The 53,921-nt window shown below is 45.7% G+C and carries 53 protein-coding genes; 41 read left to right on the top strand and 12 right to left on the bottom strand.

Annotation, left to right across the window (positions count from 1 at the left end; all coding sequences use genetic code 11):
- Nucleotides 1-469 precede the first annotated feature (469 nt).
- On the top strand, nt 470-640 hold the full coding sequence (locus Q0218_RS06445) for a hypothetical protein (protein WP_297967678.1): 171 nt from the start codon (nt 470-472) through the stop codon (nt 638-640).
- Nucleotides 641-739: 99 nt separating this feature from the next.
- Here Q0218_RS06445 and Q0218_RS06440 read toward each other — a convergent pair whose 3' ends face one another.
- The gene (locus Q0218_RS06440; protein WP_297967676.1) at nt 740-1,357 is read right to left on the bottom strand and encodes an MBL fold metallo-hydrolase; all 618 of its coding nucleotides are present in this window, start codon (nt 1,355-1,357) and stop codon (nt 740-742) included.
- A gap of 116 nt (nt 1,358-1,473) precedes the next feature.
- On the opposite strand from Q0218_RS06440, the gene Q0218_RS06435 reads away from it, so the two are divergent.
- From Q0218_RS06435 to kdsB, 6 genes are all read left to right on the top strand, one after another.
- Entirely contained in the window at nt 1,474-2,229 is a 756-nt protein-coding gene (locus Q0218_RS06435) for an NAD+ synthase (protein ID WP_297967673.1), read from the top strand.
- A 309-nt stretch (nt 2,230-2,538) separates the two neighbouring features.
- The gene (locus tag Q0218_RS06430) at nt 2,539-3,675 is read left to right on the top strand and encodes a DegT/DnrJ/EryC1/StrS aminotransferase family protein (protein WP_297967670.1); all 1,137 of its coding nucleotides are present in this window, start codon (nt 2,539-2,541) and stop codon (nt 3,673-3,675) included.
- Nucleotides 3,668-4,582 carry a tetraacyldisaccharide 4'-kinase gene (locus Q0218_RS06425; RefSeq protein WP_297967667.1) on the top strand — a complete coding sequence of 305 codons (915 nt, stop codon included), beginning with the start codon at nt 3,668-3,670 and terminating at the stop codon, nt 4,580-4,582. Before Q0218_RS06430 ends, Q0218_RS06425 begins: the two co-directional genes overlap by 8 nt.
- A gap of 27 nt (nt 4,583-4,609) precedes the next feature.
- Nucleotides 4,610-4,912 (top strand): divalent cation tolerance protein CutA, encoded by a 303-nt coding sequence (gene cutA / locus Q0218_RS06420; protein ID WP_297967665.1) that lies wholly within the window; start codon nt 4,610-4,612, stop codon nt 4,910-4,912.
- Nucleotides 4,909-6,369: a threonine synthase gene (thrC, locus tag Q0218_RS06415; RefSeq protein WP_297967662.1), complete on the top strand. Its 1,461-nt coding sequence runs from the start codon at nt 4,909-4,911 to the stop codon at nt 6,367-6,369. The genes cutA and thrC overlap by 4 nt, the downstream gene beginning before the upstream one ends.
- A complete protein-coding gene (kdsB, locus tag Q0218_RS06410) occupies nt 6,366-7,085 on the top strand; it encodes a 3-deoxy-manno-octulosonate cytidylyltransferase (protein ID WP_297967659.1) in 720 nt (239 codons plus the stop codon). Before thrC ends, kdsB begins: the two co-directional genes overlap by 4 nt.
- Nucleotides 7,086-7,294: 209 nt before the next feature.
- On the opposite strand, the gene Q0218_RS06405 is transcribed toward kdsB, so the two are convergent.
- On the bottom strand, nt 7,295-8,401 hold the full coding sequence (locus tag Q0218_RS06405) for an FtsW/RodA/SpoVE family cell cycle protein (protein ID WP_122874216.1): 1,107 nt from the start codon (nt 8,399-8,401) through the stop codon (nt 7,295-7,297).
- 52 nt (nt 8,402-8,453) lie between these two features.
- On the opposite strand from Q0218_RS06405, the gene Q0218_RS06400 reads away from it, so the two are divergent.
- The 13 genes from Q0218_RS06400 to mnmC all read left to right on the top strand — a co-directional run bounded on the left by Q0218_RS06400 (nt 8,454) and on the right by mnmC (nt 23,726).
- On the top strand, nt 8,454-9,470 hold the full coding sequence (locus Q0218_RS06400; RefSeq protein WP_297967655.1) for an RluA family pseudouridine synthase: 1,017 nt from the start codon (nt 8,454-8,456) through the stop codon (nt 9,468-9,470).
- A complete protein-coding gene (locus tag Q0218_RS06395; protein WP_297967652.1) occupies nt 9,400-10,617 on the top strand; it encodes a hypothetical protein in 1,218 nt (405 codons plus the stop codon). Before Q0218_RS06400 ends, Q0218_RS06395 begins: the two co-directional genes overlap by 71 nt.
- A complete protein-coding gene (gene trmB, locus Q0218_RS06390; protein WP_297967649.1) occupies nt 10,617-11,795 on the top strand; it encodes a tRNA (guanosine(46)-N7)-methyltransferase TrmB in 1,179 nt (392 codons plus the stop codon). The genes Q0218_RS06395 and trmB overlap by 1 nt, the downstream gene beginning before the upstream one ends.
- Complete coding sequence (locus tag Q0218_RS06385; RefSeq protein WP_295142499.1) at nt 11,779-12,450, top strand: ABC transporter ATP-binding protein; 672 nt, start codon at nt 11,779-11,781, stop codon at nt 12,448-12,450. Before trmB ends, Q0218_RS06385 begins: the two co-directional genes overlap by 17 nt.
- Entirely contained in the window at nt 12,437-13,249 is an 813-nt protein-coding gene (locus Q0218_RS06380) for an FtsX-like permease family protein (protein WP_295142501.1), read from the top strand. The genes Q0218_RS06385 and Q0218_RS06380 overlap by 14 nt, the downstream gene beginning before the upstream one ends.
- Nucleotides 13,246-14,496 carry a peptidoglycan DD-metalloendopeptidase family protein gene (locus tag Q0218_RS06375; protein WP_297967645.1) on the top strand — a complete coding sequence of 417 codons (1,251 nt, stop codon included), beginning with the start codon at nt 13,246-13,248 and terminating at the stop codon, nt 14,494-14,496. Before Q0218_RS06380 ends, Q0218_RS06375 begins: the two co-directional genes overlap by 4 nt.
- A 72-nt stretch (nt 14,497-14,568) precedes the next feature.
- Complete coding sequence (pyrH, locus tag Q0218_RS06370) at nt 14,569-15,288, top strand: UMP kinase (RefSeq protein WP_297967643.1); 720 nt, start codon at nt 14,569-14,571, stop codon at nt 15,286-15,288.
- A gap of 15 nt (nt 15,289-15,303) precedes the next feature.
- Nucleotides 15,304-15,522 carry a DNA-directed RNA polymerase subunit omega gene (locus Q0218_RS06365; RefSeq protein ID WP_295142509.1) on the top strand — a complete coding sequence of 73 codons (219 nt, stop codon included), beginning with the start codon at nt 15,304-15,306 and terminating at the stop codon, nt 15,520-15,522.
- Nucleotides 15,506-17,704 (top strand): RelA/SpoT family protein, encoded by a 2,199-nt coding sequence (locus tag Q0218_RS06360; protein WP_297967640.1) that lies wholly within the window; start codon nt 15,506-15,508, stop codon nt 17,702-17,704. The genes Q0218_RS06365 and Q0218_RS06360 overlap by 17 nt, the downstream gene beginning before the upstream one ends.
- A 17-nt stretch (nt 17,705-17,721) precedes the next feature.
- Entirely contained in the window at nt 17,722-18,930 is a 1,209-nt protein-coding gene (tyrS, locus tag Q0218_RS06355; protein ID WP_297967637.1) for a tyrosine--tRNA ligase, read from the top strand.
- Entirely contained in the window at nt 18,930-20,018 is a 1,089-nt protein-coding gene (locus Q0218_RS06350) for a nitronate monooxygenase family protein (protein WP_297967634.1), read from the top strand. The genes tyrS and Q0218_RS06350 overlap by 1 nt, the downstream gene beginning before the upstream one ends.
- Nucleotides 20,002-21,678 carry an N-acetylmuramoyl-L-alanine amidase gene (locus tag Q0218_RS06345; protein ID WP_297967632.1) on the top strand — a complete coding sequence of 559 codons (1,677 nt, stop codon included), beginning with the start codon at nt 20,002-20,004 and terminating at the stop codon, nt 21,676-21,678. The genes Q0218_RS06350 and Q0218_RS06345 overlap by 17 nt, the downstream gene beginning before the upstream one ends.
- Nucleotides 21,675-23,726, top strand: coding sequence for a bifunctional tRNA (5-methylaminomethyl-2-thiouridine)(34)-methyltransferase MnmD/FAD-dependent 5-carboxymethylaminomethyl-2-thiouridine(34) oxidoreductase MnmC (gene mnmC / locus Q0218_RS06340; RefSeq protein WP_297967629.1), 2,052 nt, complete (start codon nt 21,675-21,677; stop codon nt 23,724-23,726). The genes Q0218_RS06345 and mnmC overlap by 4 nt, the downstream gene beginning before the upstream one ends.
- 700 nt (nt 23,727-24,426) lie before the next feature.
- Here mnmC and Q0218_RS06335 read toward each other — a convergent pair.
- The 6 genes from Q0218_RS06335 to aspS all read right to left on the bottom strand — a co-directional run bounded on the left by Q0218_RS06335 (nt 24,427) and on the right by aspS (nt 31,030).
- Entirely contained in the window at nt 24,427-25,596 is a 1,170-nt protein-coding gene (locus Q0218_RS06335; protein WP_297967627.1) for an alpha-hydroxy acid oxidase, read from the bottom strand.
- A 907-nt stretch (nt 25,597-26,503) separates the two neighbouring features.
- Entirely contained in the window at nt 26,504-27,037 is a 534-nt protein-coding gene (locus Q0218_RS06330; protein WP_297967625.1) for a DUF937 domain-containing protein, read from the bottom strand.
- 88 nt (nt 27,038-27,125) lie between these two features.
- On the bottom strand, nt 27,126-27,644 hold the full coding sequence (gene ppa, locus Q0218_RS06325; protein WP_297967622.1) for an inorganic diphosphatase: 519 nt from the start codon (nt 27,642-27,644) through the stop codon (nt 27,126-27,128).
- Between the two features lie 242 nt (nt 27,645-27,886).
- Entirely contained in the window at nt 27,887-28,276 is a 390-nt protein-coding gene (locus Q0218_RS06320) for a NirD/YgiW/YdeI family stress tolerance protein (RefSeq protein WP_297967620.1), read from the bottom strand.
- Nucleotides 28,277-28,410: 134 nt separating this feature from the next.
- Nucleotides 28,411-28,977 (bottom strand): adenylate kinase, encoded by a 567-nt coding sequence (locus Q0218_RS06315; protein ID WP_297967618.1) that lies wholly within the window; start codon nt 28,975-28,977, stop codon nt 28,411-28,413.
- Nucleotides 28,978-29,278: 301 nt separating this feature from the next.
- On the bottom strand, nt 29,279-31,030 hold the full coding sequence (aspS, locus tag Q0218_RS06310; RefSeq protein WP_297967615.1) for an aspartate--tRNA ligase: 1,752 nt from the start codon (nt 31,028-31,030) through the stop codon (nt 29,279-29,281).
- A gap of 93 nt (nt 31,031-31,123) precedes the next feature.
- On the opposite strand from aspS, the gene Q0218_RS06305 reads away from it, so the two are divergent.
- The 13 genes from Q0218_RS06305 to mrdA all read left to right on the top strand — a co-directional run bounded on the left by Q0218_RS06305 (nt 31,124) and on the right by mrdA (nt 42,858).
- Complete coding sequence (locus tag Q0218_RS06305; RefSeq protein ID WP_297967613.1) at nt 31,124-32,017, top strand: NAD(+) kinase; 894 nt, start codon at nt 31,124-31,126, stop codon at nt 32,015-32,017.
- Nucleotides 32,010-33,533, top strand: a complete 1,524-nt coding sequence (locus Q0218_RS06300) for an AAA family ATPase (protein WP_297967610.1) — start codon at nt 32,010-32,012, stop codon at nt 33,531-33,533. Before Q0218_RS06305 ends, Q0218_RS06300 begins: the two co-directional genes overlap by 8 nt.
- An 82-nt stretch (nt 33,534-33,615) precedes the next feature.
- Nucleotides 33,616-34,869 (top strand): diguanylate cyclase, encoded by a 1,254-nt coding sequence (locus tag Q0218_RS06295; RefSeq protein ID WP_297967609.1) that lies wholly within the window; start codon nt 33,616-33,618, stop codon nt 34,867-34,869.
- Nucleotides 34,869-35,654, top strand: a complete 786-nt coding sequence (locus Q0218_RS06290; RefSeq protein ID WP_297967608.1) for a TatD family hydrolase — start codon at nt 34,869-34,871, stop codon at nt 35,652-35,654. The genes Q0218_RS06295 and Q0218_RS06290 overlap by 1 nt, the downstream gene beginning before the upstream one ends.
- 12 nt (nt 35,655-35,666) lie before the next feature.
- Nucleotides 35,667-36,878, top strand: coding sequence for a lytic transglycosylase domain-containing protein (locus tag Q0218_RS06285; RefSeq protein ID WP_297967606.1), 1,212 nt, complete (start codon nt 35,667-35,669; stop codon nt 36,876-36,878).
- Nucleotides 36,862-37,719 carry a septal ring lytic transglycosylase RlpA family protein gene (locus Q0218_RS06280; protein ID WP_297967604.1) on the top strand — a complete coding sequence of 286 codons (858 nt, stop codon included), beginning with the start codon at nt 36,862-36,864 and terminating at the stop codon, nt 37,717-37,719. The genes Q0218_RS06285 and Q0218_RS06280 overlap by 17 nt, the downstream gene beginning before the upstream one ends.
- Before the next feature lies 1 nt (nt 37,720).
- Complete coding sequence (gene hisB, locus Q0218_RS06275) at nt 37,721-38,284, top strand: imidazoleglycerol-phosphate dehydratase HisB (protein ID WP_297967602.1); 564 nt, start codon at nt 37,721-37,723, stop codon at nt 38,282-38,284.
- A complete protein-coding gene (locus Q0218_RS06270; RefSeq protein WP_297967600.1) occupies nt 38,281-38,769 on the top strand; it encodes an HAD hydrolase family protein in 489 nt (162 codons plus the stop codon). Before hisB ends, Q0218_RS06270 begins: the two co-directional genes overlap by 4 nt.
- Nucleotides 38,760-39,299 carry an LPS export ABC transporter periplasmic protein LptC gene (lptC, locus tag Q0218_RS06265; RefSeq protein ID WP_295142557.1) on the top strand — a complete coding sequence of 180 codons (540 nt, stop codon included), beginning with the start codon at nt 38,760-38,762 and terminating at the stop codon, nt 39,297-39,299. The genes Q0218_RS06270 and lptC overlap by 10 nt, the downstream gene beginning before the upstream one ends.
- A complete protein-coding gene (gene lptA, locus Q0218_RS06260; RefSeq protein WP_297967681.1) occupies nt 39,299-39,775 on the top strand; it encodes a lipopolysaccharide transport periplasmic protein LptA in 477 nt (158 codons plus the stop codon). The genes lptC and lptA overlap by 1 nt, the downstream gene beginning before the upstream one ends.
- Nucleotides 39,772-40,395, top strand: a complete 624-nt coding sequence (gene yihA / locus Q0218_RS06255) for a ribosome biogenesis GTP-binding protein YihA/YsxC (protein WP_297967597.1) — start codon at nt 39,772-39,774, stop codon at nt 40,393-40,395. Before lptA ends, yihA begins: the two co-directional genes overlap by 4 nt.
- Before the next feature lie 136 nt (nt 40,396-40,531).
- Nucleotides 40,532-41,017, top strand: coding sequence for a hypothetical protein (locus Q0218_RS06250; RefSeq protein WP_297967594.1), 486 nt, complete (start codon nt 40,532-40,534; stop codon nt 41,015-41,017).
- Nucleotides 41,014-42,858: a penicillin-binding protein 2 gene (mrdA, locus tag Q0218_RS06245; RefSeq protein ID WP_297967591.1), complete on the top strand. Its 1,845-nt coding sequence runs from the start codon at nt 41,014-41,016 to the stop codon at nt 42,856-42,858. Before Q0218_RS06250 ends, mrdA begins: the two co-directional genes overlap by 4 nt.
- Before the next feature lie 328 nt (nt 42,859-43,186).
- Here the strand turns inward: mrdA and Q0218_RS06240 are convergent, their stop codons facing one another.
- Together Q0218_RS06240 and mscL are read right to left on the bottom strand one after the other, a co-directional pair.
- Nucleotides 43,187-43,825 carry a Crp/Fnr family transcriptional regulator gene (locus Q0218_RS06240; protein WP_297967588.1) on the bottom strand — a complete coding sequence of 213 codons (639 nt, stop codon included), beginning with the start codon at nt 43,823-43,825 and terminating at the stop codon, nt 43,187-43,189.
- 8 nt (nt 43,826-43,833) lie between these two features.
- The gene (gene mscL / locus Q0218_RS06235) at nt 43,834-44,241 is read right to left on the bottom strand and encodes a large-conductance mechanosensitive channel protein MscL (RefSeq protein ID WP_297967586.1); all 408 of its coding nucleotides are present in this window, start codon (nt 44,239-44,241) and stop codon (nt 43,834-43,836) included.
- 124 nt (nt 44,242-44,365) lie between these two features.
- Here mscL and gltX point away from each other — a divergent pair, with 124 nt between their 5' ends.
- From gltX to Q0218_RS06220, 3 genes are read left to right on the top strand one after another with little or no spacing between them, the layout of a single operon-like run.
- Nucleotides 44,366-45,667, top strand: a complete 1,302-nt coding sequence (gltX, locus tag Q0218_RS06230; RefSeq protein ID WP_297967584.1) for a glutamate--tRNA ligase — start codon at nt 44,366-44,368, stop codon at nt 45,665-45,667.
- On the top strand, nt 45,664-45,951 hold the full coding sequence (locus Q0218_RS06225; RefSeq protein WP_297967581.1) for a YggT family protein: 288 nt from the start codon (nt 45,664-45,666) through the stop codon (nt 45,949-45,951). The genes gltX and Q0218_RS06225 overlap by 4 nt, the downstream gene beginning before the upstream one ends.
- Nucleotides 45,935-47,566 (top strand): lytic transglycosylase domain-containing protein, encoded by a 1,632-nt coding sequence (locus Q0218_RS06220; RefSeq protein WP_297967578.1) that lies wholly within the window; start codon nt 45,935-45,937, stop codon nt 47,564-47,566. The genes Q0218_RS06225 and Q0218_RS06220 overlap by 17 nt, the downstream gene beginning before the upstream one ends.
- Here Q0218_RS06220 and Q0218_RS06215 read toward each other — a convergent pair.
- Complete coding sequence (locus Q0218_RS06215; RefSeq protein WP_297967575.1) at nt 47,472-47,966, bottom strand: hypothetical protein; 495 nt, start codon at nt 47,964-47,966, stop codon at nt 47,472-47,474. The two genes, Q0218_RS06220 and Q0218_RS06215, sit on opposite strands and share 95 nt — an antisense overlap.
- A gap of 100 nt (nt 47,967-48,066) precedes the next feature.
- Between Q0218_RS06215 and mobB the strand changes: the two genes are divergently transcribed.
- From mobB to Q0218_RS06190, 5 genes are read left to right on the top strand one after another with little or no spacing between them, the layout of a single operon-like run.
- Complete coding sequence (gene mobB / locus Q0218_RS06210) at nt 48,067-48,549, top strand: molybdopterin-guanine dinucleotide biosynthesis protein B (RefSeq protein WP_297967572.1); 483 nt, start codon at nt 48,067-48,069, stop codon at nt 48,547-48,549.
- Nucleotides 48,546-49,400: a class 1 fructose-bisphosphatase gene (locus Q0218_RS06205; RefSeq protein ID WP_295142586.1), complete on the top strand. Its 855-nt coding sequence runs from the start codon at nt 48,546-48,548 to the stop codon at nt 49,398-49,400. The genes mobB and Q0218_RS06205 overlap by 4 nt, the downstream gene beginning before the upstream one ends.
- Nucleotides 49,397-49,615, top strand: a complete 219-nt coding sequence (locus Q0218_RS06200) for a hypothetical protein (RefSeq protein WP_297967569.1) — start codon at nt 49,397-49,399, stop codon at nt 49,613-49,615. Before Q0218_RS06205 ends, Q0218_RS06200 begins: the two co-directional genes overlap by 4 nt.
- A gap of 17 nt (nt 49,616-49,632) precedes the next feature.
- Entirely contained in the window at nt 49,633-51,552 is a 1,920-nt protein-coding gene (metG, locus tag Q0218_RS06195) for a methionine--tRNA ligase (protein WP_297967567.1), read from the top strand.
- Nucleotides 51,553-51,558: 6 nt separating this feature from the next.
- Entirely contained in the window at nt 51,559-52,566 is a 1,008-nt protein-coding gene (locus tag Q0218_RS06190; RefSeq protein ID WP_297967564.1) for a ferrochelatase, read from the top strand.
- 432 nt (nt 52,567-52,998) lie between these two features.
- Here the strand turns inward: Q0218_RS06190 and queC are convergent, their stop codons facing one another.
- Nucleotides 52,999-53,673, bottom strand: coding sequence for a 7-cyano-7-deazaguanine synthase QueC (gene queC, locus Q0218_RS06185; RefSeq protein ID WP_297967562.1), 675 nt, complete (start codon nt 53,671-53,673; stop codon nt 52,999-53,001).
- Nucleotides 53,674-53,921: the final 248 nt, after the last annotated feature.

Raw genomic sequence — 53,921 nt, 5'->3', positions numbered from 1 at the left:
AGCGCCAGATAAACCTGCGCATAGCGCAGCAACCTCTCACGTGCAGTGGGGTTGGTGGGGGTTTGGGGGTGGAAGGGGCGACGCTTCGTAAGTAGAAACCCCTTCCGCCTCCAAAAAAAAGAATTTGAAAATCTAGTGCTTGATGATAAATTTAGCATTTTCAAGGTGCGGGTCTCGGCGGGTAAAATGCAAAATCATCAAATTTGCCCGAATCAAATTTAATCAAAAATTTAAGCCGCAATGAGCGAAAATGCTTGGCAAAACGTTAGCTTGCGGGCAGGCGGTTAGCGCTTGCGCGGGCTACGCAAACCAAAAGGCACCAAATTTAGCTATGAGCAGGTCTGCGAAGGCGATGCAAACGCCGCCTAGACCGTCTTTGAGCTTTATTTTTTGACAACGAAATTTTTATGATTTTATCGGATTTTTTTTGAGATGAGATATTAAATTTCGGTCACAAAGCAGGGTAAATTTGCCTAGAGTCTTGGATATTTTGCGCTCCGTCTGCGATAAATTTAAGTGCGCCAAATTTAAGGTGCATAAGCCGGGCGAGGGCGAAAATCTAAAGCAAAGCTTAAGCAGTGGTGCTAAGCCGTATATTAAATTTAAGCCCTTTTGCCGCGTCGCCAAAATTTACTCTTAGCGCGTTTTGGTTGATTTAACCTAGCCGTCGCGATTTTATCGGCTAAATTTGACCGAAACGCAAAAGCCGCCTTAGCGCAGTGAACATTTTGATAAAAATCTAAAAATGTCCGTCTAGCCGCTTTAACCAAAAGTCCAAATTTGCCTGCTCGGCTTTTAGCGTCGTTTTTTCGCCGTGTCCGGGATACAGCGTAAAATCCCCCTGCATTTTTTTGCATTTTAGCAAGCTTTGGCGCATATCTTCGGCGTTTGAAAACAAAAAATCATAGCGCCCGATTGAGCCATTAAACAAAAAATCTCCGCTAAAAATAACGTCGTCCACGCGCACCATACAGCATCCCGGCGTATGTCCCGGAAAGTGCATAAACTCAATCTCAAAGTCTTCTACGTTAAATTTAACGTCTTCAAATTTCGCTCCGCCTACGCAGATAGCCTCGTCGGTCGTCTCGTATCCCGCGCCCCAAACGTCGTTTTTTAGCATAAAGGCGTCGTTATTATGAATGTGCGTAGAAATATTAAAAAAATTTTTTAAGCGGGCGCAGTCAAAAATATGGTCAAAGTGTCCGTGCGTGTTTAGTATCGTGAGTGGAGCGTGTGAAATTTCGCAAACGTAATTAAATGAATTTTGTCCCGCATCAATGATGATTTCACGCCCATTTTTGGATATTACGTAGCAATTAGTTTGATAATCGCCGCATGGTTTTGATAAAATTTTCAAGCTAGTCCTTTTGTCAATTTTAATTAAAATAGATTGTATATTTTTTAAGCTTAAAAGTTAAATTTATAATTATAAATGTATAATTAAGAAAAAAGTTAAATTTGACGGCGGAGACGATGAGAGATTGGGCGAAGATTAGCGAGAAAATCGTAGAATTTTTGGCGAGCTACCTTAAAAAAAGCGGCGCAAAAGGATTTGTCCTGGGCGTTAGCGGCGGCATAGACTCTGCCGTCGTGGCCGCTCTTTGCGCGCGCACTGGCATTGAAACGCATGCGCTTTTGATGCCGACGAAGTACTCAAACGAACAAAATTTAAGCGACGCGCTAAAGCTTTGCAAAGATCTAAAAATAACGCATAAAATCATCGAAATTCAGCCGATTTTAGATAGCTTTACCGCGCAAATCGGCGAGCCGCTGTCAAATTTGCGCATGGGAAATCTAAGCGCAAGGGCGAGGATGTGCCTACTATATGATTATTCGGCAAAGGTAAATGCGCTAGTCGTGGGTACTAGCAACAAAAGCGAGCGCCTTCTTGGATACGGCACGATCTACGGCGATACGGCGTGCGCGCTAAATCCGATCGGCGAGCTCTTTAAGACTGAAATTTACGAGCTAGCGCGCGAGCTTGGCATAGATGAAAAAATCATCGCAAAAGCCCCGTCCGCCGACCTTTGGGAGGGGCAAAGCGACGAGACCGACATAGGCTATAGCTACGAGCGGCTGGATGAGGTCTTGCGTTTGGTGCAGAGTAAAAGCGAGGCCGAACTGGCGCGAGAATTTGATCCAAAGCTCGTCTCTACGGTATTTTCAAGAATGAGAGCGAATAAATTTAAACTCTCGTTGCCGCCTATAGCGAGCCTAGAGGGCGAGTGAAATTTGAGCTAAATTTACCGGTTTTGGCGCGTAAATTTAGCTGAGACTTTTTGCTATATAAACGGCAATCGCCCTAAAACGGCAAAATGCCGGCTTGCGGCTGCGAGCGCGCGCAGATTAAATTTGCTCGCGAGTTTGATTTAACCTCGCGGCGGCAAGAGCTAGTTTTGCGGTTTGGACGCATCGTTTGATGCGAGCGAAAAAACATAAGGGGCTGATTTAAACGAGCGTAAAATCATAAAAGCTCGCGCTAAAGTCGGCCGATACTAAAAACAAGAAAAGGTAAAAAATAAAAATAAGGAGGTCAAAATGGAAGAAATAGCGTTTTTTAGACCGTCTATCGACGATACGGAGATAAATCTCATCAAAGAGGCGCTAAAAGACCACGGCTCGGCGATCGTGGAAAGATTTGAGGGCGAGCTGCAGGAGTATTTTGGCGTCAAGCACGCCATAACGACGAATAATAACAGCGCAGCGCATCATCTGGCGCTTTGTTCGATGGATCTAAAACGCGGCGATAAGATCATCTGCTCGGTAAATTCTACTCCTAGCGTCGCTCAGGCGATTAGGCATTTTGACGCCGAGCCGATATTTGTCGATATAAACGAAGACGACTTTAATATGAATGCCGAGTCTCTAAGAAATACGCTAAAAATCCACAATCACAAAAAGCTAAAAGGAATCTTCGTAAATAATGTAGGCGGGCAGGCTGCCGATATGGACGAGATATACGACATCGCTAACGAATACGAAATAAAAGTGCTAATCGATGCGGGAAAATCCATAGGACTAACGTATAACGGCGTCAAAATCGGCTCTGATAAACGCTCGCTGGTCTCTTGCTTTAATATGCATTCGCAAATGACCAATCCAATCGCGACGGCGGGATTTATGCTCACTAACGACGATGCTATCGCCGAGCGCGCTAGACTGCTACGCAACTACGCCATCGTAAAAGGCGGCATAGATAAAGACGGCAACCTAGGCTATATCTACGATGTCGTGGATATCGGCGTGAAGTATGATCTAACCGGACTTTGCGCCGCATACTCGATGGCTCAGTTTGAAAAAAACGATAAATTTATCCAGCGTCGCCGCGCTATCGCCGCGCTGTACGACGAGGCGCTAGCAGACTGCCCGCACGTCTCGCTTCCGATCAAAAAACGCGATCACATATATATCCAGTACATCATCAAAATCGACAAAAATCGCGACGGGTTTGCCAAAGAGCTGCTAGAGCGCGGCATTCACACGGCGCTTCACTATAAGCCTATGCATCTTTTAAGCTACTATAAAAGTAAGTATTCGCTTAAGGTAAATTCTTTTCCTAACGCGTTAAGGACGTATCAGCAGGTGCTTTCGCTTCCGGTTTATAACGCGCTTAGCGACGAGGAGGCGCACCGCGTGTGCGAGACTATGCTAGAGATAGCTAGAACTCGTGCTTAAGCGTCAAATTTACGCCTTTGCGCAGGAGTATTTTTACGCTCCGAATTTGTGGCAAAAGTGCCTAGCTGTAGCGCTTTTGCCATTAAGCGCGCTTTACTGCGCCGGCGTGATTTTAAAGGCCAAATTTAGCAAAGCTTTAGATTTTGGCATCCCGATTATTAGCATCGGAAATTTGACTTTAGGCGGTAGCGGAAAGACGCCGCTTGGTATTGCTATCTTAAACGAATTTGAGGGCGGCTACGTTATTTTGCGAGGCTACGGCAGGGCTTCAAGCGGACTCGTCAAGGTCGCGATCTCGGGCGAAATTTTGGTAGGCGTCGCGGCTAGCGGCGATGAAGCGATGGAGTACGCAAAAAGCGTGAAAAACGCAAGCGTCATCGTGAGCGAAAACCGCGACGTAGCGATAAAAGAAGCCCTAAATTTAGGCGCGAAGTACGTGCTGCTAGACGACGGCTTCGGCAAATTTCACATCAAAAAATTTAACGTCCTAATCCGCCCCTCCGCAAAGCCGTATTTTGATTTCGTCCTACCTAGCGGCGCGTATCGCTACCCTGGCAAATTTTACGCTAAAGCCGACTACGTCGTAAAAGAGGGCGAGGATTTTACTCGCGAGAGCGAAATTTTAAACCCGACGCCAAAGATGGTTTTAGTGACTGCTATCGCAAATCCACAGCGCCTGGAGCCTTATTTTAGCCTTTGTATCGGGCGCGAAATTTACCCCGATCACTACGCGTTTTCGCGGGACGAGCTAGCGGAGATACTAGAGCGCTACGGCGCGACCTCGCTTTTGGTCACGCGAAAAGACGCCGTAAAGATGGAGGAGTTTGGCCTGCCGCTCTCCGTCATCGCGCTAAAAACGACGCTGGCGGATAAATTTAAACGAATTATCAAAGAGAAAATTCTATAATCTCCTAAAAATTTTAGGACGCTTTAAATGAAATTCGTACTAACTTCTTGCGCCGATAAGGCCGCGGCTAAAACTCTAGCCAAAAAGCTCGTTAAAGCTAAATTTGCCGCTTGCGTGAGCGTTTTTAAGGCAAATAGCGTTTATTTTTGGGATGGCGAGATAAAGGACGAAAAAGAGCGGGTTTTGCTCATAAAAACCGCGGTTAAATTTAAAAAAATCGCTAAATTTATCGCGCGGCACCACGACTACGATCTACCCGAGATTGTGGCTTTTAAGGCGGATAAAGCTAGTAAAAAATACAAAAAATGGATAAAAAAGGAAAGTAAATGAAGCTATTTCAAACTAGAGCAAATGCGGGCGAGAGCCTAAAAAGCGTAGAATTTAGCGAGGCGCTACTGAGCCCCAGCTCCGCTCACGGCGGGCTTTACGCGCCGACGGAGCTACCGCGGCTGGATGATAAATTTTTTGCTGATGCGGTAAATTTAACCTACGCGCAAATCGCGCTAAAAATCATAGAGAAATTTGGATTTGACGCGGATGCGGCGATGTTTGAGAGAGCGGTGAAGCGGTACGAGAGATTTGACGATCCGCAAAATCCCGTGCAAGTGCGAAAAATCGGCGAAAATCTTTACATAAACGAGCTTTATCACGGGCCTACGCGCGCGTTTAAAGATATGGCGCTGCAGCCGTTTGGCGCACTGCTTAGCGAGCTAGCCGCAAAAAGAGGCGAAAAATACCTCATAATGTGCGCGACTAGCGGCGACACGGGGCCCGCGACGCTAGAGACGTTCGCGGACGCGCCCGGCGTCAAAGTCGTCTGCCTCTACCCAAAAGACGGCACAAGCGAGGTGCAGCGCCTGCAAATGATAAACGCAGATGCTGCAAACCTCAAAGTAATCGGTATCGAGGGCAACTTCGACGATGCGCAGCGCGCGCTAAAAAGCCTGCTTGCTAGCGATAAATTTAAAGAGCGCCTAAGCGCTGCCGGACTCTCGCTCTCGGCGGCGAATTCGGTAAATTTCGGCCGAATTTTATTTCAGATCATCTATCACGTCTACGCCTACGTTTATCTACTCAAAACGGGCGAGCTAAAAGGCGAGTTTGACATCGTCGTGCCTAGCGGTAACTTCGGCAACGCTCTGGGCGCATACTACGCCAAAAAGATGGGCGCAAAAATCGGTAAAATCAAAATCGTCTCAAACGCAAACAACATCCTGACCGAGTTTTTTACGCAGGGGCGATACGATCTGCGCGGCAAAAGCCTAGTTAAAACGATTAGCCCCGCAATGGATATTCTCGTTTCTTCAAACGTAGAGAGACTGCTTTTTGATAAATTTGGCGCCGTTCGAACCAAAGAGCTGATGGATAGTCTCGCGAGCGATGGCTTTTATGAGCTTTCAAACAGCGAGCTTTGCGCGCTAAAAGAGGACTTTGACGCTGATTTTTGCAGCGATGAGGAGTGCGAGAAATTTATAAAAGAGTGGGCGGCAAAAGGTGTCGCCATCGATCCGCATACGGCCACTTGCTTTAAAGTAGCGGCAAATTTAACGCGCCCGGCCGTGATAACGTCGACGGCACACTGGGTCAAATTTGCTCCGAGTATGTTTAAGGCGCTAAAAAACGAAATGCTAAAAGACGAAAAAAGCGGGCTTGAGGCCTTGGCGGCGGAGTTTAACGACGAAGTGCCCGGCGCGATAAGATCGCTATTTGCAAAAGCCGCCACGCATAACGAAATCGCCGCAAAAAGCGAGATAGAAGCTAAAATTTTAGCTTGGATCGAGCAATGATTATCATCCCCGCAAGGCTCGCTTCGACGCGAATGCCTAATAAAATTTTACGCGAAATAAACGGCGTGCCGATGTTCGTCGCTACGGCTCACAGAGTGAGTGCGGCCGACGAGGTCGTCATCGCCGCAGACGACGAGGGCGTGGCTGATATCGCGCAAAAATTCGGCTTTAAAGCCGTGATGACGAGCCAGGCGCATCAAAGCGGAACCGACCGCATCAACGAAGCGGCGGGAATACTCGGCGTCAAAGATAGCGAAATCATCATAAACGTGCAGGCCGACGAGCCCTTTATCGAGCCTGAAAATATCGTAAAATTTAGAGAATTTTGCGAGAAAAACGCGGAGAGAGCATTTATGTTTTCGTGCTTTAAATTCGTCGGTAGCGAACTAGCGGACGATAAAAACCTAGTCAAGGTCGTGACCGACGACGCGGGTTACGCGCTTTATTTTTCGCGCTCGCGTATCCCGTTTGACCGCGCCGCATTTGATGCGTACAAGGCGCATCTGGGCATCTACGGCTATAGCGCGGTAAATTTAAAAAGATTTTGCTCATTTGCGCCCTCAAGCCTAGAAAATACCGAAAAACTCGAGCAACTGCGCGCTCTATCAAACGGCGAGAAAATCCTCATGCTCGAAGTGCAAAGCGACAGCATCGGTATCGACTGCGAGGAGGATCTGCAAAGAGCGCGAGCGAAATTTGGCGTTATCGTCAGCTAAGACCGCAAGCGATAAAAATGCTAAATTTGACTAAAACCGAGGCTAGCAAAATTTACTATGGAGTCAAGGCTGCGGCTATGCTTTCGTAAGCCGCCTCGTAGGCAAGCCCGCGGAAAATATAAAGCAACCGTTTACGCCGATAAAAAGGACACCCTAAAGCGTTTGCACGACGCTTAAGGCCGTAGCGCCGCAAAGGTAAATTACGTCGGTTAAATTTTAAATTTAACCAGCCTATAGGTCGGATCGAAGCGAAACGCGAGCAAATTTTGCAAAATCCCAAAAAGGCACATAAAAGTAACGAAGCTACTACCGCCGTAGCTATAAAACGGCAGCGGGATACCCACCACCGGCGCAAATCCTATAGTCATCATGATATTTACGCTAACGTAGATAAACAAGAGTATCCCGATCCCCGATGTCATCGTCTGGGTAAAATAATCATCCTTTAGCCCGTAGTTTAGGCTGAGTAGATGAGCTATCAGCGCGCCGTAAAAGCTAAGTAGCGCAAGCCCGCCGTAAAATCCGTATCGCTCGATCGTATACGCGAAAATAAAATCGCTAGTGGAAATGGGCAAAAATTTAAAATGCGTCTGCGTCGCTTCGTCTTTTGGTTTGCCCTTTAGGCCGCCGCTTCCGATAGCGATGATGCTTTGGCGTACGTGGTAGTTAGATTCTTCGCTTAAAAAATCCGTAATACGTTTTTTTTGATAATCGTGCAAATTTTCGTAAATCAAAGGGGCGGCGAGCAAAACTCCCGCAAATATCGCAAACCAGATTTTTTTATTTACACCGATGATAAAAAGCACGGCGTAGCCCACGATGAGCAGTATCAAAGCGGTGCCTAAATCAGGCTCTTTTAAAATCAGTACGAAAGGCAAAAGGATATAAAGGCTAAGTCGTCCAAAGTCTTTAAGCCCGTACCCCTCTTCGCCTGGCGGGTGCTGTTTTATGAGGTAGCCTAGCATCAAAAGAAGCGCCGGTTTCATGATCTCTGAGGGCTGAAGCGTAAAGTGGATAAAAGGAAACTCAAGCCATCTTTTTGCGCCCAGTTTACTTGCGCCAAAAAGATCGACGCAAATAAGCAGCACGACGCAAATCCAGTAAAATAGCGGTATGAGCCAGGCGATCTTGCGAATGGGGAGCAAAAAGAAAAATAAAAACGCCGCTAGACCGACGCCAAAATATACAAGCTGCTTGCCGGCTAGGATAGAATTTGCCTCAGAAACCAAAATGTATGATAAAATAATAATAGGAAGTATCAAAAACGGCTGAACGAAGTCAAAATGGGTTAAAATTCGCCTATCGAGTCTTATCAAAAATTTGCCTTTTTTGAGCGATTATAGCATTTTAAAGGAAACAAATCTAAAAATGACGGAAAAAGAGATCAAAATTTTAGAGGATGTTCAGGCTAGGGCGGATGCGTTTTTGGCGGGCGAGCTAAACGTCGCTAGAAATCAAGCGCTAAATTTGATAAAAAGCGGGCTGGTTAGCCTGAACGGCAAGCCGCTAACTAAGCCATCGGTTAAGCTAAATTTAGGCGACGTTTTGAGGATAAAATTTGAGCAAAGCGAGCCTGATAAGGCTAAATTTGAAGCGGAATTTGAAGTACCGATCATTTACGAGGACGAGGATTTGCTCGTGCTAAATAAACCGGCAAATTTAGTCGTCCATCCAGCTCCCAGCGTCAAGGAACCCACGCTTGTGGATTGGCTCGGCGCAAAGGGATTTTTGCTATCAAATTTAAGCGGACAAAGCAGGGCTGGTATCGTGCACAGGCTAGATAAAGGCACTAGCGGAGCTATCGTCGTAGCTAAAAATAACGCCGCTCACGCCGCGCTTTCAAGCCAGCTAAGCGACAAAAGCATGGGGCGCATCTATCTAGCTCTAACAGATCTGCCGCTCAAGCAAAACTGCATCGTCGAGCGAGCTATCGGACGAAATCCCGCTAACCGCCTAAAAAAGGCGATAGTTTCAAGCGGCCGCGCGGCAAAGAGCGCCTTTGCTAATTTGCTTTTTAGCGAATTTGACGGCTCCGCGCAGAGCAAAAACGCGGGCGTAAATTTGATCGCGGCAAAGCTTTTTACAGGCAGAACTCATCAGATAAGAGTGCATCTAGCTAGCCTAAACCGCCATATTTTGGGCGATGCTTTATACGGTTTTAAGAGCGAAAAGGATAAAATCGGCCGAGTAATGCTTCACGCCTACGGGCTATATTTCACGCATCCGCGCACGGGTGGGCAAATGAGCTTTGTCGCGCCTATTTGGGATGATTTTAGTGAAATTTTACTTAGCAAATTTAGCAAGGAGAATATAGATGAAAAGATTGATTTTATGGGGCTTAGCGAGCTCTTTAGCCGTTGTGATGAGTGGATGCGTATCATCTAGCGGTCCCGCGCAAGTAAATGCGAATTTACCGACCGTCCAGAGCCTAAAAACCATAAGCGATATGACTGAAGTTGGCTTTGAGTGGACGCCGACTCCGACTTCAAACGTCGCGGGCTACTATCTATACCGCTCAAATCCAAACGAAAATAACGGCAAAATGAAGGTTGTAGCCGACATAAAAGACCGCTTTGCCAGCCACTATGTGGACGCAAATTTAGCCCCAGAGACGACATACTCGTACGAGATGAGGACGTATAACGAGAGCAAGCAAGTCTCAAATCAAGGCATCGTCGTTAGCGCGACGACCAAGCCTCTTATGGACTCGGTACCTTTCGTTAGAGCGCTTACGAATTTACCTGAGCGCGTAAAGCTCATCTGGAGACCGCATCCTGATCTTCGCACGGCATCTTACGTCATCGAAAAAGCAGATATAAATAAAGAAAACTGGAGGCAAATCGCCGAGGTAAAAGGCAGACTAAACGCCGAGTATATCGATGACGACGTAAAGTCTGGCAAAAGCTACAAATATAGAGTTTTCGTAAAAACCACTAGCGGCACGATCTCAAAACCGAGCGAGATCGTAGACTCTACAACAAAGCAGCTACCAAACGAGGTCGTAAACGCCCAAGCTACCCAAAACGCGCCTAAAAAGATTATTTTGACGTGGGATAGCGTGGCTAGCGACGACTTTGCCTACTATAAAATTTACAGCGCTTCAAGCAAATTTATGCCCTATACCTACCTCGTTAAAACCACGTCAAATAGCTACGAGGATCTCATAAACGAAAATGGGGCGACTAGATACTATAAAATCACCATCGTCGATAAAGACGGCCTAGAGTCTAAAAAGCCTAGCGAGCCTATCATCGGCATGACGCTAGGAGCTATCGACGCTCCGGTCGTGTCATCTATTGTAGCCGACAGCACGGCGGTTAAGCTCACGTGGAACGCCTCTGATAAGGCCAGAAGCTTTACCGTTATAAGAGACGGCGGCGGAAGCGAGCAGAAATTTACAAATATAACTAGCAATGAATTTGTCGATAACGGCGTTGCTTACGGGCAAAAATACAGCTATAAAGTGATCGCCGTAGATGAATACGGCATAAGCTCCGACGCTTCTGCAAAAGCCGAGATAACCGTCGAATAATGCCCAATTTTATAGCTAAAAACGTAAAATTTACGCCAAAGGATTGCGGCGAGATAAGCTTTTTGTGGGAGGCTCGCGGCAGGCAGGGCGTTAGCCTTATTTATACCAAAAGCTCTAGCGAGGAGTTTTTTATCACGCTAAAAAAGCGCGAAAATGACTGGGTGGTAAAGGGCGAAAAGCTAACAAAGCCTGCTAAAATAGGGCTTTTGCAAAATGCTTTGGTGAAATTTAAAGAGCTTTACTGCGATCAAATTTTAAGCGAAGCCATCGCTGTAAAAAACACGCGCCTCACGCAAAAAGACTCGGCGATCTTTAGCGTGGGCGAATTGCTTGAAAATTTAAATCAGAGCGAATTTGAGAGCAAATTTATCGAGATCGGATTTGGTTCGGGCAGGCACTTGCTATTTCAGGCGGAAAATAATCCAAACACGTTAGTAGTGGGTATCGAGGTCTATAAACCCTCGCTCGAGCAGGTCGCAAAGCTAGCTAAAGCTAAAAATCTAAACAACGTCATGCTCGTAAACTGCGACGCGAGACTGCTTTTGTCGCTTGTAGAGTCAAATTTTATAGATAAGATTTTCTTGCATTTTCCCGTACCTTGGGATGACGCTCCTCATAGGCGCGTGGCCTCGGCGAAATTTACCCTAGAGTGCGAACGAACGCTAAAAGCGGGCGGTAAATTTGAGCTAAGAACCGATAGCCGCGAGTATGCGGACTTTACTTTGGCGCAAATTTTAGATCTAAGCGATGCCGACGTGCAAATTTACAAAAACCGCGATCTAAAAGTAAGCAGCAAATACGAAGACCGCTGGAAAAGGCATCAAAAAGATATTTACGACGTTATCTTTACCTGCGAAAAACAAAGCGAGCCAAGAGCAGATCAGGGCGAGCTAAAATTTGAAAACGGCTACGATACGGGCAAGATCTCGGCTAAATTTAGCAACCAAACGATAAAAGAGGATGATTTTTTCTTGCATTTAGAGGAAAAATACGAAAAAGAGGGCGGCGAAATTTTAATTCGCGCGGCGTTTGGCGCATTTAACGCGCCCGAGCATTGCTATGTTTTGCTCGGTGAAAAAGGCGCGGAATATTTTATAAAAAAGCCGCTAGTTACGGCTGAAAATTTAAAGGCGCATCTTGCGTTTAAGGAGTATTTAGCGGATGCAAAAAATAATTAGCGCAAGCGGACTGTGCCTAGGATACGAGAACGAGCAAAATCTAATAACGGACGCTAAATTCGACATTTATTCCGATGATTTCGTTTTTATCACGGGGCAAAGCGGTAGCGGTAAATCCACGCTTTTAAAGTCTTTTTACGGCCAGATGAAGCCAAGCGCGGGTTCTTTGAGCGTTTGTTTGACGGATATGACGGATATAACGCAGCAAAATTTAGACAAACTAAGGCAACGAATCGGCGTGGTTTTTCAAAATTATCGCTTGATAAGCGAGTGGAATATCGAAAAAAACGTGATGTTGCCGCTGATGATAAAAGGTCTAAGCGCAAGCGTCTGTAAAAATCAAGCAACCAAGCTTTTAAAGCATGTAAATTTGCTCCACAGAGCCGATAAATTTCCAAACGAGCTAAGCGGCGGAGAACAGCAGCGAGCAGCGATGGCTAGGGCTTTGGCGCATAATCCCAATTTACTGCTTTGCGACGAGCCGACGGGCAGCTTAGATGAATACTCAAGCGACGTTATTTGGGGACTTTTGCGCTCGGCAAAAGAGTACCTTGGCACTTGTATCGTCGTCGTTACGCACCATATACCGGTCTCGCTAAGAGTGCCTTATAGACATCTGGTTATAGAAAACGGACGCATATATGAAATCCTTTAAAAATCACCTTAGCGTTATCATCCCGCTCGTAGCCTTGCTTGCGGGTATAGAGTTTATCTTGTCGGCAAATCGCGCCCTTAGCGAATACGAAAATATGATGAACAAAGACTATACCATCATCATCGTGAGTCAAAACGAACTAAACGCTACCGACGTAAAGCCGCTGGTTTATACGTTTGAGTCGCTCGAGCCTCTTAGCTCAAAATCAGTATTAGAAAAACTATCAAAGGATATTTCGGCTAAAAATATTGCCGTTTTGCAAGAGGCTTTGCCTAAATTTTACTCGCTTAGGCTAAATGCCTTTCCAAGTACGCAATACATGAGCGAAATCAAAGATAAAATAGCAAAAATCGCGGGCGTTAGCAGGGTAGAGACCTTTTCTAAAACGCACGATAAGGTCTATAAAATTTTACAGCTCGTTAAAAATATTTCGGCGATATTTTCCTGCCTCATCGGCCTTATCGGACTTATGCTTATCTTAAAGCAGATGCGAATTTGGCTTTACGAGCATAAGGAGCGTATAGAGATCATGACGCTACTTGGCGCTCCATCGTGGCTAAAATCGGGCGCGCTATATAAAACCGCGCTGTTTGATTCGTTTATCGCAACCGTTTTTACGGTTGTTTTTTACGCGTTTTTACCTGATTTTCAGCCCGTAAAAGACGCTGCGAGCGGGTTAAATATAAATTTTCCCGCAATCGATGCGTTTTATGACGGAGCGATGCTGCTTTTAGTCTCTTTGACGCTTAGTTTTCTAGCCGTTTATACCGTTATGCGAAAGAGTAGAACGGGTATATGAGAGTCGCCTTGCTTTTGCTAGCGGCTTTTTGCGCGCTTTTGGCTAATACTAACGAAAAAATCAGAAACCAAACGACGTATCTTGAGTCCTCAAAAGACCTTGAAAAACAGCTGAATAAAAAATTAGACGACCTAGCCGGCGATATCATAGGCGGCGAAAAAAGCGTTAAACAAACCGATGATAAGATGAAAGAGCTCATCATGCAAATAGCGCAGCTGGAAAATAGCGCTAAAAGCGCGGGCAACGAGCTTGACGAGCTGGTAAATCAAAATAAAAATTTAACCCAAAGTCAAAAAGATATCCAAAAAAGTATCGTGCGTATCATATCAGACGAGTTTTCATTTGATCTTATAATGCCTAAAGAATACGCCGAGGGCGAAGATAGCATCATCGCCACGGAGATACTAAGTAAGTTAAATTCGGTGCTAAAAGACGATTTTAACGCGCTTGCAAAGCAGTATGAAAGTACGCAAAATTTGATAAAAACGCAAAACGATAAGATAGAAGGCATAAAATCTAATTTAAAAAATTTTAAATTCAAGCAAGCCGAACTCGTTTCCCTGCAAGATAAGCAGATGAAAACGCTGGCAAATTTAAAGCGAGATAAAGAAATTTATCAAAAGCAACTCTCGCGTTTGCAAGCCCAACAAGATGAGATCAGAAAGACGCTAGAAGAGCTAAAAATCGTCGCAAAAAGAGAAAGCGAGGAGGCTAAAAAAGCTCTAGCCGCGCAAAAAGCGGCCGAAGCCAAAGCTCAAAAAAATAAGAACAATAAAAAAGGCGAGACCGGCGTGAGCGCGTCTGAGGGCGACGTGAAACAGTTTGGCTCGAGCTATCAAACTAGCCTTGTAAAAAAATATAGTGGCGAAAAAACGATCGCGCCGCTTGAGAGCTTTACCGTTAAGCAAAAATTCGGCAACTACGTAGACCCCATCTATAACATCAAAATTTTTAACGAATCGGTCGTGCTAAGCGCAAATTCGCCGGACGCGAAGGTAAAAAGCGTATTTAACGGTAAAGTGGTCTTTGCTAAAGAAACCGCGATGCTAGATAAAGTCGTAATTATCGAAAATCCAAACGGCATCCACACGATCTACGCGCACCTTAGCCAGATCGCCCCTACCGTAAAAGTGGGCGCTAAAGTGCAAAAAGGCTACATTATCGGCCGCGTTCAGCGAGATCTCACCTTTGAAGTTACGCAAAAAAACTATCATATAGATCCGCTTGAGATAATCGGCTTAAAATAGCCGTTTTTCGGGCGGATTAGCAAAATTTAAAGCAAATTTAGTTAAAATCGCAAAATTTTAAGGAGATGAAAAATGGAGAAAAAGAAGCGAATTTTAGTTAAATTTTCGGGCGAGGCGTTAGCCGGAGATAGCGGTTTTGGCATAGATAACGCGGTGCTTAAATTTATCGCAAAACAGATAAAAGAGCTAGTAGAAAACGGCATCCAAGTGGGTATCGTTATCGGCGGAGGCAACATCATACGCGGAGTTAGCGCGGCTAGAGACGGTATCATAAAGCGCACTAGCGGCGATCACATGGGTATGCTAGCTACCGTGATAAACTCTATCGCGATGAGAGAGGCGCTAGAAAGCGTAGGCCTAGACGTACGCGTACAAAGCGCGATAAAGATGGAGGCTATCTGCGAGACTTTTATCGTCGGACGCGCAAACAGGCACCTTGAAAAAGGCCGCGTGGTGATATTTGCCGCAGGCACGGGAAATCCGTTTTTCACTACCGATACGGCTGCGACTTTGCGCGCTATCGAGATTGATTCTAATATGATAATCAAAGCTACGAAAGTAGACGGCGTTTATGATAAAGACCCGAATAAATTCGACGACGCGACGCTGCTAAAAGAGCTAAACTACGAGCTTGCCATGAGTGACGATATCAAAGTGATGGACGATACTGCTATCGCGCTAGCTAAAGACAACTCGCTACCGATCTTAGTCTGTAATATGTTTAAAGACGGGAATTTGCTTAAAATCATACAAGGCGACGAGAGTGCGTTTTGCTCCGTCGTGAGAAACTAAATTTAAGGAGAATAAATGAGATCTGAAGAAGTAGCGGCAAGAGCTTTAAAACTCGTCGGAGACGATAGATATAAGCTCGCTCTAGTCGTAGCCAAAAGAGCCGAGGCGCTAGCTGGCGGAGCAAAAAGCCTGCTTGATATCGACGTTAGCAAGATGAAATTTGCCGATATCGCATTGCGCGAGATAGCCGAGGGCAAAATAGCTTTAGAGGGTATAGTTGAAGCAGCCAAATAGCGGATTTTTACTAGAGCAGCTAATAGACGACGTACTTGCATGCAAAGACGTATCGCAGGCGCGTGCGCTACTTAGCTCACTAGTGTGCTTTACTCCGAATTTAGAGCGCGCCGTCGAGTGCTGCGTCATCTCTCATGCCGGACAGTTTAGAAAAAGCGGCGAACCATACGCGATACACCCTATCCTAGTAGCCTGCATCGTAGCGCATATGGGCGCTGATGAGGCTATGGTTATAGCCGCCTTGCTGCACGACGTGGTCGAGGATACGGATAGATCGATAGAAAGCGTGCGTGAGGACTTTGGCGAAGAGGTAGCAAAGCTAGTCGAAGGACTAACTAAAATCGTAGCTATCAGAGAGGATAAGCTAGCTAGCTCGGAGTCAAACGAACGCCTGGCGGCGTCAGCTATGACATTTCGTAAGATGCTGCTTATATCGATCGAGGACGTGAGGGTGCTCGTGGTGAAGCTTTGCGATAGACTGCATAATATGCTAACGCTACAAGCTTTGCGCCCCGAAAAGCAAAAACGAATCGCCGAAGAGACGCTGATGGTTTATGCCCCTATCGCGCATAGATTAGGTATCTCGTCCATAAAAAACGTACTTGACGATCTTAGTTTTAAATACGCTTTACCGGAAGAATACAAAAAAATAGACGACTATCTAAACGAGCATAAGCAACAGCTCGTACTAAAGCTAAACGCGTTTACCGATAAAATTTTTCAAATTTTGCTTGAAAATGGTTTTAGCGAAACAGACTTTGAGATACAAAAGCGCGTCAAGCACCACTACTCTATCTATCTAAAAATGCAGCGAAAAGGTATCTCTATAGAGGAGGTACTGGATCTGCTAGCCGCTCGCGTGCTGGTTAAGGAGCCGCAGGATTGTTATTTGGTGCTTGGAAATTTACATATAAATTTTAATCCTCTCATTTCGCGTTTTAAAGACTATATCGCGCTTCCTAAGCAAAACGGCTACCAAACCATACACACGACGATATTTGATAACAAAAGCATCTTTGAGGTGCAAATTCGTACCTTTGATATGCATAAAACCGCAGAGTACGGCGTCGCGGCGCACTGGAAATATAAAAGCGGGGGCTTTTTAAACCCAAAACTAGACTGGCTAAGCGACATCAGCGGTATAGAAAACGGCATAGAAGAGGCAAACGAAAATCCGGAGGAGCTCTACGAATACGCAAAAGATAGCCTCTACGTAGAAGACGTCGCGGTTTATTCGCCAAAGGGAGATATATTTACGCTTCCTCGCGGCGCAACCGCGCTTGATTATGCTTACGAGATACATACGCAAGTAGGACTATATGCAAAAGAGGCCTATGTAAACCGTATGCGAGTGCCGCTACTAACCGAGCTAAGAAACGGCGACATAGTAAGCATCGTAACGGGCGATGAGCCAAAATACCGTTGTTCGTGGCTAAGCAGCGTAAAAACGGGCAAGGCTAGAGCTACGATACGATCATACTGCAAGCAAAAGATAAGAGATATAAATAACATGGTTGCGCTTGAGATTTTAAGCGGGATTTTCGGCGTTCCTTCCGAAACTATATCGCAGTGGGTGGATAGCGAAAATTTAACCAAGAAAATTTTTAAGGCTGCATTTGACTCGGTTTACTTACAAGACATCGTAAACGCGCTAAAAAAATACGTAAAAAAAGACCGTCCGTTTGCCATCGCGCTAACGGATAAATATAACGTAAAAAAACAAAAATTTGAAAATATCGTGATCTACTCGAACCACAAAATAAATAGCGTAGAGTTTGATTATTGTTGCAATCCAAAGCGCGGCGACGATATCGTGGGCTTTAGAAACTACCATCACGTTACCGTTCATCACAAGCTTTGCGAACGGTTTATGAAGCTGGCGGAGGAGAAAAACGAGATGATTTTCGTCAAATGGACGAAGATAGCTCCGCATAGATTTAAGATTATTTTGAGCCTTGAAAACAGACGCGGGTCGCTAGCCGAGTTTTTAACTTTTATGGCAAAAATGCAAATCGACCTCGTAACGATCAGCCTCACCGAAACCAGAGAGGCTACGGCCGATCTTTTCGAGCTAACGATCGAGCTTGGCGAAAATTTAAACGTGAACGAAATAAAAGAGCGGCTAAAAGATCGCTACAAGATCATTGACTTCGTGTCGCTTGACGACGCATACGGACATTAATAAATTTAGGAGAGAAAATGGGCGAAAATTTGAGCAAAATAATGAGCGAGATAAAAAAAGGCGTCGCCGAGATGATAGACGAGGAGCGCATAGAAAATTTAGTAAAAAACTACTACGAAAAAGGCGAAAATTTCTACGTTAAAGCAGGCTTTGACCCGACGGCTCCGGATTTGCACCTAGGACACTCCGTGGTGCTTCAAAAGATGGCCTTTTTACAAAAGCACGGCGCGATAGTGCAGTTTTTGATAGGCGACTTTACCGGGCAAATCGGCGATCCTAGCGGCAAATCGGCGACTAGAAAAAAGCTTGATGCGGATACCGTTAAGAAAAACGCCAAAACCTACGAGGAGCAGGTGTTTAAAATTTTAGATCCGAGTAAAACGCGCATAATGTTTAACTCAAAATGGTGTAACGAGCTGGGGGCTACGGGTATCGTGGAGCTAACCAGCACCTTTCCCGTGGCTAGGATGCTTGAGCGCGACGACTTTGAAAAGCGTCTAAACGCGGGCAGTCCGATATCTATCAGCGAGTTTTTGTATCCGCTTTTGCAGGGTTACGATAGCGTCGCGATGAAATGCGATATCGAAATGGGCGGCACGGATCAGAAATTTAACCTTCTGATGGGACGAACCTTGCAGCGGGTTTATAACGTCGGCAAAGAACAAGCCGTCATCATGATGCCGCTTTTAGAGGGGCTTGACGGTGTAAATAAAATGAGCAAGAGCCTAGGAAACTATATCGGCGTAACCGACTCGCCAAACGATATGTTCGCTAAGACGCTAAGTATCAGCGATGAGCTGATGTGGCGTTGGTACGAGCTTTTAAGCGAAAAAAGTACCGAGGAAATCGCAAATTTAAAATCAGACGTAGCTAGCGGCAAAGCTCACCCAAAAGCCGTAAAAGAAGCCCTCGCGCTAGAAATCACGGCCAGATATAACGGCGAAGCTGCGGCAAAAGAGGCAAAGGCCGAATTTGACCGCGTACACTCGCAAAATCAAATTCCTACCGAAATAGCCGAATTTGAGCTAAAAGCGGGCGTTTGGGTGGTAGAAGCTCTAACCGCGTGCGGGCTAGCTAGCTCAAACTCGCAGGCTCGCCGCGATATCGCCGCAAACGCCGTCAGTATAAACCAAAAAAAGCTAAGCGACGAGCAGTTAAAGCTAGAAGCGGGCGAATATATCTTGCAGGTAGGCAAGCGAAAATTTGCGAAATTAAAGGTAACGTGATGTCGGTAAAAATCGGAAAATACGAGATAGTTCACTCCATAATCCAAGGCGGGATGGGGCTTGGCATCAGCTGGGATAGGCTCGCCGGAAACGTCAGCCTAGAAGGCGGCCTAGGCGTCATAAGCTCTGTGGGAACGGGCTACTACGAAGGGCGAAAATACATCACCAAAGAGCTAAACGCCAAGCCTTACGGTAGCGGAAATTTTTACTCGCGCGCGGGGCTAAAAGCCGTTATCGATAATGCGCGTAAAATCTGCGGCGACAGGCCTCTTGGGGTAAATATCCTATACGCCAGCAACGACTACGATCGCATCGTAAAAGACGCCTGCGACCACGGCATAAACGTGATCATCACGGGTGCTGGCTTGCCTACGAATTTGCCCGAATTTACGGTCGGCTTCCCCGATGTCGCTTTGGTGCCTATCGTATCGTCGGCAAAGGCGCTAAAAATCATCTGCAAACGCTGGCAGGGGCGCTACGGTAGGCTTCCTGACGCGGTGGTGCTTGAAGGGCCTCTTAGTGGCGGCCATCAGGGCTTTACCTACGAGCAGTGCCTAGATCCCGCGTATAGCCTAGAAAATTTAATCCCGCAAGTAGCGGCCGAGATCAAAGAGTGGGGGGATATCCCGCTATTTGCCGCAGGCGGTATCTGGGATAAAAGCGACATCGATAGGGCGATTAGCCTAGGCGCAAACGGCGTACAGATGGGCACTCGCTTTATCGGCACTCACGAGTGCGACGCCTCGGAGGAATTTAAGCAAGTACTTTTAAACTGTAAAAAAGAGGACATCGAGCTAATCAAAAGCCCCGTAGGCTACCCGGCTCGCGGCGTCAGGACGAATTTGCTAAATTTAGTGGATAAACGCCAGGGGCCCAAAATCAGCTGCGTAAGCAACTGCGTAAGCCCGTGCCAGCGCGGCAAGGAAGCTAAAGAAGTCGGCTACTGTATCGCAGACCGTCTTTACGACGCATTTGCTGGACGAAAGGATACGGGACTGTTTTTCACCGGCGCTAACGGATACAGGCTAAACGAGATAATAAGCGTAAAAGAGCTATTTGAAAAACTAATAAATGGCGAAGACAGTTAAAGTATTTTTAATATTTTTATTCTTTCTTACCGGCGCGGTTTACGCTAGCGCTTTATTGAGCCTAGATAAATTCGATAAAAATTTCGCTAGCGCAAGCAATAAAGATAAAATCGCCATGCATCAAGAACTAAGGACGCTTTACGTAAAATCCATAATGGAAAATAACGTAAATTTAAGAGCCGAGAGCCTAAAAAGGCTGATAAAAAGCTCCAAAACGTTAGGGCTTGATAGCAAGTCGTACGAAAAAGAGCTAGCCGGCATACCGCAGCCAAAGAGCGCTAGCCCTAAACAAGAGTCCAAACCCGCTAAAGAAACCAAAGCAAAAGAGCCGGAGCAAAAAGAACCGGTTAAGTTAAAACAGCTTTCATCCGCTCCGCTATCTAGCAAAAACGCGCAAAACGTAAAGACACAGACTCTATATCTGCTAGAAGCGGCAGATACGGGCGGTAAGCTGGAGCTAAAATTTAGCCGTCCTTTAGACGGCGGCGATGTAAAAAAGACCGATCTAAATCAAAAAGGTTCATATAAAAGCATATATGAATTTAAGGGCATTTGGAGCGGGGGTAAGCCGCAGAGGATCAAAAATTATCTAGTCGACGAGATTCGCATTAGCCAGTTTGACGCAAATACCGTCAGAGTAGTATTCGTCGATAAATTTAAGCATAATTTAAAGCTGCGCGTCCAAAATCAATCCGTGATATTTTCAAAAGCAACCGTTCAAAATTCGGACTCTTTAAGCGCTAAAACGCCGGAAAGCAAAAGCAAGGAAAATTTCAAAGAGCCTCAAAAAGCAGCTCAAAAAGCTCAAATAGAACCAAAACAAAACGAAAAAATTCAGCCTAAAAATCAGCAAAGCAAAGCCGAGCAAGCCGCTAAATCCGCCCAAAACGATCAAGAAATCGCTCCAAAACCTAAGCCCGAGGAGGAGATGCTCGTTCCTTTGGCAAAAACCCCAAGTACTAAAAAAATCACAAGCGCTAAAGGCAAAGTTATCGTCCTTGACGCAGGGCACGGCGGCGACGATCCCGGCGCCGTAAACGGCCAGCTCAAAGAAAAAAATATCGTGCTAAGTATCGCGCAAAAGGCGGGCAAAGAGCTGCAAGGACGCGGCTACAAGGTTTATTACACGCGCAGCAAGGATAAATTTATCAACCTTCGCGACCGCACGAAATACGCCAACGACAAGGCTGCGGATCTTTTTATATCTATCCACGCAAATGCCGCGCCAACCAAGGCAAAGACCGCATCTATGCGAGGTGTCGAGACCTTTTTCCTCTCGCCGGCTCGCTCCGAGCGTAGCAAAAACGCCGCCGCGCTCGAAAATAAATCGGACGTCGATGAAATGAACTATTTTTCTAAGCAGACATTTTTAAATTTCCTTAATCGCGAAAAAATCATCGCCTCAAACAAGCTAGCTATCGACGTTCAGCGCGAAGTTTTGGCGCAGGCTAAAACCGTGATACCAAAGACCGCTGACGGCGGCGTGCGCGAGGCTCCGTTTTGGGTGCTAGTAGGCGCTTTGATGCCAGCGGTTCTGGTCGAGGTCGGCTATATCACGCATCCTAGCGAGGGCGAGCTAATAAACAACTCAAAATACCAAGATGCTCTAGCCAAGGGGCTTGCAGACGGCGTAGACGTCTATTTTTCAAACCAACGATGAAAAGCGCGCGTGTCGTTTTTAAAGGCACCGTCCCGTTTAGTCCCGATTTTGACGACATTTACTTTAACGCAGATGATCCCATAGGCCAGAGCGAGTACGTTTTTAACTCCGTTTTTGATGAAATTTGGGAGAAAAAGAGCGAATTTAACGTGCTTGAGACGGGATTTGGCGCGGGGCTAAATTTCCTCTGCGCTTTTAAACGATTTAAAAACTCGGATAAATTTTTAAATTTCGTAAGTATCGAAAAAACGCCTATCGCTAGAGACGATCTAGCTAAAATTTACGCTAATTTTAGCGAGCTTGAGGACGTTTCAGGCGAGCTTTTGGATGCCTACCCGCCGCTTGTTCGCGGATTTCATAGATTAAATTTAGCTCCAAACGTCACGCTTACGCTGTGTTTTGGCGACGTGGACGAAGTTTTGGACGAGCTTAGCTTTATCTCGGACGCCGTTTTTATGGACGGTTTTGCTCCCGCTAAAAACGAAGCGATGTGGAGCGAGCAAGTTTGCGCTAAAATCGCAAATTTATGCGCTCTGGGCGCTAGCGTTTGCACGTATTCGGCCTCGGGCGCGCTAAAAAGAGCCCTGCAAAATAGCGGCTTTGAGGTAAAAATGCTAAAAGGCTACGGCAAAAAGCGCGAAATGCTACGGGCTAAATTTGCGGGCGAGCGGCAAGCTGAAAGCGAGATTTGGTTTAGTAGATTTGACCCCGCTGCCACGATCACTCCAAGGACGGCGCTAGTGATCGGCGGCGGAGTGGCGGGCTGCGTTTGCCGCAGCGACATCGCACTAAACGGCTCCGGAAATCACTGCGGGATTTTGATGCCGCTTATCACGAAGCCGACTGTAAAATTAGGACGCATGCATATGAACGCGTTTTTGCAGGCGGCGCGCTTTTACGGCCAAAACCTCGGCGCTGATGAGATAGAGTTTTGCGGCGCGACGGACTACGCGTACGAGCAAAAGACGCTGGAGCGCTTTTACGAGTGGCGCGAATTTGACGCGGATAACGGCGTTTTTGAGCTAAAATTTGATAGCGAGCCATACGCTAGCGCGTTTATTTTTAAAGGCGCAAAAGCTCGCCCCAGAAAGATGTGCAAGGCTGCAAGCGCGGGCATAAAAACGCTTTTAAACTGCGAGTTTACGGCCTTTGAGACGCTTGAGGGCGGCGCGGTTAGGGCGCGCTTTAAGGATGGACGAAGCATCGACGTCGACGTACTCGTGCTGGCTATCGGTAGCGAGAGTATGGAACTCTTTGCGGACTATGATATCAGGCTTAGCTCCGTGCGCGGCCAGGTCACGCATATTAAGCCCGCCGTCTGGACGTCCGCGCCTTTTAGCGCCAAAGGCTACGTTTGCCCGCCTGCTGATGGCGTGCAGGTGATCGGCGCTACTTATGATAGAAATCTTTTTTTAGACGAGCCGCGCTCTAGCGACGACGAGAAAAATTTAGCCGACGTCGCCGAGTTTTTGGACGGTAAATTTGCTAAAAGCGAGCGGTTAAATTTAAGCGGCGAGCAGGATTTAAATTTGACTATTGGCCGAGACGGTGCCGCTGAAAATTTAAATCGTTTAGAAGCGAGTAGTAACGATATAAATTTGAGTAAAAATACGGATTTGCGCGCCAAAACCGCTGGCGACTCCACACAGGCGCGAGATGCGTCAAATTTGACCGTGCCTGAAAACAGCTCAAACATCGCAGCTAAAATACCGCAAAACATACGAATAATCGGCTCAAAAGTCGGCTACCGTAGCTATAGCGGCGACCGATTTGCGCTCATCGGGCGACTTTATGATGAGGATTTTTACAAAGACAGTTACAAATCGCTGCTTTGGACGAAAGGCAAGTCCAATCCGTATCCAAAATACGTGCCAAACGTATACGCAAGCACCGCTCACGGCTCGCGCGGGCTTTGTACGGCCGTGCTTGGCGCCGAACTCATCTGCGATCTTATTTTTGACCGTCCGCTTTGCATCGAAAAATCGCTTTTTGACGAGCTGCATTTGGCGAGATTTCTCGTTAGGAAGCTTAAAAAAGGGCTAAAATAAACCGTTTTGACGCGTCAAGATTTTATTATTACTTCGATATCTTATAAATTTGATGTTGCGGCAACTTGAATTTAGCAAACAGCCTTGCTTTGTAAAACGGCGCGTCAAATTAGGCGCAATCAAAACGGCCTTTTTGTGGGCTGCGCCAAATTTAGCGGCTAAAGATATATCTGCAAAACGGCAAAATACGCCCGTAAACTCGGCTTTAGCCCTACGCCTTGCTTAATGTAAATCAAAAACCGACAAAGCCTGACTGCGTGATTTAACGAGAGAATTTTTAAGTAGCGGCAACTGCGCTAGCTTTTGTCAAGACCTGGCGGATTAAATTTAAGGCAAAAACTAGAGAAGCGGGTAAAATCATCTTTTGAGTCGGCAAATTTTGCTTTATTTCGTAAATTTTATAGAGGTAAAATCCAAAAATGCCGTTGTTTGGGATTTTAAAACAAGATGGGTCAGGCTAGTCGCTACGATATTTTAAGAGATTTTACGTTAAGCAAAAAGGCGACATAGCTTGCGGGCGGCAGGATAAATTTAAGATTTTGCGCTGCCTTTGGTTTATGCGGCGAGCCTGCGTTAAATTTGCTCTAGGCCGGGCGCTCGGTAAATCAGGTATAAATTTAACCAAGTGCCTAAATTTAAGTTTAAAATAAGATAAAGGCGGATTAGCGCAGCCGCATACCGACTAATCCGTCTAACTCGTCTAAACGCTTGGCGTAGGATAGGTGCCGGGGATTAAAATATCGCTTGTTACGTCCTTGATATCCCTATGTCCGGCAAAAGCCATCGTCGTATCCATCTCGTCGTATAAAATTTGCAGCGCTCGCGTAACGCCTTCCTCACCGTATGCGCCAAGTCCATAAACAGGCGCGCGTCCGAGCATCACGCCTTTTGCGCCCATAGCCCACGCTTTTAGCATATCTTGACCGGTGTAAAATCCGCTATCTATCCACACCTCGGTTTTATCGCCGACGGCTGCGACGATATCAGGTAGCGCCTTGATCGAGGAGAGAGTGCCGTCCATCTGACGTCCGCCGTGGTTTGATACTATGATGGCGTCTGCACCGTGCTTGACGGCTAACTGCGCGTCTTCGGGCAACATAATGCCTTTTAAGATTATCTTACCGCCCCAGAGATTTTTGATCTCCTCGATGTCGCTCCACTGTAAGCTCGGATCAAACTGCTCCTTAGTCCATGAGCTTAGTGAGCTTAGATCGCTTACGTTTTTTGCGTGGCCGGCGATATTTCTAAACGTCCAGCGTCTGTTTTTTAGATACCTTAGTCCCCACGGGATTTTAGTGCTTAGATTTATGAGATTTGGTATCGTAAATTTAGGCGGCGTAGATAGGCCGTTTTTGATATCGCGGTGGCGATTTCCCAGCACTTGCAGATCGACCGTGACGACTAGAGCGGAGCAGTTTGCGGCTTTTGCCCTGCGGATTAGATCTTTCATAAACTCCCTATCGCGCATAACGTAAAGCTGAAACCAAAACGGTTCGATTCCGGCCTCGACTAGGTCTTCGATCGAGCAGATCGACATAGTAGAGAGCGTAAAAGGTATGCCGAATTTTTGAGCGGCGCGCGCCATATGTATCTCGCCGTCCGCCCACATCATCCCCATAAATCCCACCGGCGCGGTCATAGCCGGAAATTTTACCTTTTTGCCTAGTAGCTCGGTCTCTAGGCTGCGATTTGCCATATCTACTAGGATTTTTTGTTTAAATTTTATCGGCTCAAAATCCGTGCGGTTTTCGCGGTACGTCGTCTGCGTCCAAGATCCCGTATCTACGTACTCATAAAACATTTTAGGCACGTTGCGGTAGCATACTTGCCTTAGGTCTTCGATGTTGGTCATCAAAGTTAAGTCTTTCATCTTTTATCCTTTGTAAAAAATTCAAATCGGAGTAATTATCTCTCATCGCCTCTTTTTAAGCGATAAAAGTTATCGTCTAATGTTTTAAATAAAGAAAATTTGAGCTTTAAACAGTGCTTTTCGGTTAAAAATTTATCGTTGTTTCGCTTGGTTACTCTTTTTGGCATCATGGATACGCCGCGGAGCGTAGGCATTTTTTGCTTTTATAATGTGTAAAATAGAAACAAATTTCAGGTTTAAATTTGACTTTAATGGAATAATGCTTAAATAATCAAACTAGATTTACATTATAATAAAGCAAATCAAATTTAAGATTTTAGAACTAAATTTAAGCCCGCTAAGACGCATTTTAAAGATAAATCAGCAAAAAAGAGAAATTTTTCTCATAAAAATCGTAAAAACAAATTTTGCGGGGTTTAAAGCGTAGTGACGAGTATTGGTTTCGTATTCCGGGTTGCTAACTCGCGCAGGCCGTAGGCTGTTACGGTTTTTGAGGCTTATCTTTCAAAATAAATCATCGGCATAAATAAGGCGAATAATCGGCGGTAGCAAATGGGTTTTGCTTGCTCTTGCGAAATTTAAGCCTTGGCGGCTACTATCTTAAGATACTTAAAGCAAGACGCATAAAAATATATAAATCATCCAAAACGTAGCGCCGCGGGCGGGCTTATTTTTTGGGCTTTGCAGATCTTTATTGAGACTAGGTTGTGATGTTTTTAATTTTAACGCATTTTTCTAATACCGCCCTGATATTCGCTCAAAATTATACGGCGTCCTCTCGGACTTATCTGGGTTTTGTACGGATGGGGATTAAATTTACGCAAGAAAAATTTAGATTTGCGAATAAGATTTAATTCAAGACCTTTGCCGCTTTATTATTTTAGCAAAGGCCTTAAGGAGTTAAAGTCTATTTTTTACCTAAAAAGTTGCCTGCGATCCTAAAAATATCGTCCACGATCGAGCCGTCTTTGTTCTGATCCAAAAACTGCGTAAGCATCGACATCATGGAGCCGCTATCCGCCGAGCCTTGCAAATTTGAGGCTTTTAGCTGATTGTTTAGCATGCCTGCGATCATCGGTGCGATCATAGGTAGCAAGGTTTTGATAGAGTCCGCGCTGATGCCTAACTGCGAACCTATGTCGCTAGCTAGGGCGCTACTGTTTTCTTTTGAACCCGTTAGCACGCCAAGTAGTTCGTTGCCCTCGGCGACGCTGATATTTTGCGGGGCGTCAGTCATCTCGTCAAGGTTTGAGCGGCGTATCATCTCTAGGAAATTTGACGAATCCGCATCTGATTTAAAATTTTCGTTTGCTCTTTGCATGAAAATCGGCGCGATCTTAGAAACTACGGCCTCTACGTCGTTTGCCGCCAGTCCGCTTTTTTGCGACATCGCGTCTATCATGCCGCTGGAGTTGCCCAAAAGTAACTTTAATATATCCATTTTTATCCTTTTGATTTTTTCGCGAGTTTAAACTCGGCCGCCGTCTGTTTGGGTTTAACGAAACGGCGGCCAAGCAAGCCTAAGTGGTTTATTTGTAGTTTTTGATTGCCGCGTCTAGGATCTCTTTTGCGGCCTGGGCGTCTTTAAATTCTTTAACCTTAACCCATTTGTTAGGCTCTAAAATTTTATAAGTTTCAAAGAAGTTTTTGATCTTATTTAAAGTGGCCTCAGGTAGGTCTTTATAGCCCTTGATCCCGTCAAATCTCGGATCGATCTTGGTGACCGGTACGGCTAGTAGCTTCTCGTCCATACCAGCTTCGTCCTCCATCACGAGTACGCCGATTAGGCGGCACGGGATCACGCTACCTGCTTGCAGCGGATATTCGTTTAGCACCAAGATATCGGCAGGATCGCCGTCTGCTGCGAGCGTGTTTGGTACGAAGCCGTAGTTTGCCGGGTAGAACATCGCCGAGTAGAGCACGCGATCTACTACGACCGCGCCGCTATCTTTGTCGATTTCGTATTTTATGTTCGAGCCGTACGGGATCTCGATCACGGCGTTGATTTTGTCCGGGTTTGAGCCTGCTTTGATTTTTGAAACGTCCATTTTAATCCTTTGTAAAGCTCCTATCTCGCCAAAATATTTTGAGATAATCGCCTTGAAATTTAAGTAAGCGATTATATAAAATCTCGGCTAAATTTGGAGTAAAACGAGAACTTCTGCTAGCTAAATTTTGACGGGTTATAGCGTGGTAAATTTGAAACTAGGGCGCAAAATCCGCTTATCGGCAAGGTAGGGTTGGAAAACTTAAAATTAGAGGAAATTTAAGGCGGCAAACCGACCTAAAATTATTTGATTATTTCGATATTTTTTACGTCGATAGAGGTTTTAGTAAAGTCCTTATCGACCTCGCCGTAGATGCGCACGGGCGTGTTTTCATCGACGGTTACGCCTCTCCAGTCCTCGTGGTCGATCTCGACTTCGATCGCGTCGCCGTTTTTATCTATGAACTGATAATGCTCGGGGCGAAACTCGGAGACGATCTTGCCCTCAAGCACGACGCGAGTATCATCGGGTAGCGCTAGGGCTTGTTTTACGGTGCTTGCGCCTAGGGCGCCTTTGCCGACGAAGCCGCCTTGATTTGTCGCGCCTTGCGCATTTGAGCTAGCGCCCGTAAATCCGCCCGCCGCAAACATAGCGCTTACAAGAGCTACTGATAAAACTATCTTTTTAAACATTACGTATCCTTTAAATTTGATGTGATTTTCGTGAAATCATAGAGCGGATTTTAATGATATTTCGTGAATTTTTTGTTAATTTGGATTTATGGAAAGCTTAAATTTAGAGCCTAGCTTGAGGCTCTAAAAAATGTTTATAGGCTATTTACGAGAGCCTTGACGTCGGCTACGATAGGCTCGATAGCGCGCTCGCCGTTTACGACGTGGAGCAGGCCTTTTTCTTTGTAAAATTTACGTATCGCCTCGATCGGCTCTAGATAAACCTTCATGCGGTTGTTGAAAACCTCGTTGTTGTCGTCGGCTCCGCGCGCTCGTCCGAGCACTCTCTCGCGTGCGACGGCTTCGCTAACGTCCACTTCGATCACGCCTTTTAATGCGATATCGTTTTGCGCGGCTAGCACTTTGTCTAGCTCGGTCATCTGCTCGACGCTGCGCGGGTAACCGTCGATGATGACGTTTGATTTGTCCGAGCTTTTGATTGCCGAGACGATCGCGTTTACGACCACATCAAGGGGGACTAGGTTTCCCTTTGAGATAAAGCCGTCGATTAGTTTGCCAAGCTCTGAGCCGCTAGCAACCTCTGCACGAAGCAGGTCGCCTGTGGAGAAGTGCGCAAATTTAGCATCTTCTTGAGCAATTAGCGATGCGTCGGTGGTTTTGCCCGAACCCGGAGCGCCGATGATTAAAAACAAATTTTTCATTTTTCCCTTTCTTTGCGGCTTGTCTCTTGAGCGTTTTTAAATGAGCTAGAAATTTCCTCCCTCGATGAACTATATGTTCTATCTTCGGTCGAAAATTTCTTCGCAACATTTAAATTCATCGCAAGATACTTCGCTTTTTCTTTAAAATAAAAAATAAAATTAAATAAATTTGTAGCGGAAGTATCGTGAGATGATTTTTGGAGTTGCGACGTAAAATTTTGGCGTAGATAGAACGTATAGTTCATCGAGCCGAAATTTTACTAGCTCTACAAAAAGCGCTCACGAGACGACGCTTTATAGTTTATTTTTCTTTTTCTCGCAGCCTTAGCCCCAACTCCCTCAGCTGCTCGCCGCTAGCTTCGCTAGGCGCCTTAGTTAGCGGGCACTGAGCGCGCTGGGTTTTAGGGAAGGCGATGACGTCGCGGATCGAGCTAGTTTTATTTACTAGCATATTTAGCCTGTCAAAGCCGATCGCGATACCGCCGTGAGGAGGCGCGCCGAAACTTAACGCGTCGAGCAAAAAGCCGAATTTCTCGCGTTGCTCGGCCTCGTCGATACCAAGTAGCTTAAATACCTTTTGCTGAACGTCGTTTTTGTGTATCCTCACGCTGCCGCCGCCAAGCTCATAGCCGTTAAGCACGACGTCGTGAGCGACCGATAGGATATCCTCGAGATCCGGCTCGTCGATGTTTTTAGGCATGGTAAACGGATGATGCATGGCTGAGTAGCTGCCGTCGTCGTTTTGCTCAAACATCGGGAAGTCGAGCACCCACAAAAACTCCATTTTGTTTTGGTCGATGATGCCCATTTGCTCGGCGAGGAAAATCCTAAATCGACCCATGTAGTCAAGCACGACTTTTTTCTTGCCAGCACCGAAAAATACGACGTCGCCGACTTTTAGTTCGCAGCGCTCTATAATCTCGTCAAGGTCGCTTTGCTCGAAAAATTTGCAAAGCGGCCCTTTTAGTCCGTCCTCTTTCATCTGGAAGTAGCCAAGGCCTTGAGCGCCGAATTTGCGGACGAATTCCTCAAAGCGGTTCATCTCGCGCTTACTAAAGATATTATCGCCGTTTGGTACTTTTAGCGCTTTGACGCGGTTTTTCTTAGGCTCGCTCGCGATTTTGCTAAATATTTCATTGCTAGAGCGCGCGAAAATGTCGATAACGTCGATCATCTTTAGATCGTAGCGCAGATCGGGCTTATCACTGCCGTAGCTCTCGGTAGCCTCTTTGTAGCTCATTCGGCGGAAAGGGATTTGGATATCGTATCCGCAGGCGGCAAAGACGTCTTTTAGCATATTTTCAGCCATATTTAGGATGTCTTCTTGCTCGATGAAGCTCATCTCGATATCTATCTGCGTAAATTCAGGCTGTCTATCCGCTCGCAAGTCCTCGTCGCGGAAGCATTTTGCGATCTGGAAATATTTATCAAAGCCAGAGCACATTAAAAGCTGTTTAAAAAGCTGCGGACTTTGCGGCAGGGCGTAAAACTGGCCCGGATATACGCGGCTAGGCACTAGATAGTCTCTGGCACCCTCCGGCGTTGCGCGCGTTAAAATCGGCGTTTCAAACTCGATAAAGCCCATTTTATCTAAGCTGTTTCTAGCTGCGATCGCCGCTTTTGAGCGCATTTTAAAGATATTTTGAAGTTTCTCGTTTCTAAGGTCCAAAAATCTGTATTTTAGTCTGATGTCCTCGTTTACGCTCTCATCGCCGATGACGAAAGGCAGCGGCTCGCTGGGGTTTTCTACTATCACTTCGCTGGCGACTACTTCGATCTCGCCCGTTTTTAGGCGCGGATTTACCAGGCCTTCGCCGCGAGCGCGGACCTTGCCTTTTATCCTTAGGACGTACTCGTCGCGAACGTGCGACGCGGCCTCGTGAGAGCTCTTGCTATCTGCCGGATCGCAGACGATCTGGATCAGTCCCGTGCGATCGCGCAGGTCCAAAAATATAACGCCGCCGTGGTCGCGGTAGGTATTTACCCAGCCGCAAAGCGTAACTTCTTTGCCTATGTCGGCACTGCTTAAATCAGTGCAGTAATGGCTACGCATTTTCACTCCTTTTGCTGTTTTTAACGCACCGATTATACTAGAAATTTGCTTGCTCCCAGCTTTTTTAAAACAAAATGTGATAAAATCCGCCCTATGAAAAAAGAGAATTTATTACTTCCTTCCGAGATAAAAACGGTCGGATTAGTCGCGAAAATCAACGGCGACGCGGTCAAAAACGCGCGAATTTTGCGCGAGATTTTGGCTGGGTACGGCGTTCAAATTTTGTTTGAAAACGCGGCGGCTAAACATCTAAATTTAAAAGAGGGCTCAAATTTGCAAGGATTTGAGGTGTGCGAGCTGGCTACGGAGTGCGATTTTTTGATCTCGCTCGGAGGCGACGGCACGATCATCTCGCTTTGTAGAAGTGCAGCCGAGATTTCCCCCTTCGTGCTAGGCATCCACGCGGGCAGACTGGGGTTTTTGACCGATATCACGATGAATGAATGCGAGAAATTTTTCGCCGAGTTTTTTGCGGGTAAATTTGAGGTCGAGACCCCTTTTATGCTTGACGTTTTTTTGCACAAAAAAAGCGGGGAAATTTTGCATAAAATCGCCTTTAACGACGCGGTAATCGTGGGCGAAAAGGTTGGCTCCATGACGCACATAGAGGCTTTTTGGAACGAAAAATACTTTAACGCGTATTTTGGCGACGGCGTCATCGTCTCTACGCCCGTGGGCTCTACCGGATACAACATGAGCGCGGGCGGGGCGATAGCCTATCCTTTGAGCGAGGTGTTTTTGGTTACGCCCGTTTGCTCGCACTCGCTCACGCAGCGCCCAGTCGTACTTCCGCGCGGATTTGAGATCAAATTTAAAACCGCAAGCGCGGCAGTGCTGGTTATAGACGGGCAGGATAGGTATAAGATGAGCGAGTTTGAGAGCGTGAGCATGGCGCTAAGCTCGAGTACGGCGCGGCTAATCCGCCACGTCGGGAGAGATTATTTTCAAATTTTAAAAGAAAAGCTGCATTGGGGTTATAATGATTGAGCGGATTTTGATAAAGCAAAATTTGAGTTTTGAAAACGTCGAGTTAAATTTCGGGCGCGGACTTAGCGTATTTACGGGCGTTAGCGGCGCGGGCAAGTCGGTCTTGATGGGCTCGATAATGGCTGTTTTTGGCCTAAAAGACAGCGAAGCTAAGCTAATAGAGGCCGACGTCTCGCATAAATTTAACCTTGAGGAATTTGGCCTTGAGAGCGAGGAGATAAATACCTTTAAGCTTTTTCGCGACAAAACGACGCGCTACTTTATAAACTCGCAAGCCGTTTCTAAAAAAAATCTCGCCAGTATCGCCAAAGAGCACGTAAAATACCTATCCGCAAAGGAAATAAACGAATTTGAAAACGAGAGATTTTTAAATTTGCTTGATAGCTTGCAGGCGAAAAAAGACGCTAAATTTAACGAAATTTTGAGCGAATTTAGGCTCAAATTTGAAGAATTTAGCCGGATCTCGCGCGAGCTGAGAAAAATAATTGACGAAGAAAAAAGAGTGGAGGAGCTAAAGGAATTTGCTTCTTTTGAAATCAATAAAATAGAAAGCGTGAGCCCGAAAATCGGCGAATTTGACGAGCTAATGGAACTAAAAAAGCGCCTGAGTAAAAAGGATAAAATTTTAGAAGCGTGGAATAGGGCGGAGCAAATTTTTAATTTCGAGCAGGCCGTGACCGACGCGCTAAACATCAGCGATATCGATAGCAGCTTCTTTGAAGAGGCGATGAACGAGCTGCGAGTAGCGCGCGAAAATCTAAACATGGACGAGCTAGAAGACGTGGATATCGAGGGCGTGCTAGACCGCATCGAGGCGATAAACTCGCTCGTGCGTCGCTACGGCGGCGAGGAGGAGGCTTTGCAGACGCTAAAAACGCGCAAAGCAGAGCTTGCAAGGTACGAAAATATAAGCTTTGAAAAGAGCAAGCTGGAGCGTAAATTTAAGCAAAATGAAGCCGCGGTAAATGCGCTGGCGGATAAAATCAGCCAGGCTCGCGCGGAAAATTTAAAGGAGCTTGAAGCGCTCATAAATTCGTTTCTAAAAGAGCTTTATATGAGCGAGATTTCATTAAAGATAAATAGTAAAACCCTGGACGCCGCCGGCAGGGACGAGGTAAATTTGAGCCTAAACGAGACGGCGCTAAAAAATCTAAGCTCGGGCGAGCTAAACCGCTTAAGGTTAGCTTTTATCGCGAGCGAAAGCAAGATCACCGGAGGCGGCGAGGGCGTCATAATCCTAGATGAAATAGATGCGAATTTAAGCGGAAAAGAGGCGATGAGTATCGCAAACGTGCTGCTAAATTTGGCCAAATTTTATCAAATTTTTGCCATCTCGCATCAGCCGCAGCTAAGCTCTAAGGCCGATTCGCATTTTCTAGTAGAAAAGCACGGCGAAACCTCGATCGTAAGAGAGCTAAAGGGCGAAGAGTGCGTGAGCGAACTAGCCAGAATGATAAGCGGCGAACGTATAACTGAGGAAGCGATAAATTTCGCCCGTCAGCTTTTGCTAAACTGAAAAATTTATTAATTTTATCTTTTGAAAAGAAAAAAGATGATAGAATTAATTGTTTAATAAAATATTAAGGTAATAATTTAAGATGGAAAATAATAAAATTTTAATCGTCGAAGACAACAAAGCCTTGGCAAAACTAATCGCTAAAAAGATGGAAGATAATACCGAAATGCAAGTGGACGTCGCTCACAGCTTAGCGGAAGCTCAGGCGTTTCTTACGAAGGCTAAGGATTATTTTATAACTTTGCTCGATTTAAATTTGCCCGATGCTCCAAACGGCGAAGTGGTCGATTTCGTAGCGTCTAAGGGATTGCCGATTATAGTTTTAACAGGCAGTATGGACGATAAGACTAGAGAGACTTTTATGGATAAGGACATCGTGGACTACGTCTATAAGGGAAATATGAGCGACGTAAATTATATATTCCATATGATAGATAGGCTAAAAAATAACAAGCAGTATAAGGTCATGGTGGTAGAAGACGTAATGCAGACTAGAAATGACGTAAAAAAAATACTACAAAATTTACAGTTTCAAGTATTTACGGCGGCTCACGGCGAAGAGGCGATGAATTATTTTGCCGATAATCCCGATATAAAACTCGTGGTTTCTGATTACGGCATGCCGGTAAAAGACGGTTTGGAGGTTTTAAAAGAGCTAAGAGAACAAAAAGATAAAAACGAGCTAGGCGTTATAATGATGACTAGCGCGAACGAAAACGTTAGCGGCGCGGTATTTTTGAAAAACGGAGCTAATGATTTTATCGCTAAGCCGTTTTTAAAAGAAGAGCTTATTTGCCGCGTAAATAATACTATAGAAAATATGGAAAATATCAATAAAATCGCAAATTTCGCCAATAAAGATTTTCTAACCGGATTATTTAATAGAAGGTATTTTTACGACGATATGCAAGGATACTTGGCAAGTTTGGAAGAAAATCCTATGCCTTACGCCGTAGCCGTGATCGATGTAGACGGGCTTAAAAATATCAACGATAAATACGGACAAGATAGCGGCGATAAAATTTTAAAACTACTGGCTAAAAAATTAATCGACGACACCAAAAGCAGCGATATAGCGGCTAGATTCGGCGGCGGAGAATTTTGCGTTTTATTAAAAAACGTATCGCAAGAAGACGCGGTTAAATTTTTCGTCGGATTAAGAGCCGCAATAGCTGCCAATCCGATAAATATTAAAAACGAATCGGTTAAAATTTCGGTTTCTATAGGCGTTACTTTCGGTAAAAGCGATTATAACGTCGACGAGATTTTGGAGCTTGCCGACGAGGCTCTTTATAGAGCTAAGCAAAACGGTCGAAATAGGGTAGAAATAGCCTGATGATAATAGACACGCATTGTCATCTGGATGATAAAAGCTTTGAAGGCGACCTTGCGCAAGTTATTGAAAATGCCCGTAAGAACGGTATCGGCGGAGTACTGATACCGGGGGCTGATATTAATGATTTACCAAAAGCGGCTAAAATAACCCGCGAATTTGAAAACGTATTTTTTGCCGTCGGAGTTCATCCGTATGAGAAAGCGGGATTTGACGAAGAGACGATGCGTAAATTTGCGCGAGACAAAAAGTGTATAGCCGTGGGCGAGTGCGGGCTTGATTATTTCCGCTTGCCTAAGGATGAGAACGAAAAAGAAGCGGAAAAAGCCGAACAAAAGCGCGTATTTAGAGCGCAACTTGATATGGCCGTAGAGTTAAATTTGCCTGTTATCTTGCACATAAGAGACGCAAACGAAGATAGTTTTAATATCTTAAAAGAGTATGCAAGCAGGCTAGTAGCTGCGGTTTTGCACTGTTATAACGCTTCGCCGTTGCTTTTGGAGCTTGCTAAAATTGGCGAATTTTATTTTGGTATCGGCGGAGTTTTGACGTTTAAAAACGCAAAGAATTTGGTTCAAATTTTGCCCCAAATTCCGCGAGATAGGCTGCTACTTGAAACAGATGCGCCGTATCTGACGCCGGAGCCCTTTAGAGGCAAAAGAAACGAGCCTGCTTTTACGCGGTTGGTTGCGGCAAAGATGGCTGAGATTTTAAATTTAAAAGAAGAAGAGGTAATGCAAATAACTACGAAAAACGCGAAGAAAATTTTTATGAAATTTAACACGTAATCAAGGATAAAAATGAAAATCTTTAGAGTAATAATGCTGTGTCTAGCCTGTGCGGGATGGCTTTTTGCGTCCGCAACCGGTAGCGACGCAGAGCAAACCCAAAAGATGATCTTAAAAGAATTCGACATAGACGCTAAATTTATGAAGAGTTCTCATTATAACGATATAAAAAAATCTATCAAAGATAGCAAAAGAAAAGAGTTTGCCGATACCATAAGAAACGGTCATAAGCATATCCCGATGCTTCAAAAGATCATAGAAGATTCAGGTATTCCGGAGTCGTTTTTATATCTTGCTATGACGGAGTCCGGTTTTTCAAACCATATAGTATCTAGCAAGAAAGCCATCGGAATTTGGCAATTTATGGAGTCTACGGCTAGGCTTTACGGCCTTAGAGTCGATAAATATGCCGACGAGCGAAAAGACCCTATGGCGGCTACTGCTGCGGCCACTAAATACTTACAAAGCTTAAAAAACGACTTTGGAAAGTGGTATCTTGCGATGATGGCCTATAACTGCGGCGACGCAAGGCTAAGAGAGGGAATAAAAAAGGCCGGTACCGACGATCTAGCCGTTTTACTCGACGATAAAAAAAGCTATATTCCCAAAGAGACGAAAAGATTCGTAAAGAAAATTTTAACCATCGCGCATATAGCCAAAGAACAAGAAAGCCTGGTGGCTAAAACCAAGACCCAAGATGCCGTAAAAAATGCCGAACTATCTAAGGTAAGCGTCCCGGGCGGTACTACGCTGATGGAGGTTGGCGATAGCATAGGACTTAGTCTAAAAAAGATGAAAGAAAACAATATGCATTTAAAATTCGTCTACACTCCTCCGACGCAAAAGCCGTACTATCTATATATACCGTCTAATAAAAAGAAAATGTTTAACGATAATTTCGAGGCTGCAAAAAATAGAAAATTTGAAATTTATACCGTCAAAGAAAACGATACGTTGCTAACCATAGCCGAAAAAACGGGTGTAAATCATAAAATTATAAAAGAGTACAACGGCCTTGCTTCAAATGAAATTAAGCCTGATCAAAAACTAGTCATACCTAGCGAACAAAATGTAAATTATTTGGCGGAATATATGGTAAAAAGCGGAGAGACGCTGGGCGAAGTGTCGCAAAAATTCGATGTCGCGCTTGAAGATCTAAAAGAGGCTAATACGTTAATGAGCTCAAACGGTTCTATAGGAGCTAAACTTGCCGCAACCGAGTAGAGTTAAATTTATATTTTTTAGCCTATTTTTGGTTTTTTTTATGAGCGGCTGTTCATTTTTGACCTCGCCTATGGGCGGCATAACGGGCGGCGGTTCTAAAAAAGGCGGAAGCGGTAAAATAAACTCATCTAAAGGCATGCACGAAGCCACGATGCGTCCCTATACCATAAACGGTAAAACGTACTATCCTACGGTCGTTAAAGTCGGCGATAGAGCTAGCGGAGTAGCTAGCTGGTACGGGCCTGATTTTCACGGTAAAAGGACGTCAAACGGGGAAGTATACGACATGCACGCTATGACGGCGGCGCATAAGACGCTACCGATGAATACGATGGTGCGCGTGACGAATATAAAAAACGGCAAAAGCATCGTCGTGCGTATCAACGACAGAGGTCCTTTCGTGGCCGGGCGCGTAATCGACCTTTCAAAAACCGGCGCGGTAAAGCTCGACGTATTTAACGCCGGCACGGCTCCGGTTTTGCTCGAAGTCGTGGGCTTTAACGGTAACGTTAGCGACAAAACTACCGTTCAGGCGCCTCAGGCCAAAAATAAACCTGGCGCGCAAAGTTCGGGTATAGCTAAAACCCAGCAGCAAAGTTTTGTCGGCGGAGTCTTTATGGTGCAAATCGGCGCGTTTAAAAATTTAAGCGGCGCAAATGCGCAAAGACAACAATACGCCGGTAAATACGGTAATGGAGCGTACGATACTGTTATAAAGTCTTACGAGCTTGACGGAGGTAAGGTATATAGAGTGTTTATAGCCGGCTTTAGAAGCGAGGACGAGGCTAAAGACTTTATAAATGCCGGCCATATCGCGGGCGCGTTTTTCGTGAGAGAATAAAATGCAAAGAAAGACAAAAGAGACGGATATTATCCTAGAGCTTGAAATTTACGGTAGCGGTAAAGCCCAGATATGTACCGGTATAGGATTTTTCGATCACATGCTTGAAGCTTTTTGCAAGCATGCGCTTTTTGATATAAAGCTTGCTTGCAAGGGCGATTTGCACGTAGATTTTCATCACAGCGTAGAGGACGTAGGTATCGTCATCGGACAGGCTTTGCGCGAGAAAATTTATCCGCTTAGCGGAGTCGAGAGATTTGGCGAGGCGACGGTTGTTATGGACGAGGCTGCGGTAAACTGCGCGCTTGATCTTTCAAATCGCCCGTTTTTAGTCTATGAGAGTATAAACGAAGGCAAAGTTGGCGAATTTGACGTAGAGCTAGCGAATGAATTTTTCCAGGCTCTAGCTTTTAATGCCGCAATTACGTTACATATCGCTAAAATCCGCGGACGAAACTCTCATCATATTTTGGAGGCTAGCTTTAAGGCCTGCGCCGTCGCGCTAAGAAGGGCTTTAGCCAAAAACTCCAGAGTCGGCGTACCTAGCACAAAGGGCGTGTTATGATAGATATTATATTTTTAGACGTAGACGGCTGTCTAACCGACGGCAAGATCGTTTATAGCCCTAACGGCGACGAGCTTAAATTTTTTGACGTCAAGGACGGATACGCCATCGAGAGTTGGCTAAAGCTTGACAAAAAAGCCGCGATTATCACAGGTAGAAGCTCTCCAATCGTCGAAAAAAGGGCGCAGGATCTAAAAATAACGCACGTCTATCAAGGCGTTAACGATAAATTTGAAACCGCAAAACAGATACTTAAATTTGAGGGATTAGAGTTTGAAAACGCTGCGGCTATAGGAGATGATTATAACGACTACAAGCTGCTAAAAAGCGTCGGATGGAGCTTTAAGCCTAAAAACGCGATCAAAGAGCTTGAAGTAAAAACGAAGCTTAATTACAAAGGCGGCAATGGTGCGGTACGCGAGATGATAGAGATGCTTATAGACAGCGAAGGCTTAAGGCAAGAGTGGGCTAAACGTTGGTTATAAGGATATTTTATATCGTCGTTAGCGTTTTTAGCGTGGCGATGGTTTATTTGGCGATTGAGGAGCCTTATTACAGCGAGCTCTTAAAGGGCGGCGAAGTTAGCGCGGATATGCAGATGAACGCGGTTACGGACTATGAGATAAACGCCACGACAGTAAATGCTAGATACGAAGCCGATACATGGAATAGATACGCCGAGTTTGACGAGTTTATAAAATTTAGGGCAGAAATCTTTAAGGACAACAAGGAACATAACGTTAGCGCAGATAAGGCATTTTATAACGGAGGTCGCATTAAATTTAAAGGTAACGCTAAATATGCTAATAGCGAAAAATTGACGTTTTTTTCGGACGAGGTCGTTTATAGTACGGCGACGAAAGTAGCCGCGACCGAGACACCTTTTACGATGACGCGCGACGAGGATAAGGTAGTCGGCAAGGCTTTGGTTTACGATTTTGAGCTAAAAAAGGCTTATATCAAAAAAGCGTTTGCCCTGATAGAACAAGATAGAAAGAAACGGGATGAAAAATGATGAAAATAGATTTGATTAAAAAGACGGCTTTGGTTTTGGCGCTTGGCGCTTTACCGCTTTTAGCGGAGCAAGTAGAGATCACGGCAGACGAGTTTTATGCCGATGAAGGCAAGCAAATAAGCGAATTTAAAGGCAACGTAAATATTAAAAAGGGCAAAGATACGCTAACTGCTAATCTCGTCGTTATACATTTTGATAAAAATCGCAATCCGCTAAAATACGTAGCCTCTGGCAACGCCAAATTTAGAGTATTTATCAAGAATAAAACATACGACGGCAGCGGCAGCGAGCTTATTTATGAGCCAACGCCAAATTTATATACGATAAACGGCAACGGCTTTTTGCACGAGATAGAAAGCGATAAAAAAGTCTACGGCGAAAAGATCACGGTCAATCAAAATAGTGGTATGTATAACGTAAACAGCGGCAAAAAAGAGCCGGTCAAATTTATATTCCAGGTCGAGGATAAAAAGTGATCCGCGTTTTAAACGCAAAATTTCTCATTTCAGCGCCCGACATATCGCTAGCTCCGCCTGCAAATTCTAGCGAAGTGGCGTTTTTGGGGCGCTCAAACGTCGGTAAAAGCAGCCTCATAAACGCCCTGGTTAATCAAAAAGGCCTAGCCAAAAGCAGCTCGACGCCGGGCAAAACGCGCCTCATAAATTTTTTCGAGGTCGAGTATGCGCGCGGTATCAAAAACGAGCAAGGCGAACCAAGCGAGGAGAGGGCAAATTTGACCTTCGTCGATCTGCCGGGCTTTGGATATGCCAAAGTGGCTAAAAGCATGCACGCGCAGTGGAGAAAAAACCTCGACGAATATCTAAAATTTAGAGCCAATATCAAGCTCTTCGTACATCTCATTGACTCGCGCCAGTTTGATATGCAAATCGATAGGGGCGTGAATGATTATCTGCAAAGCTTCCTGCGCCCCGATCAAAAAATTTTAAATTTCCTCACAAAATCAGACAAGCTAAATCAAAGCCAAAAAAGCGCGGTTTTAAAGGTTTATCCGAGCGCGCATTTTGTCTCAGCGCTTAAAAAAACGGGCGTAGAAAAGGCAAACGAGCTTATATATCTAAACGCGCTGGGGCTGTAATGAAATCAAAAAGCCGCAGGCAAATTTTGACATTTTTACCATCAAATTTTCTAGCTAAATTTACAAATTTAAACGGCGCTAAGGCTAAATTTGCAAATTTAGCTAAAAACTTCTAACTATGCGAACGAGTGCGGCGATGCGAAGACTTGGCGCGGAGAAGCGATTTTTAAAGCAGCTTGCTTGGGTTGTTTTTTTGGTATTTTATCAGAGCATAACGACGGTATTTACGCACCTGCCGCCTCTTATCGGGATATTTTTTACTTACATGATCATGCTAACCTTACAAAAGCAAAAGACGCTCAAGGAGTTTGGCAAGGAGTGGTATTTTTGTCTATTTTACCTCACTTTTGCCGAGCAGGCGCACGGGTTTGCGCTGTTTTCGACGGTGATCGCGTTTATGCTTTTTTATTATTTGATGTCTGATTGGCTCATCGTTACGCTAAAATCAAGAGAGCTTTTGGCGGTCGGATTCGTCGCTAGCGGTTATGTTTGGACTTGCGCTACTAGCTCTTTTATCTCTTATGCGGCAAATTTGCCGATGCTAAAATTTGACTACGAGTACCTGATTTACGTGGGCGTAGAGTCCGTTTTGGCGGTAGTTTTGTTTAGGGGGCGCTTATGAGGATGCGCATAGTTTTTGGCATCATATTTAGCGTCTGGGTACTTTTGCTGGTTCGCGTTTATTATCTTAGCGTCAAATCAAACGATTTTTACGAGGAGATTGCCGAGCAAAATGCGGTGAAAACGCAGTATTTAGCTCCCGTTAGGGGGCTGATTTTAGACGCCAAAGGCCGACCGATGGCGGTAAATCGCCTCGGCTTTTCCGTCGCGCTAAAGCCGCACCTAAGCGGCAAAAAGGCTGAAATTTTAGATACCGAGCTTGCAAATTTGCAAAATTTATTCGAGGACTTAAACGTCACCAAGCTAAAGCGAGAATACGTCAAGGCCGACTCGCCTTATAACCAAGATTTCATTCAGATTATCGATTTTATGGATTATGACAAGATGATACCGCGTATAGCCGAGCTCTCGCTGCGAGAAAATTTGGAGGTCAAGCCGGCATCCAAGCGCCACTATCCCTATAATAACCTAGCTTCGCACATCATCGGCTACGTCGGCCGCGCAAACCAGCAAGACGTAGAGTCCGATCCCGTCGCAAAGCTAACCAATCACACGGGCAGAAGCGGCACGGAGCGCTTTTATAACTCCGTCTTGCAGGGGCAAGAGGGCGTACGAAAGGTAAAAGTAAATGCGCTAAATCAGGAGGTCGAGGAGATATCCGTGAGTTACCCGCAAAGCTCGGATATATCGCTCACGATCGATCTTGAGATGCAAAAATACATTGAAGAAATTTTCGGCGATAACGCGGGCGTCATCATCGTTATGGACGTGAGAGACGGCTCGATACTGGCTGCGGGCAGCTTCCCCGAGTATGATCTAAACCCGTTTGTTACTGGTCTTTCGCAAGCTAAGTGGGACGAGCTTGTTAAAAGCATCGATCATCCTTTTACAAATAAACTCGTAAACGGCCTTTATCCGCCGGGCTCTGTTATAAAAGTGGGCGTGGCGATGGCGTTTTTAGACACCGGTAAGATGAGCCGCTCCGATGGGTATTTTTGCTCTGGCTCATTTGAGCTTGGAGGGCGAAATTTCCGCTGCTGGAACGTCTACGGACACGGTTTTATGGATATGAACTCAGCCATCCGCGAGAGCTGCGACGATTATTTTTATAAAGGCAGCCTAAAGGTCGGCATCGACGCTATAACCCCGGTTTTAGAGCGGTTGGGTTTTGGGCAAAAAAGCGGAGTGGATCTGCCTAACGAATTTGTCGGTATCGTGCCCGGACGCGAGTGGAAGATGCAAAAATATGCTCAGCCGTGGTATCAGGGCGAGACGCTGATCACCTCGATCGGGCAGGGTAACTTCCTCGTGACGCCGATGCAGGTGGTGCGCTATACGGGCATCCTAGCGACGGGGAAAAATATCGTCCCGCATTTTTTACGCAGCGTAAACGGCGAGGAAGTTAAATTTGAGCCGGAGGACGATATCCTTACGCCGTTTGAGAAAAAGCAACTCCCGTACATCCAAAAGGCGATGTATGAGGTCGTAAATCATAAAAAAGGCACCGCGCATAAATATTTTAAAGAGGCAAAGATAACGCTAGCGGCAAAAACGGGTACCGCGCAGGTCGTGGGCATCTCGCAGGCCGAAAAAAAGCGTATGAAAGAAGAGGACATGGAGTATCTGCGCCGCTCGCACGCGTGGGTCACGACCTACGGACCGTACGAGGAGCCTAGATATGCCGTTACCGTTATCATCGAGCACGGCGGACACGGCGGTCTGGCTGCCGGACCTCTAACGGCTAAAATCTTTAATAAGCTACTAGAAATGGGCTACATCGATCAAAAATACGAAATCACTTCGCTAGCAGATACTGAGGCTGCACAAAAGAAGAAAAATTAAAATTCGGTATTCAAATTTAAAGGAAAAATACCGCTTTGTCGCGGCGTTTTCGCGTATTGCGTTATTGAAACTTTTTGCAGATATGGTGACTTAAATTTTAAATTTATAGATTTTATGCATCCTTGCTTTTGTAATCAGTTAAATTTGAATCTGGCTTGCGACGAATAAATTTATAAATTTGACGCGGTATTACGATTGCGTGGATAAAATTGCAATATGCGAAAGACTCGGAAATTTGACGAGTTTATTTTTATAACCGAATTTTAGGTTTAAAAACGGACAAAAATCGGTTTGCGCTAAAAAAGCATTAAATTCGCAAATACCGACTCTAGCCTTCAAACATCTCCGAAAGTTCACTTGTGGCGATATTTACGATTTTATTGTTTGCGTCTAGTTCGATCAAATTTTGAGTTTTAAATTTCGCCAAAATCCTTGAAAACGTCTCTGGAGTGATGTTTAGGATGGAGGCGATTTTGATGTGTTTTAGTTCGTTAAAAAGGTCTGAGTGATTAACGAGAAAGCTCGCAACCTTGGCCTCGGAGTTTAGCACGAGTTCTTGGTGTATCAGCTCGCTTGCGATTTTTAGCTTTTGCGAGAGCGATTTGATGATTTGTAGCGATACGCGCGGATTTGATAAAAACTCGGCGTAAAATTTATCGTAGTCGATTTTTAGCACCTCGCCGCCTGTTAAAAATATCGCCGTCGCCGGAAATTTGATATTTTCAAAGTTAGCAAGCTCGGCTACGAAGCTAATCCCGTTAAACTGATGCATAAAAATCTCTTTGCCTTTAGGGCCGATTTTATAGAGTTTGAGAGAGCCTTTTATAAGGAGATGGAGCCACTTTGACTCCTCGCCCTCCATAAATAAAAACTCGCCCTTTTTATACCTTTTTAGGATGCTGATATTTTCCAGCCTTTTTAGCTCGGCCTCGTTTAGCTCCTGAAAAAACGGGATTTGCTCTAGCATTTGCGCTCTTATTTATTTTTTAAAAGATCTCTGATTTCGGTTAGAAGCGCTATATCCTCAGGCACCGGCGCAGGTTCTTCGGCTTTCGGCTCCTCCGCTTTTGGTTTTTTGAGCGAATTTATAGCCTTAACTACGCAGAAGATACAAAACGCGATAATCGTAAAATCGACCATCGTTTGTATAAACGAGCCGTAGTTTACGGTTACGGCAGCCGTATCACCGACCGCGTCTTTTAGCGTAAATTTTAAATCCGTAAAATTTACGCCGCCAGTTAGTACGCCCACGATAGGCATGATTACGTCGCCTACTAGCGAGCTAACGATCTTACCGAAAGCCCCTCCGATCACGACACCCACGGCCATGTCGATGACGTTGCCGCGCATCGCGAATTCTTTAAATTCCTTGATGAAACTCATCTTTTTCCTTTAAATTTTAAAATTAGATATCAATTATATTTATTTTAGCTTCACAAAAGATAAAAAAGCGAGGTTAAATGCCAAAAATGCTATAATCGCCCCAAAAATCAATAAGGAAATAAAAATGTATCGTTTTGCGCCGTCGCCTACAGGCGATATGCATCTGGGAAATTTAAGGGTTGCGATCCTAAACTACGTCTGTTCGCTCCAGGATAAAAGCGGCTTTATCATCCGTATCGAGGATACCGACAAGGAGCGCAATATCCCCGGAAAAGACAAGGAAATTTTAGAAATTTTGGAGCTTTTCGGGATCAAATGGGACACGCTTTATTATCAAAGTAAAAATTTGAAATTTCACCGCGAATTTGCGGCAAAGCTTTTGATAGATAAAAAGGCGTTTTCGTGCTTTTGCACCGAAAGCGAGCTAGAAGCTAAAAAAGAAGCCGCCAAGGCTAGAGGCGAAGCCTACCGCTACGACGGGACGTGCGAGTATCTAAGCGACAATGAAGTGCTAAATAACCAAAAACCTTTCGTCGTGCGCATGAAAAAGCCGCTAGGCACGATGAAATTTAAAGACGCGATAAAGGGCGAAATCAGCTTTGAGCCTGAAAACGTCGATAGCTTTGTGATTATGCGGGCTGATTTTACGCCGACGTATAACTTCGCCTGCGCGGTCGATGATATGCTAGAGGGCGTTACCTTTGTCATCCGCGGCGAGGATCACGTCAGCAACACGCCAAAACAAGACCTGATCCGCGAAGGACTAGGCTATACGCAAAAGATAAACTACGCCCACCTGCCAATCATCCTAAACGTCGAGGGCAAAAAAATGAGCAAACGCGAGAACGAAAGTAGCGTAAAATGGCTGCTCTCGCAAGGCTTTATGCCAGAAGCCATCGCAAACTACATCGTTTCGCTAGGCTACAAGGCGCCGGTTGAAATCTTTACGATAGAAGAAGCCGCGCAGTGGTTTGATATCTCGAAAGTCTCGGCCTCTCCGGCTAAATTTGACGTCAAGCAGCTAGAATACATCAACCGTGAGCACATAAAAAGAGCAAGCGATGCAAGACTAGCCGCGCTAATGGGCATAAAGCCTGAATTTGCCGCCATAGCTAGATTTTACACGCAAGAAAGTAGCCTTTTAACCGAGATCAAAGCCAAGGTCGATGCGATTTTTGCGACCAAATTTATTCCGGATGAGTTTAAGGCGGGCTGCGAGGCTATAAAAGCCGCCGCAACTTCATTAAATTTGAGCGAATTTGGCGAATTTAACGAGCTAAAAAAAGCTCTCATGGACGCCACGGGGTTAAAAGGCAAAGGCTTTTTTATGCCGCTTAGGATTTTGCTCACGGGAGCAGAACACGGCCCCGAGCTTAGCGAGCTATATCCGCTCATCAAACCGTATCTAAAGGAAATTTTACGATGATATTTTCGGTATTTTTAGAAGCAGTCGGCAGTATCCTGCATATCGTTATCAGCGCCTACACGTGGATCATCATAGGCGCAGCGATCGTAAGCTGGGTGCGCCCCGATCCTTATAATCCTATCGTGCAACTGCTCTACCGCCTCACCGAGCCCGTTTACGGCGCTATCCGCCGCGTGATACCGACGGTTTTTGGCGGTATAGATATAGCGCCTATTATCGTGCTTTTGTCGCTTCAGTTTATAGATATATTTTTCGTAAGGCTCATGTTTGCGTACGCTGCTTAAATTTATCCTGCCTGCGATTTTTGCGGCGGCGGCGTTTGGCGGAGTTAAGAGCTTTGAGGAGATAAAAGACGAGCCTAAGGGGCTTGCTAAGGATTACTACTTTTACCGTCTTTTAACCGAAGGCGATTACACCAAGGAGCAGGCGCAAATTTTAAATAAAGACGTCTTTCGCCGAGCGGGCGTACTAGCAAAGAAACTGGCTGAAATTTTGCCGCCCAAAAAAGTAAAAAGCGAGTGCGACGGCGTAAGCACGAAAAATATCCTAGACGCAAACGCAGCCTGCCAAAAACAGCGCCTGCGAGTGCCTTTTATGATGAAGCTAAAAAAGGAAACGAGGCAAAAGCTGGCGGATAAATTTAAAGACTCCGATCCGCTTCTTTATCGTCGCCTTAGCGCCTTAAACGAGAAGCACCCCGAGGATGAGTTTGCCAAATTTAACGATACGGACGCGTTTTTGGTTTATTTTAACCAGTCCTCGCACAAGGATAAATTCGACAAGATATTTGACGCAAATTTTATAAATTTGCTCGCGGCTAAAAAAGAGTTTCACGCTCTAGCAAACGATTTGATAATCGATAAGAAATCGGCCAAATTTAGGCAAAATTTTCTCGCGATAAAAGAAACTGAGCTTGCCGGCAAGGATGCCTTTATGCTCGGCGTTAATGCGGTTTTGTTAAATTCTCCAAAAGACGCGACGAGGTTTTTTACTAGAGCGCAGGCCGCCTTTGAGAGGCAAGACCGCAAGGATAACGCAGTGTTTTGGCTGTATCTGCTAAGCAATGACAGAAGCTATCTCGAGAAGCTAAATCAAAGCCGCGACGTAAATATCTATACGCTTTACGCAAACGAGCTAACGGGAGCAAGTCCCGCCGTAAATATCGTCACGCCGACGCCTACGAAAGAAAAGGTGGCAGACTACGACATAAAAGATCCGTTTTTGTGGCAAAAGACCTTTAAAATGATAAAAGAGATGAGTGCGCAGGACGCCGCAAGGCACTCCGAGACTTTTAATACCAAAGAGACGCTTGGGCACTATGCTTACTTGATGGAAAAAGCAAGCGGCTACAAGGATAGCTATTTCGTCATGCCGTTTGTGGACGAGCTAGAGGACGTAAATGCGACTAGAAAAGCGCTACTTTACGCGATCGGCAGACAAGAGAGCCGCTTTATCCCGGCCGTCATCTCGACCTCTTATGCGCTCGGTATGATGCAGTTTATGCCGTTTTTGGCTAACCATATCGGCAAAAAAGAGCTGCAAATCCCAAATTTCGATCAAGACGATATGTTTGATCCGCGCCTTGCGTTAAAATTTGCGGATCATCATTTAAATTATTTGGAGAAATATCTCTACCATCCGCTTTTTGTCGCTTACGCGTATAACGGCGGTATAGGCTTTACTAAGAAGATGCTTCAGCGAGGCGACCTTTTTAACGAGGGCGAGTATGAGCCGTTTTTATCCATGGAGCTCGTGCCCTTTGCCGAGAGTCGCGACTACGGCAAAAAGGTACTCGCAAACTACGTTATTTACCTAAGGCTTCTCCGTTCCAGTACATCGATTTCGACACTTTTTGAAAGCTTAAAGACGCCTTCTTTGACGGATAAATTTCGAAAGTAAGGTTGATTTTATCGCTTTTGATCTCTGGGGTGCTGACTTCGAAATACTGCGCCCACGGAACCTCAAAGCTGACTTTTTGCAAAAGCGGATCGTTTGCGGCTAGGCGTCTAACCATGATGCCTTGTTGCAAGTCGTTTGCGGCAAAGCTCTCCTCTAAAATTTTAACCTCTTTAGGATGCACGGCCACGACGAATTTCTCTCTTCTTTGTTTGCCCGCAAGCTCGCTATAGATCGGATTTAGATAGGTCGCGACGATTAGGATGTTAGTCTTTTCATCTATGATCTCAGACTTGCTCGTGTAAGCTAAAAGCTCGTTTTTTAGCGGTTCGTGGATATATTTTTTGTCCGCGCAACCGACTAACGCCAAAATAAAACTTAAGAAAAATACGCTCTTTTTCATTTTAAAACCTCTTTAAATTTGGCGCTATTTTAGATAAATTTTGCTTTTAAAAAGCCTAAATTTGCTATAATCGGCGTAAATTTTGAAAATTCGGAGAAAAATGAAGAAAGCGGCAATGGCTTTTTCGGGACCTTCAAACAGCGGTAAAACTACGCTTATTTTAAAGGTCGCCAAAAAATTTATAGATGACGGGCTAAAAGTCGTGATCATCAAGCACGACCCAGGCGATAAAGCTAGATTTGACGTCGAGGGTAAGGATAGCTATAAATTTGCTCAAATAGGCGCCGAGGTTGCGGTTATGAGTCCGACGCGCACGACCTTTTTCTCGCAGGAGAGCAAGAGCGTAGAGGACGTCGTAGCGATGGCAGGCGAATTTGATTTGCTGTTAGTAGAGGGGCTAAAGACCCTGCCGCTACCGCGCATTAGCGTGTTTAAGGACGAGATAAACGAGGATTATCTTAGCTTTTCAAACGCGATCGCAAGCTATAAAAAAGACTACGAGATCGATAAGCCAAACTTCGATCTAGACGACACGCAGGCTATCTGCGAGTGGATACTAAAAAACGCAAAGGTTTTAAAATGAACGAAATTTTTGAAACGATTAAAAAGATCGCCGTAAAAATCGGCGAAGAGATAAAATACGCCGATCTAGGATACACCGATCATGCTAACGCCACGGGCGACACGCAGCTAAAGCTAGACGTGAGAAGCGACGAAATCATTACGGCTGAGTTTGCAAATTTAGCCTGCGTAAAAGCGCTCGTTAGCGAAGAAAAAGAGGATATGCTGGCGCTAAACGAGAACGCGAAATTTATCGTCGCCTACGATCCGCTAGACGGTTCTAGCCTAGTGGACGTAAATTTTTCTATAGGCTCGATTTTTGGCATTTACGAAAACGAGCTAACTCCGCAAAATCTAAAAGCCGCAGCCTACGTCGTGTATGGCCCGCGCCTAGAGCTCGTGCTTTGTACGGATAGAACCGCGCCGGCGTTTTTTCGCTTGGATAAAGACGGCGAGTTTAGGTTTATCAGATACCTCGCTCTAGCTCAAAAAGGCAAGCTAAACGCCACCGGCGCTACGCAAAAAGGTTGGAGCGAGACTCACGCTAAATTTATCCGTGAGCTGTTTTTGCAGGGGTATCGCCTTAGATATTCAGGCGCCATGGTGAGCGACCTACATCAAATTTTGCTAAAAGGCGGCGGGCTTTTTAGCTATCCGGCTACGACCGACGCGCCAAAGGGCAAGCTAAGAGCGCTATTTGAGGTGCTGCCGTTTGCCTTCATCTACGAGCGCGCGGGCGGTGCGACTAGCGACGGATACTCGGCAACGCTTTTTGATATGAAAGTGGAAAAAATCCATCAAACCACGCCTTGCTTTTTCGGCTCTAAAGACGAGATAAATTTGCTGCATAAATTTTACGGAAGCGCGAAATGAGCGAGCATGTCGTGGAGCATGACGTAGCTCAGAAGGACGAATTTGAGCTGGAGCTTGATCGCCAAAGAGAAATTTTACAAGCCTGTCAGCGCGAAAAGGGGCTAAACTCGTGCTTTGCCTGCGAGGCGATGTTTGAGTGCAAAACCCGCAAAAACTATGTAGATGCCGTATATAGCTCGATGTCTAAAGGCGACGGCGGCGGATTTGATTTTTAAATTTAAAAAGGAAAGATATGAACACGACTTATATTACGACTCCGATTTATTACGTAAACGACGTGCCGCACATCGGACACGCATACACGACCGTGATAGCAGATACCATAGCGAGATTTGCGAGGCTAAAGGGCGATGATACGTACTTTATGACCGGCACCGACGAGCATGGGCAAAAGATCGAGCAAGCCGCCGCAAAAAAGGGCTACACGCCGCAAGCCTATGCTGACGAGATAAGCGCTAAATTTAGGGAGCTGTGGGATAAATTTGAGATCAGCTACGATCATTTTATCCGCACGACCGACGACTATCATAAGCTTACGGCGCAAAACGCATTTCTTAAAATGTATCAAAAAGGCGACATTTACAAGGGCGAGTACGAGGGGTACTACTGCGTTAGCTGTGAGAGCTTTTTTACGCAGACGCAGCTTTTAGAGGACGAGAGGTGTCCTGACTGCGGTAGGCCGACAAATTTGGTAAAAGAGGAGAGCTATTTTTTCAAACTATCAAAATACCAAGACGCGCTGCTAAAATGGTACGAGGAGAACGAGGACTGTATCGTGCCGCGCGGCAAGAAAAACGAGGTCGTGAGCTTTGTAAAAGGCGGCCTGCGCGATCTCTCAATCACTCGCACGAGCTTTGAGTGGGGCATCAAGCTGCCTGCGAGCCTAAACGAACCAAGACACGTGATGTACGTCTGGCTAGACGCGCTCATAAACTACCTTAGCACGCTTGGCTACACGCGCGGCGATGACAAGATGAACTACTGGAAAGGCGCGACGCATATAGTCGGCAAGGATATTTTGCGCTTTCACGCGGTGTATTGGCCGGCGTTTTTGATGAGCCTTGATCTGCCGCTGCCTCGCTGCATCGCAGCTCACGGCTGGTGGACGAGAGACGGCGAAAAGATGAGTAAAAGCAAGGGCAACGTCATCAATCCAAGCGAGGTCGCAGACGCGTACGGACTGGAAAATTTCCGCTACTTTATGCTGCGCGAAGTGCCGTTTGGACAGGACGGAGACTTCTCGCAAAAAGCTATGATCGAGCGCATAAACTCCGAGCTTAGCAACGATCTGGGCAATCTTTTAAGCCGTATAGTCGGCATGAGCGAAAAGTACTCGGACTTTGAGATAAAGGGCGAAAATTTACGCAAATTTTACGGCGAGGTTTTAGATAGCGGCAACGAATACCTGCAAAACGCTATCAAAAATTTAGAGAGTTTCGCCACGAACCGCTACCTCGAGGAGCTCTTTAAGGCGCTAACGCTTGCAAACGCGAGCATAGCTAAATTTGAGCCGTGGAATCTAATGAAAAACGGCAAAAAAGACGAAGCAAACGCACTCGTATCGCTATGCGCTAACCTGCTGGCTCGCGTGGCCGTCTTGTTAAGCCCAGCGATGCCAAGAACCTGCGAAAAGATCGCGCAGACGCTAGGCTTTGAGATCTCGACGGCGACTTACGAAAAAATCATCCTAAACAATGAAATTTTGGACTTTAAAGCGCAAAAAACGCAGCCGCTTTTCCCAAAAATAGAAAAAGAGCTGATGGCGACTGCGGTGCCAAGCGTAAGCGAACCGGCCAAAACCACCGCCGCGCCGCAAGAAAAATCGGACGCGAAAATAAAAATCGACGACTTTAAAAAATGCGTCATAAAAGTAGGCACGGTGCTTGAGTGCTCAAATATCGAAGGCAGCGAGAAGTTGCTTAAATTTAAGATCGATCTTGGCGAAGAGCAGCCGCGTCAAATTTTATCGGGCATAGCCAAATTTTACGCTCCGGCGGATCTCGTCGGCAAGCAGGTCTGCGTGCTGGCAAACCTAAAGCCGGCTAAAATTTTCGGCCATATATCCGAGGGTATGATCCTTAGCGCCGAGGACGGATTGCTGTGTCTCATCGCGCCGATGGCCGCGGTAAAAAACGGCTCAGAAATAGGCTAAAACGGCGTGAATATCGAAAACCTAAGGCGCCTCATCAACGGCGAAGCGCTAAACAAGCCAAGCGTCAGCGCCGTGGAGGGCTTTGCGTTTGAGAGCAAGAATGTGCGTCAGGGTTACGCCTACATCGGGCTTGGAGCAGGCGCAGACGAGATAGCTGCGGCCGTCGCAAACGGCGCCTATGCCGTGCTCGTCGAGCAAAGATGCGAAGTCATCGATCCCGAGGTCGCCTTTATCAAGGTCGATAGCCTCAGCGCCGCGCTGATGCGACTGATGCGTTTTGAGGCTAGTTATAAAAATCTCAAATTTTGCTCCGTTAATCCCGTGCAAAAGACCTTGCTCGCACGTATTAGCCTAGGCAAAAATGTCGCAGGCAACGCAGCTGGCTTGCTGCCCGAGGATGCGACGCGACTTTTTATAAAGATAATGAAAGCGGGCGCCGGCGATCTATTTTTCACGGACGATCTTAAAATTTTATCCAAGATCGCGCCGCTATATGACACCGTTTTTAGCGACGTAGACGCGGTTTGCGCGCAGGGTGGCTCGCTGTTTGCCTCTAGCGTCGTTTGCGAGGGCGTTTATTATCCAAACTTAAATTTCCCTAAAGTTTTCACGCACTATCTTTGCGGACTTTTGAAGTATCTGATCTGCGCGGGCTTTTCTTTTAAGCTCGGCGACACGCGAAATTTGGGGCATTTCGAGCCTATTTTTATAAATAAAAATTTTCGCGTCGTGCCTTTTGGCGCAAGCTCTCAGGCCTTTATCACAGAGAGCGACGACGAGCTTTTTGATATGGAGGCGGCATTTCTCGCGCGAAATTTTAGCGGCGGTATCGAGATCTGCGTGCCGGAGGATTTTGTAGGAAGCGCGGCGGCTACGATAAGATTTAAGGAGCTTGCCGAGCTGAAAAATCTTTCAAATTTTCACTACGCTCTCGTTAAATGCCAAAAAGAGGAGCTTGAAGCGATGCTAAATTTGGCCGCGCCCGAGCCTGATTTGTTTGGCGAAATTTTATAATAATCTCAAATTTAGCGCGTATTTTCGCCTTTATCTGCTACAAATTTGATCTAATCTTTAAAAACCATTTGCTTACTAGCCGCAAATTTACCGATAAATTTGACGGGAAAATGCGTAAATCGGCAGAGCTTGCCCTGCGAGTTTTTAAGTAAAGCGTCCAAATAGTGCTTGCCCTGTGAGGCATGCCGCGGTCGCTTTTGCATGATCGGTTAGTGCAGTAGCGTAGATGCTAGCAAAATTTAAAGTAGGCGTTTTGTTTTCCGTCCTTAAAGCGGATATTGCCAAAAATACCTACCGCCCAAAATCCTTAAAACCGCCACAGCGATTAAATTTGCCGAACAAAAACGGCGGTAGAGCGTTCGCCGCGTTTTGGCGGATAAATTTTATTTCGTACTAAATTTACAGACGGGCCCATGCCGATTTTTAGAAATTTTATTTTAAATTTACGTATTTTATCCTATCTTTTTCGCCCGCTAGCTCAAATCCTCGCAGTCTTAGGCGGCAGCTGTCGCATTCGCCGCAGGCTTCGTCCTCGCGCTCGTAGCAGCTCCAGGTTAGCTCCAGCGGCGAGCCCGCCTCCAGCGACTTTCGCACGATGCCGGCCTTGCTTAAATTTACTAGCGGAGTGACGATTCGCAGGCTAAAGTCCTTTGAAGTGCCGGCATTTACGGCGCTTTCTATCTTGCCGATAAAATCCGCCGTGCAGTCGGGGTAGCCCGAGCCGTCCTCCTCGACGATGCCGATATATAGCGCCTGCGCGCCTTCTTTTTCGGCTAGCGCGGCGGCGATAGAGATAAAGATACCGTTGCGAAACGGCACGTAGGTGCTAGGGGCGTCGGGCTTGGCGCCGTCCTTGCGGATGGCTAGGCTCTCGTCCGTTAGCGCGTTGCCGCCGATGCTTGCTATGAAACTAGCGTCTAAATTTACCTTTTTTAGCGCGCCGATACGCTCGCAGATCTGCTCAAACGCCAGCTTTTCGCGCTTCATCGTGCGCTGTCCGTAGTCAAAATGCAGCGCGATAATCTCGTAGCCTGCGCGTTTGGCGAGGACGGCGCACAGCGTGCTGTCCATGCCGCCGCTCATTATGCAAACCGCTTTCTTTACCATTTTTATCCTTTTCTTGCTTGCTCGTCTTTTTGGTTTATACTTCGTTGGATTTAAATTTTACTCGGTCACTACCGACGAGGTAGCTCCCGTAGTAAAATTTAAATCCGCCTCGTCTAGAACAAAAATACTTCGCCATTAAAATTTAACGGCGGCTCCTCTTTTGAGCGTCTTTATAGAAATCCCGCCTGCGGCGTCGCTACGTTGTTTTTGAATTAGTTTTTGCTTTGCTTTGCTCACAACTGCAAGCA

The organism is uncultured Campylobacter sp. (assembly GCF_938039245.1).
Lineage (GTDB): Bacteria > Campylobacterota > Campylobacteria > Campylobacterales > Campylobacteraceae > Campylobacter_A.
Note: the sequence above shows the minus strand (reverse complement) of the source record. Positions and strands in the feature narration are given on the sequence as shown.

Coding starts and splice junctions, on each gene's coding strand:
- Q0218_RS06365 (WP_295142509.1), top strand. CDS start 15,304: ATGAGATCTGAAGAAGTAGCGGCAAGAGCTTTAAAACTCGTCGGAGAC.
- gltX (WP_297967584.1), top strand. CDS start 44,366: ATGTATCGTTTTGCGCCGTCGCCTACAGGCGATATGCATCTGGGAAAT.
- Q0218_RS06395 (WP_297967652.1), top strand. CDS start 9,400: ATGAAAAGATTGATTTTATGGGGCTTAGCGAGCTCTTTAGCCGTTGTG.
- Q0218_RS06205 (WP_295142586.1), top strand. CDS start 48,546: ATGAACGAAATTTTTGAAACGATTAAAAAGATCGCCGTAAAAATCGGC.
- Q0218_RS06285 (WP_297967606.1), top strand. CDS start 35,667: ATGAAAATCTTTAGAGTAATAATGCTGTGTCTAGCCTGTGCGGGATGG.
- mnmC (WP_297967629.1), top strand. CDS start 21,675: ATGAAAAGCGCGCGTGTCGTTTTTAAAGGCACCGTCCCGTTTAGTCCC.
- Q0218_RS06380 (WP_295142501.1), top strand. CDS start 12,437: ATGAAATCCTTTAAAAATCACCTTAGCGTTATCATCCCGCTCGTAGCC.
- trmB (WP_297967649.1), top strand. CDS start 10,617: ATGCCCAATTTTATAGCTAAAAACGTAAAATTTACGCCAAAGGATTGC.
- Q0218_RS06385 (WP_295142499.1), top strand. CDS start 11,779: ATGCAAAAAATAATTAGCGCAAGCGGACTGTGCCTAGGATACGAGAAC.
- hisB (WP_297967602.1), top strand. CDS start 37,721: ATGCAAAGAAAGACAAAAGAGACGGATATTATCCTAGAGCTTGAAATT.
- Q0218_RS06250 (WP_297967594.1), top strand. CDS start 40,532: ATGCGAAGACTTGGCGCGGAGAAGCGATTTTTAAAGCAGCTTGCTTGG.
- Q0218_RS06295 (WP_297967609.1), top strand. CDS start 33,616: ATGGAAAATAATAAAATTTTAATCGTCGAAGACAACAAAGCCTTGGCA.
- kdsB (WP_297967659.1), top strand. CDS start 6,366: ATGATTATCATCCCCGCAAGGCTCGCTTCGACGCGAATGCCTAATAAA.
- Q0218_RS06350 (WP_297967634.1), top strand. CDS start 18,930: ATGTCGGTAAAAATCGGAAAATACGAGATAGTTCACTCCATAATCCAA.
- aspS (WP_297967615.1), bottom strand. CDS start 31,030: ATGCGTAGCCATTACTGCACTGATTTAAGCAGTGCCGACATAGGCAAA.
- Q0218_RS06330 (WP_297967625.1), bottom strand. CDS start 27,037: ATGGATATATTAAAGTTACTTTTGGGCAACTCCAGCGGCATGATAGAC.
- Q0218_RS06305 (WP_297967613.1), top strand. CDS start 31,124: ATGAAAAAAGAGAATTTATTACTTCCTTCCGAGATAAAAACGGTCGGA.
- ppa (WP_297967622.1), bottom strand. CDS start 27,644: ATGGACGTTTCAAAAATCAAAGCAGGCTCAAACCCGGACAAAATCAAC.
- Q0218_RS06430 (WP_297967670.1), top strand. CDS start 2,539: ATGGAAGAAATAGCGTTTTTTAGACCGTCTATCGACGATACGGAGATA.
- Q0218_RS06400 (WP_297967655.1), top strand. CDS start 8,454: ATGACGGAAAAAGAGATCAAAATTTTAGAGGATGTTCAGGCTAGGGCG.
- Q0218_RS06315 (WP_297967618.1), bottom strand. CDS start 28,977: ATGAAAAATTTGTTTTTAATCATCGGCGCTCCGGGTTCGGGCAAAACC.
- Q0218_RS06270 (WP_297967600.1), top strand. CDS start 38,281: ATGATAGATATTATATTTTTAGACGTAGACGGCTGTCTAACCGACGGC.
- mscL (WP_297967586.1), bottom strand. CDS start 44,241: ATGAGTTTCATCAAGGAATTTAAAGAATTCGCGATGCGCGGCAACGTC.
- lptA (WP_297967681.1), top strand. CDS start 39,299: ATGAAAATAGATTTGATTAAAAAGACGGCTTTGGTTTTGGCGCTTGGC.
- Q0218_RS06290 (WP_297967608.1), top strand. CDS start 34,869: ATGATAATAGACACGCATTGTCATCTGGATGATAAAAGCTTTGAAGGC.
- Q0218_RS06215 (WP_297967575.1), bottom strand. CDS start 47,966: ATGAAAAAGAGCGTATTTTTCTTAAGTTTTATTTTGGCGTTAGTCGGT.
- Q0218_RS06345 (WP_297967632.1), top strand. CDS start 20,002: ATGGCGAAGACAGTTAAAGTATTTTTAATATTTTTATTCTTTCTTACC.
- mrdA (WP_297967591.1), top strand. CDS start 41,014: ATGAGGATGCGCATAGTTTTTGGCATCATATTTAGCGTCTGGGTACTT.
- Q0218_RS06320 (WP_297967620.1), bottom strand. CDS start 28,276: ATGTTTAAAAAGATAGTTTTATCAGTAGCTCTTGTAAGCGCTATGTTT.
- metG (WP_297967567.1), top strand. CDS start 49,633: ATGAACACGACTTATATTACGACTCCGATTTATTACGTAAACGACGTG.
- thrC (WP_297967662.1), top strand. CDS start 4,909: ATGAAGCTATTTCAAACTAGAGCAAATGCGGGCGAGAGCCTAAAAAGC.
- Q0218_RS06240 (WP_297967588.1), bottom strand. CDS start 43,825: ATGCTAGAGCAAATCCCGTTTTTTCAGGAGCTAAACGAGGCCGAGCTA.
- Q0218_RS06225 (WP_297967581.1), top strand. CDS start 45,664: ATGATATTTTCGGTATTTTTAGAAGCAGTCGGCAGTATCCTGCATATC.
- cutA (WP_297967665.1), top strand. CDS start 4,610: ATGAAATTCGTACTAACTTCTTGCGCCGATAAGGCCGCGGCTAAAACT.
- Q0218_RS06435 (WP_297967673.1), top strand. CDS start 1,474: ATGAGAGATTGGGCGAAGATTAGCGAGAAAATCGTAGAATTTTTGGCG.
- mobB (WP_297967572.1), top strand. CDS start 48,067: ATGAAGAAAGCGGCAATGGCTTTTTCGGGACCTTCAAACAGCGGTAAA.
- Q0218_RS06335 (WP_297967627.1), bottom strand. CDS start 25,596: ATGAAAGACTTAACTTTGATGACCAACATCGAAGACCTAAGGCAAGTA.
- Q0218_RS06200 (WP_297967569.1), top strand. CDS start 49,397: ATGAGCGAGCATGTCGTGGAGCATGACGTAGCTCAGAAGGACGAATTT.
- queC (WP_297967562.1), bottom strand. CDS start 53,673: ATGGTAAAGAAAGCGGTTTGCATAATGAGCGGCGGCATGGACAGCACG.
- tyrS (WP_297967637.1), top strand. CDS start 17,722: ATGGGCGAAAATTTGAGCAAAATAATGAGCGAGATAAAAAAAGGCGTC.
- Q0218_RS06300 (WP_297967610.1), top strand. CDS start 32,010: ATGATTGAGCGGATTTTGATAAAGCAAAATTTGAGTTTTGAAAACGTC.
- pyrH (WP_297967643.1), top strand. CDS start 14,569: ATGGAGAAAAAGAAGCGAATTTTAGTTAAATTTTCGGGCGAGGCGTTA.
- Q0218_RS06375 (WP_297967645.1), top strand. CDS start 13,246: ATGAGAGTCGCCTTGCTTTTGCTAGCGGCTTTTTGCGCGCTTTTGGCT.